Consider the following 57,379-nt stretch of genomic DNA (forward strand, 5'->3'; position numbering starts at 1 on the left):
GTCCGGGTGAGACGACAGCCATAATAGGAAGTACCGGCAGCGGTAAGTCCACACTGGTCAATTTGATCCCGAGATTCTATGATGTAACGGAAGGTGAGATTACGCTTGACGGCATAGATATCCGCAATATTTCACAGCACGAACTGCGTGAGAAACTGGGGTATGTTCCTCAAAAGGGAGTTCTTTTCTCGGGAGATATCGCATCGAATATCATGTTTGGCAATCCGGATGGTTCAGACGCGGAGATGGAAGAGGCGGCAGAAATCGCCCAGGCAACAGAGTTTATCGACGCAAAACCGAAGAAGTATAACAGCACGATTGCCCAGGGCGGTTCCAACGTATCTGGCGGACAGAAGCAGAGACTTTCTATAGCAAGAGCAATTGCAAAGCATCCGAATCTCTTCATCTTTGATGACAGTTTTTCGGCTCTGGATTACAAGACAGATGTTTCTCTCAGAAGGGCATTGAAGGAAAAGACAGCAAACAGTACCGTACTCATTGTCGCACAGCGTATCAGTACGATCTTACATGCGGAACAGATTATCGTTCTGGATGACGGAGAAGTTGCCGGTATCGGTACCCACAGAGAACTGCTTAAGAAATGTGAGGTTTATCAGCAGATCGCGGCATCTCAGCTGTCAGAGGCAGAATTAAAAGAAGGTCTGGAAGGAAAGGAGGAGAGCAGCCATGAGTAAAAACACGAGAAGAGGCATGGGCGGACATGGTCCCGGCAGGGGAATGGTACCGGGAGAAAAGCCGAAGGATCTGAAAGGCACGATGAAAAAGTTACTCGGATACATGAAGGTTTATAAGTTCCAGCTGTTTTTCGTCCTTATATTTGCAGTCGGAGGTACAATTTTTAATATTGTAGGGCCGAAGATTTTAGGAAAAGCAACAACAGAAATATTCAACGGACTCGTTAGCAAGGTTTCCGGCGAAGGCGGGATGGATTTCGAAAAGATCGGAAGAATCCTTTTATTCACGCTGAGTCTTTATGTAATAAGTGCATTATTCTCATTTGTACAGGGCTACATTATGACAGGCATATCTCAGAAGATGACTTACCGCCTGAGAAGAGAAATCTCATTGAAGATCAACCGTATGCCGATGAATTACTTTGATACAAAGACACACGGGGAAGTCCTTTCACGTGTGACAAATGATATCGATACGCTGGGGCAGAGCCTGAACCAGAGTGCTACACAGATGATCACATCTGTTACAACAATCATAGGGGTCTTCATCATGATGCTGTCCATCAGCCCGCTGATGACAGTTGTGGCCCTGTTGATCCTGCCGATATCCATAGGACTGATATCCATCATTATGAAACGTTCGCAGAAATATTTCCGCGGACAGCAGGAATATCTGGGAAATGTAAACGGACAGGTGGAAGAGGTTTACGGCGGACATAACATTATCAAAGCATTTAATAAGGAAGAAGATGTTATAACCGAATTTGATGAGACGAATAATAAGCTGTACGATTCCGCATGGAAATCCCAGTTTATATCTGGTATGATGATGCCGATCATGCAGTTTGTCGGAAATCTGGGGTATGTCGTAGTTGCAATCCTGGGCGGATACCTCGTAATCAAGGATGCGATCGAAGTCGGTGATATCCAGTCCTTTATCCAGTATGTGCGTAACTTTACACAGCCGATCCAGCAGGTTGCACAGGTGGCAAATATGCTTCAGTCAACCGCAGCGGCTTCCGAGCGTGTATTTGAGTTCCTTGATGAAGACGAAGAGGACCAGACTGTTGAGAATGCAGTATCTGTTGAAGGGCTGAAAGGAAATGTGGAATTTGACCACGTACACTTCGGATATAACCCGGAGAAGATCATAATCAATGATTTCTCTGCAAAAGTAAAAGAGGGGCAGAAGATTGCAATTGTCGGGCCGACAGGAGCCGGAAAGACAACAATGATCAAGCTGCTTATGCGGTTCTATGACGTGAATTCCGGTGCAATCCTGATAGATGGTCATGATGTCAAGGATTTCAACAGAAGCGAGCTGAGGCAGATGTTTGGTATGGTGCTTCAGGACACATGGCTGTTCCACGGAAGTATTAAAGATAATATCCGCTACGGAAAACTGGATGCGACAGATGAAGAAGTTATAGAGGCAGCGAAAGCGGCACGTGTCCATCGTTTTGTCCAGACACTGCCGGGCGGTTATGATATGGAACTGAATGAAGAGGCGAGCAATGTATCTCAGGGACAGAAGCAGCTGCTTACAATCGCGAGGGCGATTCTGGCTGATCCAAAGATCCTGATCCTTGACGAGGCCACCAGTTCTGTTGATACGAGGACAGAGATCCAGATCCAGAAAGCAATGGATACCCTCATGAGAGGCAGAACAAGTTTTGTTATCGCACACAGACTTTCTACAATCAGGGATGCAGATATGATCCTTGTTATGAAAGACGGAGATATCGTAGAAATGGGTAACCATGACGAACTGATTGCGAAGAACGGGTTCTATGCGGACCTTTATAACTCGCAGTTTGAGAAAACAACAAGTATTGCTTAAGACAGGATGCCTGAAGAGATATGGATAAATAAGCCGGGAAATTTATTTCCGGCTTATTTTGTATGAAAACGGGAATGGAAAAAAGAAGTATATGCGAATGTCGATTTTTATTGTATAATGGTAACTGTTCAGTACAGGACTGTGCATTTACTGCACAGTCCGTACGAAAACGTGGAACAGCCAGAAGCAAGCCCCATCGCCAAAGGCGATTTTTATGGGCTTGCGGCGTAACTGTTCATAGTCCTGAACAGTTACGTATAATGTTTTTATTACTGAAGTTTAAAGGAGCCTGTGTAAATGTTTGATTTACTTGTAGTTATGAACGATATGATTGTGATCGTTTGTGACCTTCTTCTCTATACAATTATGTGTCCGTCAAGGGAGAACACCCGTGTGACGGTGATGTTTAAATATATAGGCTGTGTACTGATTGTGGCGGCATATTACGGGGCTGTATATATCCTGAAATTACCGGCAGCGGTTTCGTCAACGGTCTGCATGACAGTGCCTAGTTTCCTGTTGTTTTTGTATTATGCAAAATACAGGGACAGCCGGTTTGTGCTGACATTTTGTTTTATAGATACGATCTCCCTGATTGTTGCATTCATTGGCAGGCTGTTTGGCATTACTCTGAAGTATGGTGAAGTTTATGCGGTTATCATCATGCCGGTATTATTTGCAGTCATCCTCCGGTTTGCATTTAAATATGCGGATAAGTATAAAAAGCTTCTGGCGGAGGCTGATGCGGGATGGGGGCTGATGGCATGCTCCACGGCGTTGATCTATTTTGCCATGATTTTCTTTGCCGGGTATCCAAAACCGATGGTTGAGAGGGTCGAGTATTTCCCGGTGTGGTTAGTTTTTGCAGTTGTTGTTATATCCTGCTATGTTGTTTTTATTCATTCTATATTTAAGACTCAGAAAATCAGTGATCAGAAAAAGCGGCTCGAGCGTGAGAAGGAAGTATATCAGCTGGCGTACAATGACGGGCTTACTGGGCTGCATAACAGGGCCTCATATATGGAAAAGGTTAACGAACTGGAACGGAACCGAAGTCAGTTCCGCCAGATCGGGTTTGTCGTGGTTGATATTAATTGTTTTAAACAGGTGAATGACACAATGGGACACCACATGGGAGATCAGATTCTTATTTTTGTGGCGGACGCGTTAAGGGTGGCATTTAAGGGATATGAAAAATATATATTCAGAATGGGCGGCGATGAATTTTTTATTATTCTTCCAGATGAAGAGGAAGAGGAGCTCAAGAACCGCATATCCGGATTCCGCCGGTATCTGGAAGAAGAAAAGAATGCGGCTGGTTTAAAAATAACGGCAGCGGTCGGTTATGAGATTATTTTGACAGAGGAGAAGGAATCGCTGGAACATGCCTTTGTTCTGGCTGACAGGAAGATGTATGAAGATAAAAGAAGCTTTCGTTTCTAAGCGGCATGAGGAAGAAAGAGAAGGTTATAAACAAGAGGAATCTCCGGATGTACAGTCAGTAATGGCTGTGACCGGAGATTTTTTCATGAAAGGCAGTACCGTTAAAAATTCATTTGAAATTCATATGGTTCTGTTATAATAAATGAAACAACAGGAGGAGTACCATATGGGGAAGAGGATTTTATTTTTAGAGGATGAGCCGGTCATTCAGGATGTTCTGGCTGAATATATGAAGATGCAGGGATATGATGTGTATTCAGCGGCGGACGGGGCGGAAGCAGTGAAGGCTCTTACGGAAGATATATTTGATATGGCAGTTCTGGATATTATGGTTCCGAAAATCAGCGGTCTGGAAGTTCTGGATTTCATAAGGGACAAATATCCTGATATGGCTGTGATTATGCTGACAGCTCTCGGGGATGAACAGACACAGGTACGGGCGTTCAATGCGTATGCGGATGACTATGTGATCAAGCCGGTATCGCCGATTATCCTGTTGAAGCGCATGGAAACAATTTTCAGACGGGTGAAGCCTTCTGCCCGGACGGTGCGGGAGGGGTTATTCATCGATAAAGGTGCATATCAGGCCTGTTACAATGGGGAACCATTGGAATTGACGCTGAGTGAGTTTCTTTTGCTGGAGACCCTATATGATGAGCCGCGCAGAGTTTTTACAAGGGAGCAACTGATCCTGCATATTTTTAATGAAGATTACATCGGGAACGACAGGATTATCGATGCACATGTGAAGAACCTGAGGAAAAAACTGCCCCAGAACTTTATCAAGACCGTAATTGGGGTCGGGTACCAATTTAAACAGGAGGTGTAGCATATGAAGCTGTCAAAAAAGACATTTCTATACAGCATTGGGATTTCGGCGCTTCTTGTCAGCCTGATTGTCATTTATTTCGTAACGATGCTGCCGTCCCTGTATGTGGATTATATGAAGAAGCAGAACCTGAAGTCTGTGGTAGAAGTCGAGAAGGGATACATGAAGAATCACAGCTATAAGGGGCTTAAGGTTCAAAACCCGACGGGGGCGGCTACGCTGGAGATCCCACTTGAGGGGGACGAAATATACTTGGCCGGAAAGGCCTTTAAATTTACGGTGACTGTGCAGGACGAGCAGCTCAAAAAACTTCTGGGGCAGGTCCGTAACTGTTTCGGGAATATGAAAGATGTAGAAAAAGAGGACTTCGAGGCGATCGACTGGGAACTTTTGAAAAAAGGGTTCCAGAAGAGTGCCTTGCTGAATGAAACTGCACCGGTTGATGTGGAAGTACAGATTGATAAGGACACAGAAGTGTTCAAAGCGGACGACTCTGTTAAAATGCATATTATGGATAAAGATATTGTTGTTTTTGAAGGGGGAGCTTCGGATGAAGATAATCAGTATACGACTTATATTGCAATAGGCAGGAGCGGAAGTTCGCTCATTTTTTCCTTTCTGCCGGTGATGACTCCGCAGATGAAAGAAATTAAGCCGATTGTTATGGGGAGTATTCCGATGATAGCAGCGGTTTTGTTTTTGATTGTCATGCTTTGTTCCCAGTTCTTTTCCAGAAAGATTGTTAATCCGGTGGTCAGCCTTGCCCATTATGCAGAAGAAGTTAAGAACGCCGGGAGTCTGGAGGTGGAACCGTTCAAAATTACGGCGCGTGATGAGATTGGGGAGCTTGGCCGGACCCTGAACGAGCTATATGCAAAACTGAAAGAGAATTACGATGAGCTGGAAGAAAAGAATGAACGGCTGAAAAAAGAAAATAAGCGTCAGGAAGTCTTTTTAAGGGCATCTTCGCACCAGCTAAAAACACCGGTCACTGCGGCACTCCTGCTTGTGGACGGTATGATACAGGAGGTGGGTAAATATAAAGATACGAAGACTTATCTCCCTCAGGTGAAGGAACAACTGCAGTCGATGAGGAAAATCGTGGAGGATATTTTATATCTGAACCATTGTACGGAAAACCTTCATATAGAATCCGTGGATGTAGATGTTCTTCTAATGGAAGTGATGGGGGCTTACCGTATTCAGGCAGAGATGAAGAAGCTTCGTTTTGAGAAGGGTGGGACAACCCGGACTGTGCCAAGCGACAGGGAGCTTCTAAAGAAAATACTGGATAATCTGTTTTCCAATGCAGTAGCAAATACACCGGAAAATGGGCAGATACTTGTGGAGTCAGAGGCAGGTTCGGTGAGTATTGTGAATCAGGGGGCACACATAGATGAGACCCTGTTGCCGCACCTTTATGAACCTTTTGTGAGCGGCAGCGGGAAAGAAAGGGGAAAGGGGCTTGGACTGTATGTCAGTGCATATTACAGTGAAGTACTCGGCTGTAAACTGACCGTGGAAAATGTATCCGGCGGGGTAAGGGCAAAATTGAATTTCACATTCAAAGAAGACGCACAGCATCTTCATACAGACTTCATATGAAAGCGGTAAACTAAAGTTATCAAAAGGAGAGGAGAAAAGAAATGCTGGTGACAATTAAAAACCTGCAGGTATATTATGGCAGACAGCTGGCCCTTGAAATTGACCGTCCGCTTGAGATTAACAAAGGTGAGCGAATAGGCATTATCGGTTCCAATGGGGCGGGGAAATCTACATTTGTAAAGACCATGCTTGGCCTGACATCTTACAAAGGGAGGATTCAGACGGAGCTGAAGCCGGAACAGATGGCAGCCCATCTGCAGTTTAACGATTATGTATCCACCATGTCTGTGCGGCATGTTCTGGAAACACTGCTTGATACAAGTATCAGTAAAAACAGCCGTCTTCAGGAACTGATCACATATTTTGAATTTGAAGAGTGTCTAAAGAAACATTATAAATCCCTATCCGGAGGACAGAAGCAGCGGCTTACGATTATTATGGTCATGATGCAGGATGCACCGCTTACTTTTTATGATGAGGTGACTTCGGGTCTGGATTTCGAAACGAGACAGCGGCTGATGGAAAGGCTGCTGAAGTGGTATGAGGGAAAGAGTAATACACTCTGTATCGTATCTCATTATTATGAGGAACTGGAGCTTCTGGCAAATAAGCTGCTGATTCTGGATCAGGGGAAAGTGATTGATTATGGGGAAAAAGAAACTCTGTTCCGTAAATACTGTGGTAATTCCATCATTACTCTGGATGCAGGGGAAGAGCATGGGCGCCTGACAGAACCATACAGGAAATTGGAAGCACCTTCCCATCTGATTGCACTTGCATGCAGGGGAAAGACAGAGGAGGAAGATATTGCAAAACTGCTTATACGGAATAATGTTAACTTCAAACGAAGCAGCAGTGATATTGAGATTATGTCAATCAATGCGAAGAAAGCGTATTATCAGGGGTGCGGAAACGGAGGGGTGGACCATGACTAAAAAAAGATGCGGCAGAAGGCTGATTATGTATGAGATACGGAATGTGCTGGGGAATCCTTTTGTATATATGTTCGGAATCTTTTTCCCCATTCTGATGCTTTTTATTATCACAAAAGCGGTACAGGCAGATGTCCCGGAGAGTATGATCCCACAGGCGAATACGGCAGTATTTATCACTATGAGCCTGATCATTCCGATGGCAGTCGTATTGCTTGGATATTCCTCGAATTATTCGCAGGAACTGGAGAAGGAGATACCGCTGCGGATGCAGTTGTTTGGATTTTCACCGAATACGACGCTCCTGGCAAAGATTATCGCACAGTTTGCAGTGATGAGCATCGGACTTGTGCTGTATACGATTGTAGCTTACAGTACCCTTGAAATGGAGATACCAAGGCCGGGCGCAGCTCTGTGCCTGATCATCAGCCTGCTGCTGTTAAGCGGGATCTTTTTTGCGCTGGCCCACGGAGTTGCCACGATCCTGAAGAAGTTCGGCCCCACGTATGCGATTATGATGGCGGTTTACTTTGGGGTGATGGTACTGTGCGGGATGATGGGGGTTCAGGTAGAGGACCTGCCTGAAGCAGCACAAAAGGTGGCTGCGCTTTTCCCGATGAGTTATATCACCAGTGATTTCGCAGGCTTCTGGACAGAGGGGAACTACAACTTTACACCTCTGATACAGTCATTTCTGTTCTTTGGGGCTGTGTCCGGGATCATACTTCTGATAGCACTGCGCAGGGAACGAAGAGAAGTCACTGAAAAAAGGATGTAAAATTCTAAAGTGGAATAGGATGTCATATATATAGAATGATATGGAACAAACGGAGCATGACATGGAAGCTATTTCGCAGATTATGAAATCAATTTATGAGTACCTCTGGGGGATGCCGATGCTGGTTGTCCTGTTGGGTACTCATTTATATTTTACATTCCGCCTTGGGTTTATCCAGAGGAAGATACCGACGGGAATCCGTTTGAGTTTTTCCAAAAGTGAAGAAAGCAATGAGGGGATTTCTCCGTTTTCCGCACTGGCTACAGCACTGGCGGCAACCATCGGGACGGGAAATATTATCGGAATCTCTGCGGCAATCGCGATAGGCGGGCCGGGGGCCGTGTTCTGGTGCTGGGTAACCGGCGTGTTCGGGATTGCAACCTGTTACGCGGAATGTTTTTTGTCGGTGAAATACCGGGTGCAGAAACCGGATGGTTCATACAGCGGGGGACCAATGTACGTTATGGAACATGTTCTGCACCAGAAAAGTGCGGCAGTCATATTTGCAGTGAGTACAATACTGGCATCTCTGGGGATGGGAAGCAGCGTCCAGTCACATTCTATTTGTGCGGCAGTCACATCAAACTACGAGGTTTCCCCGCGCATCGTGGGGATCATTGCAGCCTTGCTGGCAGGAATTGTCATCCTGGGAGGGGCGAAGCAGGTCTCAAAGGTGTGTACATATCTGGTGCCTTTTATGAGCATTTTTTATCTGGGGGGATGTTTGCTGCTCTTATGGATAAACCGTGCGTATCTTGGTGAAACACTGGCGGTGATCATTGGATCAGCTTTCTCATCAAGATCTGTTGCCGGCGGGATTACAGGAACCGCCGTAATGATCGGTATGCGAACTGGGATTTCAAAGGGACTATTTACAAACGAGGCAGGACTGGGCTCGATTCCGATGGCTGCGGCTGCATCCAGAACAAGTTCGCCTGTAAAACAGGGGATTATCTCTATGACAGGGCCTTTCTGGGATACAGTTGTCATGTGTGCGATCACGGGAATTGCAATTGTCAGCAGTATGATAAAAGCTCCGGCAGTCTATGCCGGAGCGGGTGATGATGAACTGTGTTTTCTTGCTTTCGCGGGACTGCCCGCAGACGGCAGCATGATGCTGTCCGTCTCCCTTGTACTGTTTGCATTTGCAACGATCATTGGGTGGAGCTATTACGGGGAATGTGCGGTCCGCTATCTATGGGGAAGCAGAAGGCTTTTTACCTACAGGGTCGTCTACATAGCAGCCGTGTATTTCGGCGCCGTGATGTCGCTGGATCTGGTCTGGACTGTCTCGGACCTGTTCAATTCCTTTATGGCAATACCGAATATACTGTGTATCTGGATGCTCAGAAAAGTAGTGATTCATGAGACGCGTGCCGGGGCTAAAAAGTCATTCATGAAAACCTAGAAAAATATTCTTCCGCTTTTTCCCTTGTAAGGGAAAAGCGGTTTTGCAGTTTCATAAGAATCTTTTCTTTGTCATAGCCTTCCTCGCGGTAATCAAGGATAAATGCTTTAATGCCTTGCTCAATGCCTTGTTCGATACCCTGCTCGACACCCCGTTCGACACCCTGCGCAATCCCCTGCTTGATGCCCTGTTCGATTCCTTTTTCAATACCGGTTTTAATCCCCTCTTTAACACCATCCTGATATAAATCGTCTAATGCTTTACACATATCAATCCCTCCTGATTTTTGCTTAGCTTCGGGTAATTGCTGCCCTGATCCGAGCAGTACCCGTATTGCGTTATATGAATCTTCATTGATACTGCCGAAGTATTTCTTATTAGTCTGCATATATTCCTGCAGCCCTTCTTTACTTTTTCTATATTCTAACATGCCGAATACCAGCTGTAAATCCGTCTGAAAACATAAATCATGATTCAACCGCCTTGGATCAATCAAATTTATCCGGTAGTTGGGAATATATTTTTTCAATAGTTCATATTCCTTTGCGTTAAGACCTAACAGTCCATGCAGGTCCTGTGTTCCATCCCATTCTTTTTCGCCATAGTAAAAGACAACAGTGATAACGGGGGTGAGCTGGTCACTTTTCTTGAGGCCGGACAAAAATTCAGAGGAATTTTCCAATTCCTTGTTTTCTCTCCTGATTTTTCTAATCTGGCTGATTTGTTCAGTATAGTTCAATGCATCATACAGCATTCCCCGGACAGGCATGGCATAGTGGATTTCATCCTGGTTTTCACATGCAAGTACCACGATCCTTGTTCCGTCTTCTGCCATCATCATGATGTCACGGTATCTTTGAATACTGATATCTTCGCCGTTCGGTTTCCGTAAGATAAGGGTTTGTTCCGGGCTGCTTTCCTTTAAATGATTCGGCAGGAATACCTGTTTTCCCTGAAACAGGGAGCCATTGATTAAATCTGCAAACCGGTGCTTATCGGAGAGCCAGCGTTTCATATAAATATCATTTTTTCCCATATGTAATTTTCTCCTTGTCTACTGTTTATGTATATTTCAAAATGAAGTGATTGCTCCGAAGACAAGTTTATACTTTCAATAGACATCACCAGCCTTTATTGTTTGAATTTTTAAATGATTGTTGTTTGTCCGATGTTGAAACATGGATTGTTGGAATGATTCTTTCTTTAAGAAGGAAACCTTTGAAAATGGGGAATTCCCCTTTGATTAGATTCTAAGAATGTATGAAATACACCAGATCTTTTCAAGTACATATACTCTATCATAGATTACTGCCTGAAGCCATAAAATTTGTATGAATTTTGTGCCAAAATTTTGTGAAGTGCTGAACCATATGATGCTGGGGGCAAAAACTGATTTGCCCCCAAAAAAGTTTCCGGCTCAATGCCGGCTTGATCCTGTAAAATTATCTTGATTTTACGGCTGGGACAGCGAGTCTGGCACCTGTGGCAGCCTCGGCTCCGAGATTGAAACTCGGGGCAATGTCATAGGCGAACCGATAGCCGTAGACCTCGGGTTTGTATTTTTCTACCGCAGCATAGGTACTTTCGATTGCGGCGCAGAAATCGTTCTCATCTTCATAGGGCTCGCTCTGGAAATAGAGCATGGTACATTCCTGTAATTCTACGGTCAGATACCCTTCAGGCAGCGGCTTGTCGAATGTGAGTGGGACTTCTATCCCTGCGGCAGTCTTTGAGCAGCCTTCGGGGACTGCAAAATCTGGCAGTTCGACCAGTGCAGCAGGTTCGAATCTTTCCGGGATGCTGTTCAGCAGGCCCTCCCATTCACAGCCCATTTCTTCACAGTAGGAAAAATAATCTTCCGCCTTTACAGAGGGGAGGTAGATGAGCTTTCTTTTTGGCCTTTCTTTGGCTGTTACCATACATAAACTGATTTCCTGATTCATTTTTATTTCCTCCTTGCGTTTTTCATAGTCCAGCAGGGCATAGTAATGTTCAACCGGGTACTGTGTAAACAGAGGGACAGGGATCTGGGTACGCCTGTACTTCGAAGGGGTTACGTGGAACTTCTTATGAAAAGAACGGGTGAATCCTTCGTGTGTCTGAAAGTGGCTGTTGAGCGCAATCTCAAGGATACTGGTATCACTTTCTGACAGTTCTTTTACGCTTTGTGTCAGACAAACAGAGTGAATATAATCTTTCAGCGACATATCCAGATGATATCTGAAGAGTCTGTCCGCATGGCGCCGGGAGTAACCGGAGGCCTCACATACCTTTTCGAGACTGAAATCTTCATCCCCAAAGTGGGTGCCGATATACTCCTGCATCGTCTGGACTGCTTTCAGGGATGTGTTTTTTGTATACTGATTCTCTGCTTTATCTCTGTTCATTTACTGCACCTGCTTTGCTGTTTAGTATAGGGGAGGACGAAATGTATTTCTTGACATTTCTGGACAATTGTAGAGGTAACGTTATGTCTATTATACATGTTTTTGATTCAGATTTACACTGGAAATTGTGTGTGTTAATATAGATAATAAGGACAGGGAGGAAGATAACTATGGGTTTGACACATTTTGATGAAAATGGAAAAGCGTTCATGGTCGATGTAACGGGAAAGCATGAGACGGTCCGCGAGGCAGTGGCGACAGGGAAGATTATTGTGAACAGAGAGGTTTATGAAGCAATCTGTGCCGGCACAGTCGGAAAGGGAGATGTTCTATCCGTGGCCACGACGGCGGGAATCATGGGTGTGAAGAGGACTTCGGACTTGATCCCGATGTGCCATATCCTGCCGATCACAAACTGTAAGGTGACTTTTGAGATGCTGCCGGAGGAATATGCGGTACAGTGTTACTGCACGGTGAAGGTAACAGGAAAGACCGGGGTGGAGATGGAAGCACTTACGGGTGTCAGTACTGCGCTGCTGACTATTTATGATATGTGTAAGGCACTGGACAAGTCTATGGAGATTCGGGAAATTTATTTGTGCCGGAAGACTGGCGGAAAGAGTGGTGAATATTATCATGAAAAGAAAGTGGAAGACAGCAGTCATAACGCTGAGTGATAAAGGATATGCAGGCGAGCGGGAGGACAAAAGCGGTCCGCTGATCCGGGAGATGATAGAGCATGAGGGGTATGAAACAGCTGAGATGATCCTCCTTCCGGACGACCAGAAAATGCTGGAAGAAAAACTGATTGAACTATGTGATGAAAAGAAGATGGATCTGATCCTGACAACAGGCGGGACAGGGTTTTCCCCCAGAGACTGCACGCCAGAGGCTACACTTGCGGTGGCGTCGAAGAATGCACCGGGGATTGCGGAGGCGATGCGCTATGCCTCCCTTCAGATTACACCAAGAGCGATGCTGAGCCGGGGGGCATCCGTGATCCGGGGAGAGACTTTGATTGTAAACCTTCCCGGGAGTCCAAAGGCTGTAAAGGAAAATCTGGAATGTATCCTTTCATCCCTGCCCCACGGGTTAGAAATCATGAAGGGTATGACAGGAGAGTGCGGAAGCAAAGTGAAGAACCCCGGATTGTAAAGTCCGTGGAAATCGAGTATAATAGGGGCAGGGTGATTTTACGGCAGAAGGAGATGTGATGTTAGACCAGTATGGAAGAAAAATAGAATATCTGCGCATTTCCGTGACGGACAGGTGTAACCTGCGCTGCGTTTACTGCATGCCAGAGGAAGGTGTCGAACAGGTGAGTCACAGCGAGATTCTTTCGTTCGATGAAATGACACGTATCTGCCGGATTTGTGCAAAACTCGGCATTACAAGGGTCAAGCTGACAGGCGGTGAACCTCTTGTGAGGAAGGGGCTTGGCAGCCTTCTGCGTTCTATAAAGGAAATAGAAGGCATAGAACAGGTAACGCTGACCACAAATGGTGTGCTGCTTGCAGAGCAGATAGAAGAGCTTGCAGCCGCGGGACTGGATGCGGTGAATGTCAGTCTGGATACGCTGGATCGCGCACAGTATATGAAACTCACACGCAGAGATGAGCTGGAGGCGGCGCTGAGAGGTCTGGAAGCAGCACTTCAGTATCCGGATATCCGGGTCAAGGTGAATTGTGTTGCACTGCACGGAGAGAACGAGTCGCAGTGGGTGCCCCTTGCCAATATGGCAAAAGAAAGACCGATCGATGTACGTTTTATCGAGATGATGCCGATCGGACTGGGGAAAGAGTATCCATTCAGCAGTCAGGAGCTAGTATATGAAGCGTTAAAGGCGGCTTTCGGCGAAGCACAGTTTTTAACGGGTAATTTTGGGAATGGACCTGCCATTTATGCAAGGTTTCCCGGGTTTACCGGGAAGACTGGATTTATTAGTGCAGTTTCCCACAAGTTCTGCGAAAGCTGCAACAGAGTCCGGCTGACAGCAGAAGGATTTTTAAAGCCATGCCTTCAATATTCCACAGGAGTAGATTTAAGGGCGATGCTTAGAAATGAGGCCGGGGAGAAGGAACTGGAAGAGATGATACAAAAAGTCATATTTGAAAAGCCGCGCAGCCATCAGTTTCAAATGGAGGGCAGCTCGAAACAGGAAGATCTGGAGCAGAAACAGATGTCCAGTATTGGCGGCTGAAGCGGACAAAAGGGAGGATATGAATGGGAAAGGTGATGGCAGTCTGCACAAGCCCTGCAAAGGGAACGCAGAAAACAAATGTGGGTGAAGCACTTTTTATAGAAGATTTTGGTCTGGAAGGGGACGCCCACGCAGGTAAATGGCACAGGCAGGTCAGCCTGCTGTCGCATGATAAGATAGAAGAGTTCCGAAAGAGGGGCGCAGAGGTGGCGGATGGTGCTTTTGGGGAAAATCTGGTCGTGGAAGGGTTTGATTTCAGAAATCTGCCCGTGGGCACCAGGTTTCGCTGCAATGATGTGATTCTGGAGATGACACAGATTGGAAAGGAATGCCACCACGGCTGTGAGATTTTTCAGAAAATGGGAGAATGTATTATGCCCAGAGAGGGTGTGTTTGCTAAAGTAATAAAGGGAGGGCGGATCCGCACGGGAGATGTTATGGAAATTATGAAATAGCAGGAGAATCACAGCTGATAAGGAGATTCGCAGTGCAATAAGGGCACGTTTACAATGCCCTCATTGCACTGCGATTTCTTCTGTCAATTGATGCTTATACGCATTTCTTTGAAAACTAAAATAAAACAGAAGAAACTAAAATATTTTATATTGTAATAAATAATTTCTTGCGATAAGCGAATAGGAAAAATAAGAGGGGGCAAGGCAGTGTGTACCTCTTGGAAAATATGGGGATTTTTAGGATGACACAAGATAGGAAATTAAGGATGAAGGGCTGCCTGTATGCATTTCTTGCAGGTGTACTGTGGGGAGTAACAAGTCCGGCGGCACAGTTTCTGTTCGAGAAGAAAGGAATTGTATCGGAATGGCTGGTGCCGTACCGGCTTATATCGGCAGGAATCCTGCTGCTAATTTACGCTAAAATAAAGAAACAGGATATTGTCAGTGTGTGGAAGGATAAAAATGACGGGATCAGGCTGGTCCTGTTTGGAATACTTGGGATGATGGGAATGCAGTTTACCTTTTTCTCGGCAGTACAGGAAATGAATGCAGGAACGGCAACCATTTTCCAGTATCTGAACCCGGCTATTCTGATCTTGTTTTTTGCAGTCGTACATAAAATTATGCCGAGCGTAAAGGAGATGCTGGCTGTCTGTGCAGCGGTTGCAGGCATCGCGGTGGTTGCTACCCACGGTGATTTTTCTACGTTGACGATTTCTGGAAAGGGTCTGTTTCTGGGAATGCTTGTAGCTGTCACAACCTGTTTTTACGGTGTCCTGCCAGCGCCTCTCCTGAAGCGCTATTCTGCGGAAACGGTCAGCGCATGGGGGATGATATGCGGCGGAACCCTGCTTATGGCAGTAGTGAGGCCGTGGCGGATACCGGCAGTGATTGACTGGCAGGTTATAGCGGCATTTCTGATGATAATTACAGTGGGAACAATCCTTCCTTTCTGTTTTTACCTGTCCTCGGTGAAATATACTGGTTCTGTGTATGCCGGCCTCTTTTCGAGTGTAGAGCCTGTTGCAGCTACTGTGGTTGCGGCTGCGGCTCTTGGGACAACGTTTATGAAAATGGACCTTCTCGGGTTTGCACTGGTACTTTCCACTTTATTTATACTGGCAATCCCGGAGAAAGTGCGGTAAAATCATAGGAAAGCGGTGCTGTATCAATTCCGGTGCTTAATGCATGGGAGTGAAAAAAATCTTGCATGTAATATAGAAAAGAGATATAGTTTACGTTGGATTGCTTAAAAGCGGTTACAGGTTTTATTTACTTTAAGGAGCATGAAGATGGAAAATACAGCAAAGAAAAAGTCGTTGATGAAAGATATGACGCAGGGGAGTCCTATGAAACTGATTCTGGAATTTACCCTGCCTATGATATTTGGATTTTTGTTTCAGCAGTTTTATAACATGGCAGATACCATGATTGTAGGAAGATTTCTGGGAGTACATGCGCTGGCATCGGTCGGTGCAACAGGGTCTGTCAATTTTTGCGTGATCGGGTTTTGCATGGGGGTGTGTAATGGCTTTGCGATTCCCGTTGCACAGAAATTCGGGGCAAAGGATGAAAAGAGGCTGCGCGCCTTTGTCGGGAACAGCGCATTGCTTGCGGCTATATTTGCACTGGTTATGACGGTGCTGACAGTTATTTTGTGCCGCCCCATACTTGAATTCATGAATACCCCATCCGACATTGTTGACGGGGCATACAATTATATTGTAGTAATATTTGCAGGGATCCCGGCTACCTTCCTATATAATCTGCTGGCGGGATATATCCGTTCACTCGGCGATGCCAGGACACCGGTCGTGTTCCTGACGATTTCTTCTCTGTTAAACATTCTGCTGGATATCCTGCTGATTGTTGTTTTTAAGATGGGGGTTGCCGGTGCGGCATGGGCGACTGTAATATCACAGGCAGTATCCGGCGTTTTATGCCTTTTTTATGTGATTAAACACTTTTCGATACTTCGTCTTAAGAAAGAGGATATAAGGCTCAGGAAACAGTACGTAGTGCCATTATGCAAGATTGGGATTCCTATGGGGCTTCAGTTCTCCATTACTGCCATCGGAAGTGTCATCCTGCAGATCGCGGTCAATTCACTTGGCTCTATGGCTGTGGCGGCTGTAACCGCGGGGTCTAAGATACAGATGCTGCTGGCGTGCCCATTTGATGCGATGGGATCTACGATGGCAACCTATGGCGGCCAGAACGTAGGTGCAAAGAAGCTGGACAGAATCGGCAGGGGACTGAAAAGCTGTGTAATTATCGGTGCTGTTTATTCAGCTGTTGCTTTAGGGATTACCCTGCTGTGGGGAAAAAATATAGCATCTTTGTTTATCAGCGGAAGTGAAACAGAACTTCTGGAACAGGTTAATCTGTACCTGATCGGTTCTGTCGCGTTTTACATCCTGCTGGCATTGGTGAATATCGTACGTCTTCTGATTCAGGGGATGGGATACAGCGGCTTTGCAATCCTCGCGGGAGTATGTGAGATGGCGGCAAGGTCATTTGTCGGCTTTGTCCTCGTTCCTGCATTCGGATATAAAGCGGTCTGCCTTGGAAACGGACTGGCATGGATTGCCGCGGATTTGTTTCTGATACCGGCATATTTTCATGTGATAAAGAAATTGAAAAAAATATTTCAGGAGGATAAAAAATAATGAGATGGAATAAATTCAGATTAAAGACAACAACAGAGGCGGAAGACATTGTCAGCAGTATGCTGATGGATCTGGGGATCGAAGGCGTAGAGATTGAGGATAAAATACCTCTGACAGCGGCAGACAAGGAGCAGATGTTCGTAGACATCCTGCCGGTAACGGAGATGGATGACGGTGTGGCTTATTTAAGCTTCTATCTGGATGAAGGGGAAGAGACAGAAGAAATCCTGAAGAATGTCAGGGCGGAGCTGAAAGACATGGCCTCATATGTAAATGTGGGGGAATGTACGATTGAAGAGTCCCAGACAGAAGATCTGGACTGGGTAAACAACTGGAAACAGTTTTTCCACCAGTTTTATGTGGATGATATCCTGATTATCCCGTCATGGGAAGATGTAAAACCGGAAGATGAGGACAAGATGGTCGTTCATATTGACCCGGGAACTGCATTTGGAACCGGAATGCATGAAACGACGCAGCTCTGTATCCGCCAGCTCAAGAAGTATGTGACGGACGGGGCAAGGATTCTGGATGTCGGATGTGGGAGTGGAATTTTAGGGATGCTGGCGCTGAAATTTGGTGCCGCTTATGCTGTCGGAACAGACCTTGACCCATGTGCAATCGAGGCAACCCATGAGAACATGGAAGTGAACGGTATCCGTCCTGACCAGTATGAAGTCATGATCGGCAATATTATAGACGACAAAGAGGTACAGGATAAAGTCGGCTACGGGAAATACGACATCGTTGCCGCAAACATTCTTGCAGATGTACTGACAGTTCTGACGCCTGTCATTGTGAACCAGATGAAAAAGGGCGGTATCTACATTACTAGCGGAATCATTGACGATAAGGAAGAGACCGTAGTGGAAGCTGTCAAAAAGGCTGGCCTGGAAGTTCTGGAAGTCACATACCAGGGCGAATGGGTATCTGTGACAGCGCGTAAGAATTAGAGGGGGCTTTCGATATGCATCATTTTTTTACAGAACCATCCCAGATCAGAGATCCGCATATCTTTATCACCGGACCGGATGTGAACCATATGAAGAATGTTCTTCGGATTATGCCCGGAGAAAGGGTAGGAATCAGTGACGGACAGGGGACTGACTATGTCTGTGAGGTAGACAGACTGGAAGAAACGGAAGTGGTTCTGAACATCCTTTCTTCCGAAAAGAGCTATTCGGAGCTTGCATCCAGAATCTATCTGTTTCAGGGTCTCCCGAAGGGGGATAAGATGGAACTGATCATCCAGAAAGCAGTCGAACTCGGAGTTTTCGAGATCGTACCGGTAGCTACACGGCGTGCGGTGGTTAAGCTGGACGAAAAGAAGGCAAAGAAAAAGACGGAACGCTGGAACGCGATCGCACTCGGTGCGGCGAAACAGTCGGGACGCAGCCTGATTCCTGAGGTGAAGCCGGTCATGCGTTTTGCAGAGGCACTGGAATATGCAAAAGAACTGGATGTGCTCCTGATCCCTTATGAGATGGCGGAGGGGATGGAAAAAACGAAAGAGATTATCTCCGCAGTCAGACAGGGGCAGAGCGTCGGCGTTTTCATTGGGCCGGAGGGCGGCTTTGATGAGGAAGAAGTCGAAAAGGCAGCGGCAGAAGGTGCACAGCCTGTCACACTGGGCAGGCGCATCCTGCGGACGGAGACGGCCGGACTGACAGTACTTTCAATACTAATGTATCATTTAGAACAATGACGGTTCCAGACGCATAATGTATTAATAAGAAATAGTAAAGGAAGAATATCATGGAAGTTTATTTGGATAATTCAGCAACGACCAGGTGTTACCCGGAAGTTGGGGATTTGGTTTATAAAGTGATGTGTCAGGACTACGGCAATCCGTCCTCCATGCACAGAAAAGGCGTGGATGCGGAGCACTATGTCAAGGAATCGAAAGACAGACTGGCAAAAATACTGAAGGTAAACCAGAAGGAGATTTTTTTCACTTCAGGCGGGACGGAAAGTGATAATCTTGCCCTGATCGGAAGTGCGAGGGCGAATAAAAGAGCGGGAAACCATCTGATCACGTCATCGATTGAACATCCGGCCATCCTGAATACAATGAGATATCTGGAGGAGGAAGAGGGATTTACGGTCACTTATCTTCCGGTAGATGCAAACGGAAGGGTGAAGTTAGAGGCGCTGAAAGAAGCGCTTTGCCCGGAAACAATCCTTGTCTCCATCATGTATGTAAATAATGAGATGGGCGCTGTACAGCCGATCGATGAAGCGGTGCAGATCGTCAAGAAATACAATCCATCCATACTGTTCCATTCAGATGCGGTTCAGGGCTTCGGAAAATACCATATTTATCCGAAACGTCAGGGTATCGACATGCTGACGGCCAGCGGGCATAAGATTCACGGCCCGAAGGGAATCGGTTTTATTTATATCAATGAAAAAGTAAAGATAAAACCCATTGTGTTCGGCGGGGAACAGCAGAAGAATATCCGTTCCGGCACGGAAAACGTTCCGGGAATCGCGGGACTGGGGCTTGCGTCCAAGATGATTTATCAGGATCTGGATATGAAGGTGGCTCTGATGCGTGAATTAAAGTCGTATTTTTTAGAGGGGCTTGGCCGGATTGAAGACTCTACCGTGCACGGACTGACAGATGATAGCAGCGCGCCACATATTATCAGCGTGGGAATCGCGGGAATCCGCAGTGAGGTACTTCTCCATGCACTGGAGGATAAAGGGATTTATGTATCTTCCGGGTCGGCATGCTCCTCCAACCATCCGGCGGTCAGCGGTGTCCTGAAAGGAATCGGGGCGCCGAAACAATTTCTGGATGCGACGGTAAGATTCAGTATGTCAGAGTTTACCACGAAGGAAGAAATTGACTATACGCTTGATACGTTATATAATTGTGTTCCAATGCTAAGAAAATATACGAGACGTTAACAAGTAACCGGTACACCGTACGGCAGGTGGATGCACATTAGCAATTTTACTGTTTTACGGTGTACCGGCCATATGAAGTAGTCCCGGGCAGGACCGGGACATGCAGACAAAGGAGAGGAATATGAGATTTCATTCATTTTTGATTAAGTACGGGGAAATCGGTATCAAGGGAAAGAACAGGTACCTGTTTGAAGATGCACTTGTCCGCCAGATCCGTTTCGCGCTGAAAGGCGTGGACGGTGACTTTCATGTGCACAAAGCACAGGGCCGGGTATATGTGGACTGCGAGGGTGACTACGATTACGAGGAAACCGTAGAAGGATTGAAGAGAGTTTTCGGTATCGTGGGGATCTGCCCGGTTGTCCGTGTAGAGGACCGCGGATTTGAGCAGTTGTCTCAGGATGTCCTTGATTATATGAAAGAGATGTACCCGGATGGGAACCAGACGTTTAAGGTAGAGGCAAGAAGGAGCAGGAAGCAGTATCCGAAGACCTCTATGGAGATCAACTGTGATCTGGGAGGTGTGATTCTGGATGCATTTCCAGAGATGAAGGTGGACGTGCACAATCCTGAGATCCGGCTGAATGTGGAAGTCAGAGAAGAGATTTACTTATATTCAGAGATTATACCGGGACCAGGGGGAATGCCGGTAGGTACGAATGGGAATGCCATGCTGCTTTTGTCAGGAGGGATCGACAGTCCTGTTGCCGGTTATATGATTTCAAAGCGCGGGGTAGGCCTTCAGGCGACATACTTCCATGCACCGCCGTACACAAGTGAGCGTGCAAAGGAAAAAGTCGTGGATCTGGCGAAGCTGATATCCAGATATGCGGGGCCAATCCAGCTCCATGTTGTGAACTTTACCGATATCCAGCTTTATATATATGAAAAATGCCCGCATGAAGAACTGACAATCATCATGCGCCGCTACATGATGAAGATCGCCGAGCATTTTGCTAAGGAAAACGGATGTCTCGGCCTGATTACGGGAGAAAGTATCGGACAGGTTGCCAGCCAGACCATGCAGAGCCTTGCGGCTACAAATGCAGTATGTACACTGCCTGTGTACAGGCCGCTGATTGGGTTTGACAAAAGGGAGATCGTGGAAATTGCGGAGAAGATAGATACATTTGAGACATCAATCCAGCCGTTTGAAGACTGCTGCACCATTTTCGTTGCAAAGCATCCGGTGACAAAACCGAATCTGGAGAGGATTGAGAAGTCAGAGAGAAATCTGGAAGAGAAGATTGATGAATTGATGAAGACGGCAATAGAGACAACAGAGGTTATTACAGTTAAGCCTTAAGATAAAGGACAAATGAAAAAGGGCTGCCTCCTTTGAGACAGCTCTTTCTAGCTTTTTCTTGTAAATGTATTACTATTTGATAATGTATGGATCCAGGGCGCTCAGAATATCATCTGCATTTCCCTCGGCATGGATGTTCAGCTCGATTGGCTTAGATAAGTCCAGGCTGAAAATTCCCATGATTGATTTGGCATCTATTACATATCTTCCGGATACTAAATCAAAGTCGTTATCAAATTTTGTAATTTCATTTACAAATGATTTTACTTTGTCGATTGAGTTTAAAGAAATCTGTACTGTTTTCATCGGTAATCCCTCCTTCAATATACATGTGTCAGGCTTTTCGCCTCATGTATATTCTACGAGATGCGCGTTTAAAAGTCAAGAAACAAAGAGGAAAAACAAGGAAATAGGAGAATAAATTTTATGAAAAAAGCCGCACTGCACAATTTAGGGTGCAAAGTTAACGCTTATGAGACAGAAGCGATGCAGGAAATGCTGGAAAAAGCGGGGTATGAGATCGTGCCGTTTAAGGAAGGGGCGGATATTTATATCATCAATACCTGTACGGTAACGAATATCGCCGACCGTAAATCAAGGCAGATGCTGCACCGGGCAAGAAAATTGAATCCCGATGCCGTTGTAGTTGCAGCCGGATGCTATGTACAGGCGCAGGAGGAAAAACAGGAGACCGATCCGTGTATTGATATTGTTATAGGCAACAATAAGAAGCAGGATCTGATTGCGATTCTTGAGGAACACTGGAAGAAGCAAAATGAATCTAAAATAGCTGAGTCAAAGCCAGGGGAAACGAAGGAAGTCATTGATATTAACCATACAAAGGAATATGAAGCACTTAAGGTATCCCGGACAGGGGAGCATACGAGGGCCTATATCAAGGTGCAGGACGGGTGCAACCAGTTCTGTTCTTACTGCATCATCCCCTATGCAAGGGGGCGCGTCAGAAGCCGCAGGAAGGAAGATGTGGTTGATGAAGTGAGGCGTCTGGCGGATCATGGCTGTCTGGAAGTCGTGCTAACGGGTATTCATCTGAGCTCCTATGGGGTTGATTTCGAAGAAAAAGAAGACCTGCTGTCCCTGATTCAGGCTGTCCATGAGGTGGAAGGAATCAAAAGAATCCGCCTTGGTTCTCTGGAACCGAGGATTATTACAGAGGAATTCGCACAGTCAATCGCCTCTCTGGAGAAAATGTGCCCGCATTTCCACCTTTCCCTGCAGAGCGGATGTGACCTGACACTGAAGCGGATGAACCGCCGGTATACGAGTGCTGAATATTATGAAAAATGCATGCTTCTGAGGAAGTATTTCGGGCAGCCTGCGCTGACGACAGATGTGATCGTTGGTTTTCCGGGAGAAACAGAGGAAGAATTCGGGGAATCAAAAGCTTTTGTGGAAAAAGTAGGTTTTTACGAGACACATATTTTCAAATATTCGAAACGCCACGGGACAAAGGCCGCCGTCATGGAGAATCAGGTTCCGGAACAGGTTAAGGCCGTTAGGAGTGATATCCTGCTGAAACTGAATGAGGAAAACAGACGCAGATTTGAAGAAAGCTTCCTTGGCAGGGAAGTCGAGGTGCTCGTTGAGGAAGAAGCAGAGGTAAACGGGAAAAAAGTGCAGGTAGGTCATACAAAAGAGTATATGAAAATTGCACTAGACAGGAATGAAAATCTTCAGAATTGTATCGTAAAAGTTGAAATTGAAAATGATTTACAAATTATTCATTGAATTTTGACAATGTTTATATTAGAATTGTAAGTAGGGTATCTGGCATGATCGTCAGATTTACGATACTAATAACACAAAATAGTGAAAAACACAAAATGGAGGAAAAGAAATGAGCGATTTAAGCAACACTCAATTCTTTCAGGTAGAGCCGGGTCCGCAGATTTCTGCAAAAGATATTCTGGAGATCGTATTCAAGGCACTGAAAGAAAAGGGATATAATCCGGTGAACCAGATCGTCGGTTATATCATGTCAGGAGATCCGACCTATATCACAAGCTACAATGGAGCAAGAAGCCTTGTGATGAAGGTAGAAAGAGATGAATTGGTAGAAGAATTGTTAAAAGCGTATATCAAACACAATTCATGGGAATAATGAATATGCGGATTATGGGGCTTGACTATGGGACGAAGACTGTCGGGGTTGCAATCAGCGATGCACTCGGACTTACGGCCCAGGGGATTGAAACAATTCAAAGAAAAGAGGAAAACAAGTTAAGACGTACTCTGGCACGTATTGAGGAGCTGGTTTCCGAATACGAGGTTGGGAAGATCGTGCTTGGTTTTCCGAAACATATGAATAACGACATAGGGGAACGTGCGGAGAAATCTTTAGAGTTCAGGGATATGCTTGTGCGGCGGACAGGGCTCGAAGTCATTATGTGGGACGAGAGGCTGACAACCGTGGAGGCGGAGCGGACTTTAATTGAAAGTAATGTAAGGCGGGAGAACCGGAAGAAGTATATCGACAAGATTGCTGCAGTATTTATTCTGCAGGGATACCTTGACTCTGTCTATATAAAAAGAGAGAGTGACGCGCGGCAGGACGATTGATAAAAAGGGTTTGTCAGGAAACGTTCAGGCTGCAGAAATAAGGGGATATTTGTATGGAAAAGATTAAATTTACCTTTGAAGATACGAGTGAAACAGTAGATTTTTTTGTGCTGGAACAGACAAAGATTAACGGAGCCGTATACATACTTGTTACAGACTCCGAAGAAGACGACGCGGAATGCCTGATTTTGAAGGACACGAGCTCTCAGGAAGATACAGAGAGCGTATACGAAGTCGTGGAGGACGACACAGAGCTTCTGGCAGTATCCAAGGTTTTCGAAGAACTGCTGGAGGACGTTGACATTGAAATGTAAAGTCTAAAAGACATTTACAATAGATTTACTTACTGCAAGTGAAGTGGAGTATGACGATGAAAGAGGAAAAAGTGCAGGAACTGCTCAAAGTTAAGTTAAGAGAAAAAGGTCTAAAAGTAACGCAGCAGAGACTGCTCGTTTTGCAGGCGCTGGCAGCGAACAGCGGCAGCCATATGGCGGCCGAGGACATTTACGAGCTGATCAGGGAAGACTATCCGGATATCGGACTTGCCACCGTCTATCGTACTTTGCAGCTGCTTCTTGAAATGCAGTTGGTGGACCGTATTAATCTGGATGATGGATGCGTAAGGTATGAGATCGGACATTTATTTGAAGGTGATACAAAACATAACCATCATCATTTAATATGCAGGACATGTGGAAAGGTGCTGCCTTTTGAAGATGACCTTCTGGAAGAACTGGAACGTCACATTGAAGAGGACACCGGGTTCCATGTACTGGACCATGAACTGAAATTTTACGGACAATGTAAAGAATGCCTCAGTAAGAGCAAATAATCCGTTTATGAAGTCATTACATAATTAAGAAAAGTGCAATGAATGCAGGCGGAGGTATGCTGTTTTTTTCATGCGCGGAAGTAGGTACATAAAACACATGGAGGTGTAAAATTTTTGAAAAAAGAGAATAATGGAAAGCTTCGGATCATCCCACTGGGAGGTCTGGAACAAATTGGAATGAACATTACTGCCTTTGAATTTGAGGACAGTATTATTGTGGTAGACTGCGGACTGGCATTCCCGGCCGATGATATGCTGGGAATTGACCTTGTAATCCCGGATGTCACATATCTGAAGGATAATATCGATAAAGTAAAAGGATTTGTCATTACCCACGGTCATGAGGACCATATTGGGGCCCTGCCGTATGTATTGAAGGAAATCAACCTTCCAATTTATACGACTAAGCTGACAATGGGAATTATTGAAAACAAGCTGAAAGAGCATAATCTTCTGCGGGGGACGAAGCGTAAAGTCGTTCGCCACGGACAGTCTATCAACCTTGGCAAATTCAGGATTGAATTTATCAAGACAAACCACAGTATTCAGGATGCATCTGCCCTGGCGATTTATTCACCGGCAGGAATTGTAGTGCATACAGGGGACTTTAAAGTAGATTACACACCGGTATTTGGGGATTCCATTGATCTCCAGCGTTTTGCAGAGATCGGGAAAAAAGGCGTTCTGGCTCTGATGTCAGACAGTACGAACGCGGAGAGAAAGGGATTTACCCAGTCTGAAAAGACGGTAGGGATTACCTTCGACCACATTTTCGCGGAACACCAGAATACCCGTATTATAATTGCAACGTTCGCGTCCAATGTGGACCGCGTGCAGCAGGTGATTAACTCTGCCTACAAATACGGCCGTAAGGTTGTCGTAGAAGGACGGAGCATGGTAAATATCATCTCTACGGCATCGGAGTTAGGATATTTGAATGTGCCGGAGAACACACTGATTGAGATCGACCAGATGCGGAATTACCCGCCGGAGAAGATGGTACTGATTACAACAGGAAGCCAGGGTGAGTCTATGGCGGCACTCTCCAGAATGGCGGCTGACGTGCACCGCAAGGTTACAATCCAGCCGAACGATACAATTATATTTAGTTCGAACCCGATCCCGGGAAATGAAAAGTCAGTTTCCAAGGTTATTAATGAGCTTTCAGCCAAGGGCGCTAATGTGATCTTCCAGGATGCCCATGTATCAGGACATGCCTGCCAGGAGGAACTGAAACTGATTTATTCCCTCGTAAGACCGAAGTATGCGATCCCGGTCCACGGCGAATACAGGCACTTAAAGGCAAATGCGGCAATTGCAGCCTCACTTGGAATTGAGAAAGACAATATCTTCATCATTCAGTCAGGAGATGTTCTGGAATTAAGTGAACAGGAAGCAAAAGTAGTAGATAAGGTCCATACAGGGGCAATTCTTGTTGACGGGCTCGGAGTCGGTGACGTTGGCAATATCGTCCTGAGGGACAGACAGCATCTGGCTGAGGACGGTATTCTGATCGTTGTCCTGACACTGGAAAAGGGGACGAACCGCCTGCTTGCAGGACCGGACATCGTATCCCGCGGTTTCGTCTATGTACGTGAGTCAGAAGGGCTGATGGAAGAAGCCCGCCAGGTAGTGTCAGACGGACTGGACCGCTGCCTGCAGAATAAGCATGCAGACTGGAATAAGATCAAGCTTGTCATCCGCGATACAATGAACGACTATATCTGGAAGAAGACTAAGAGAAGACCGATGATTATTCCGATTATCATGGATGTGGATGTGTAAGATATGATAGTAGATGAACGTATGATTACATTCATCAATTCTTTAGAGACAGAGAATAGTGAAATATTGGAAGCGATAGAAAGGGAAGCGTTGGATTCGTACGTACCAATCATACGAAAAGAAATGCAAAGCTTTCTAAAGGTGCTTTTAACTATACAAAAACCTATGAGCATACTCGAAGTGGGGACTGCCGTAGGTTTCTCTGCGTTATTGATGAGCGAAAATGCCCCAGACGGGTGTGAGATAACCACGATAGAAAACTATGAAAAAAGGATCGCCATTGCCCGGGAGAATTTCAGACGCGCGGGCAGGGAATCACAGATCACGCTGATAGAAGGCGATGCATTTGAGGTGATGAAGGACTTAGCCGGATGCTATGACTTTATTTTTATGGATGCCGCGAAGGGACAGTACATTCATTATCTCCCTGAGGTGATGAGGCTTCTGAAGGAAGGGGGCACACTTGTGTCTGACAATGTACTTCAGGACGGTGACATCATCGAGTCACGCTTTGCCGTGGAGAGAAGGAACCGGACGATCCACAGCCGGATGCGGGAGTATCTCTATGAACTGAAGCATCATGAAATGCTTGTAACATCAATCCTGCCTTTGGGTGACGGAGTGGCTGTCAGTGTGAAGAAGCGGAGCATAAAAGATGCGAAATAAGAAAAAGGGGAAAGAAGATGGCTAGACATCCTGAGTTATTAATCCCGGCAAGCAGCCTGGAGGTATTAAAAACAGCAGTGATATTCGGTGCCGACGCGGTTTATATTGGCGGAGAGGCATTCGGGCTTCGTGCCAAGGCAAAGAATTTTTCGATGGAAGATATGAAAGAGGGGATTGCATTTGCCCACGAACATGATGTGAAGGTCTATGTAACAGCCAATATACTGGCCCATAACGATGATCTCGAAGGCGTGCGTGAATATTTTGAAGAACTAAAGGAGATCAAACCGGATGCTTTGATCATAGCCGATCCCGGAGTATTTGATATCGCTAAAGAAGTATGTCCGGAGATTGAACGGCATATCAGCACACAGGCGAATAATACTAATTACGGGACATACAATTTCTGGTACAGACAGGGAGCCAGCCGTGTTGTTACGGCGAGGGAGCTTTCGATGGACGAAATCAGGGAAATCCGCGCCCATATTCCGGATGAACTGGAAATCGAGACATTTGTACACGGCGCGATGTGTATCTCCTATTCCGGAAGATGCCTGCTGAGCAATTACTTTACAGGAAGGGATGCGAACCACGGGGCCTGCACCCACCCATGCCGCTGGAAATATTCCGTGGTAGAGGAGACGAGGCCGGGAGAATACATGCCTGTCTACGAAAACGAGAGGGGAACCTATATCTTCAACTCGAAAGACCTGTGCATGATCGAGCATATTCCGGATCTGCTGGAATCCGGTATTGACAGCCTGAAGATAGAAGGCCGTATGAAAACCGCGCTATATGTGGCAACAGTTGCGAGGACCTACCGGAAAGCAATAGACGACTACCAGAAGGACCCCGCATTATACGAGAAAAACTTGCCCTGGTATCTGGAGCAGATATCAAACTGTACCTACCGCCAGTTTACGACAGGCTTTTTCTACGGGAAACCCGATGAAACGACCCAGATCTACGACAGTAATACCTATGTAAAGGAATACACGTATCTGGGAATCATCAATGAAGAAAAAGAAGGTCTTTACCAGATCGAGCAGAGAAATAAATTTTCTGTAGGCGAAACAATAGAAATCATGAAGCCGGACGGTGAAAATACAGAGACAAAAGTCCTGAAAATAGTAACAGAGGAGGGCGAAGAACAAGAAAGCGCCCCACATCCGAAACAGGTATTATATATAGGCCTGGACAAGAAAGCCGAAAAATACGATATCCTGAGAAGACAGGAGTAATATAAGCAGTACAGCTGAAAAAGCAAGGAAAACAGAGGGACATACCTCAATTTTCCTTGCTTTTTCAGTTACGCCTTCTTAAGCGCCTAACCCAGTTAGAAAAATTCCCGCAGCTTCTCCACGGCGCTTTTTTCAATCCGAGACACATACGAGCGAGAGATTCCAAGCTGTCTGGCAATCTCCCGCTGCGTATATTCTTCCCCGTTATAGAGTCCATATCTCATTTTCAGAACGAGCCGTTCACGGTTAGAGAGCTCATTCTCTACCTTTTCATATAGCTTCTGTATATTTTCCTTCAGGTGAATTTTCTCCGGTACATCTGCATCTTCTGTCTCAATGATATCATACAGCTTGATCTCATTGCCTTCCCGGTCAGTACCGATCGGTTCATACAGTGAAATCTCCTTGCTCGTTTTCTTTTTGGCTCGCAGGTACATGAGGATTTCATTTTCGACACATTTCGATGCATAGGCAGCCAGACGGTTACCCTTGTCGGGATTGAATGTTACAACCGCTTTAATCAAACCGATTGTTCCGATGGATATCAGATCTTCGGGGTCTTCATCCAAATATTGATATTTTTTGATGACATGTGCAACGAGCCGCAGATTTCGTTCGATTAAGACATGTTTTGCCTGAAGGTCACCCTCTGTATATTTTTGCATGTAATATTTTTCTTCCGAAGGAGTGAGGGGATTTGGAAAGGATTTCAAGAACAGCACCTCTAAGCACATTTGATATAGTCTATGTGCGAAGTGCTGAAATTGTGCTTTTCCACCACAAATAAGGACAGGTGGGGGCTCTTTTTGTAAGGTTTAAGGGCCTGTTATCCCATGAGGAAGTCTAGAACGTCCCATCCGTCGGAGTTCTGACGTTTGTATAATTCTGTATATCCGCAGCGTGTACAGGAAATTGTCAGAAACTTCTTGTTTTGTACATCGAAGACTTTGGCAAAGTTCCCGCCGGTTGCCTGAAACTGATCGCTTTCATAGTGGTTATTGCCGCATTTGGGGCATACATACTGCTGTTTCTCCATAGTGAAACCTCCTTGAATTTTCTATATTACCAGTATACTATATCCGATGGAAGAAGAGGAGACAGATAAGAAAGTTTATGCTTTTTTTAGGAATCATGGGAAAATTTAACAAATATAAAATTGACAGTTTTACAATGGCGGGATATGATAATCCTACAGTTCCGGAAATTTCTTTTTCCGGTACAGCAGATCAATCGTTACTGTTTACAGGCTTGCCTGTGAACAGTAACGATCAATCATCAGGCCGGTTCGGCCGTGTTTCATGGAATGATTTATAGAAAAGAAGAGAGGAGTGTGCGGATGAGTTTCAGCACGGTTTTGTCGGCCTCTATTCAGGGGCTGAAAGTAGAGTTTGTACATGTGGAGGCGGATGTCAGCAATGGACTTCCGGCGTTCCATATGGTTGGTTATCTGTCATCAGAGGTGAAGGAGGCGGCTGAGCGGGTGCGTACGGCAATCCGGAATTCCGGGCTGGACTATCCGGCCAGAAAGACAGTGATTAATCTGTCTCCCGCGACGATGCGAAAAAGAGGGGCGGCGTTTGACCTGCCGATAGCGGTTTCCATCCTGATTTCGCTGGGAGAGCTCCCGCAGGAAAGCACAGAGGGAATGCTTCTGATAGGGGAATTGGGGCTTGATGGCTCTGTACAGAAAGTACCGGGAATCCTGCCCATTGTACTTGAAGCGCGCAGTGCCGGAATCCGCTCGTGTATTGTGCCAAAAGACAATGCGGCGGAAGGTGCGCTTGCGGAGGGAATGTCGGTAGTCGGAGTAAAGAATCTAGAGGAAGTCTTCTGTTATCTGTCCGGGCAGCTTCATCTGGAAGCACAGCCATACCCTGAAAGAGGTGGAGGAAGTAAGAAGGAAGAACTGCTTGATTACAGCGATATCCAGGGACAGGAATCGGTGAAAAGAGCTGTCGAGGTTGCGGTTGCGGGCGGACACAACCTGCTCCTCGTAGGGCCGCCCGGGAGCGGGAAATCAATGGCTGCGAAGCGTATACCGGGCATCCTGCCTCCACTTACAATGGAAGAGAGCATGGAGATCACGAAAATATACAGCATCATGGGTCTGGTAGAAAATGAAGCACCCCTGATCAGACAGCGCCCCTTCCGCAGTGTACACCACACGGCTACAAGGGCGGCCTTAATCGGGGGAGGGCTGATGCCCGTCCCGGGGGAGATCAGTCTGGCCCACGGCGGGGTTCTGTTTTTGGATGAACTGCCGGAATTTCAAAAATCGGTGCTGGAGGTTTTAAGACAGCCTCTGGAAGAACACCGGATCCGGATATCGAGGTCACACGGCAGCTATATTTTCCCGGCTAATTTTATGCTTGTCTCCGCCATGAATCCCTGTCCGTGCGGGTGTTATCCTGATATCGAGAGGTGTACCTGCACCCCGGGGCAGATCCAGCACTATCTGGGGAAGATCAGCCAGCCGTTTCTGGACCGGATTGATATATGTGCAGAGGCCCCGAAGGTGAAGTATGAGTCTCTGAAGAACCGGAAGAAACAGGAGAGTTCTGCCGAAATCAGAGAGAGGGTATGCCGAGCTAGGGAGATTCAGAACAGGCGTTATGTGGGAACAACGATTACTTCCAACGCGCTGCTTGAGGTAAAGGAACTGGACACATACTGCAGGCTGGGCAGGCAGGAAAGTAAACTGATGGAACAGGCATATTCCGCACTTAGGCTGACGGCAAGGACTTATCATAAGATTCTGAAGGTTTCACGGACAATTGCCGATCTGGAAGGCTCTGAAAAAATAGAGGAAAAGCACATAAAAGAAGCCATTGGCTACCGGACGATGGATAAAAAGTACTGGGGGAGGTGATTCTATGATGTACGAGTACTGGCTGGCAGCAATCCCTAAATTGTCTGATAAGAAAAAGATGCTGCTGAGAAAAAAGATTGGTACGGGGAAGGATATATTTTATATAGAAGAAACAAAATTAATGACGCAGGAGTTCTTAAACAGGGATGATGTCAATACAATTATGCAGGCACAGAAATCGCGGAATCTTGAGGAAGATTTTCAGGAGCTGAGGCGAAAAAATATACGGTTTCTGCCTCATTTCTCGGAAGAATTTCCCAAAAAGCTTCTGGAAATCCCTTCTCCGCCTTATGCCCTTTATGTGAAGGGAAACCTGCCTCCAGAGGACCGAAAAGCTATTGCCATCGTGGGAGCCAGAAAGTGCACTCCATATGGGGAAAAGTATGCTTTAGAATACGGAGAAAAACTGGCACAGTGCGGGATAAGCATAATCAGCGGACTTGCAAGGGGAATTGACGGCATCGGACAGAGAGGCGCTCTGATGGGGAAGGGAAAGACCTTTTCCGTGCTCGGCTGCGGCGTGGATATTTGTTACCCAAAAGAAAACAGAGGCCTGTATGCTGATATTCTGGAACAGGGAGGCGGCGTTCTGTCAGAATTTTTACCCGGGACACCGCCCGTACCCCAGAATTTTCCCAGACGCAACCGTATCATCAGCGGATTATCAGATGTTGTGCTTGTGATGGAGGCGAGAGAGAAGAGCGGGTCCCTGATTACGGCGGACATGGCACTGGAGCAGGGGAAAGACATTTATGCCCTTCCAGGACCGGTTAACAGCAGTCTGAGCCAGGGGTGCAACCAGCTTATCAGGCAGGGCGCGGGCATTTTGATTACACCGGAAATACTGCTCGAGGAGTTTGGAATATGCGGGTTTCCGGATACGGTAAAAATAGACAAAAATAAAAAAGTGCTTGAAACTACGGAAAATATGGTGTATAGTCGACTTGATTTGTATCCCAGAAATGTAAGTTCGCTGATTGAGGAAACTGCACTTAGTGCAAATGAGGTGGTAGAGGTGCTTGTTTCACTGGAGCTTAAGGGATATGTCAGAGAAGTATCTAAGAATTATTACATTAAATTGAAATAATAAATGTGTCCGGGCATATACAAAAAACCGGGACAGGTGGAGGAAAGAATTTTTATGGCACATTATCTGGTTATTGTGGAGTCACCCGCAAAAGTGAAGACAATTAAGAAATTTCTGGGAAGCAGCTATTCAGTTGCGGCGTCGAACGGTCATGTCAGGGATCTGCCGAAGAGCCAGCTGGGAATTGATGTGGAGCACGACTATGATCCGAAGTACATCACAATTCGGGGAAAGGGAGACATCCTTGCAAACCTGCGCAAAGAGGCGAAAAAGGCCGACAAAGTTTATCTTGCGACTGACCCTGACCGCGAGGGGGAGGCAATTTCCTGGCATCTGGCAACAGCACTGAAGCTGGATGACAAGAAAATGCGCCGTATCACGTTCAATGAGATTACGAAGAATGCGGTAAAAGCATCTTTAAAGTCACCGAGAGACATAGACATGAATCTGGTGGATGCACAGCAGGCACGCCGTATTCTGGACAGAATGGTAGGATACCGGATCAGCCCGGTCCTGTGGGCGAAGGTGAAGAGGGGACTGAGCGCGGGACGTGTGCAGTCTGTGGCTCTGCGCCTGATCGCGGACAGAGAATCTGAGATAGATGCATTTATCCCGCAGGAGTACTGGTCTCTGGATGCGATTCTGAAAGTAAAAGGTGAGAAGCGGCCATTGACGGCAAAGTTCTATGGCACGGAAAAGCAGAAGATCACAATCAGTTCCAAGGCGGAATTGGACCAGATCGTGGAAGCGATTGAGAATGAAGAATATAAAGTGACAGATGTGAAGAAAGGGGAACGAATCCGTAAAGCCCCGCTTCCGTTTACGACGAGTACACTTCAGCAGGAAGCGGCGAAAGTGTTGAACTTTGGTACACAGAAAACGATGCGTATCGCACAGCAGCTGTACGAAGGAATCGACATCAAAGGAAATGGCACGGTCGGCGTGATCACATATCTTCGTACAGACTCTACAAGAATTTCAGAAGAAGCGGACGCAAATGCAAGGCAGTATATTGAAGAAATATACGGAAAAGAGTATGTGGCAGCTTCCACAGCCGCAAAAAAGACGGAGAAGAAGATTCAGGATGCCCATGAAGCTATCCGTCCGACCGATATCAGCAGGACACCGGCATCATTAAAAGAATCTCTTTCCAGAGACCAGTTCCGCCTCTACCAGCTGATCTGGAAACGGTTTGCGGCCAGCAGGATGAAACCGGCAAAATATGAGACAATTTCTGTTAAAATCGGGGCTGGTGATTACCGTTTTACAGTGTCAACCTCCAAGGTTGTATTTGACGGATTCCGCAGTGTTTACACCGAGGCGGATGAAGAAAAGGAAGAAAGCAATGTTCTGGTTAACGGCCTGAGCATGGAGACAGAGCTGAAAAAAGACAGCTTTGATACAAAACAGCATTTTACACAGCCGCCGGCGCATTTTACGGAGGCAACGCTTGTAAAGACACTGGAAGAACTGGGGATTGGACGTCCAAGTACTTACGCGCCTACAATTTCAACAATTCTCGGGCGCCGCTATGTAACAAAAGAAGCTAAGAATTTATATATTACGGAAATCGGTGAAGTCGTAAACAACATCATGAAACAGTCTTTCCCGAGCATCGTGGATGAAAACTTTACGGCTAACATGGAAGGCCTGCTAGATATGGTGGAAGAGGGAAAGGTGGCCTGGAAGGAAGTTATCCGGAATTTCTATCCCGATTTGGACGAAGCCGTGAAGATCGCAGAGAAAGAGCTGGAGAGCGTTAAGATAGAAGACGAAGTGACCGACGTAATCTGTGAAGACTGTGGACGCAACATGGTCATTAAATATGGCCCCCACGGGAAGTTCCTTGCCTGCCCTGGATTCCCGGACTGCAGGAATACGAAGCCGTATCTTGAGAAGATTGGCGTTTTATGCCCGCTCTGCGGAAAAGATGTAGTAATCCGCAAGACGAAAAAGGGAAGAAAGTATTATGGCTGTGAAAACAACCCGGAATGTGAATTCATGTCCTGGCAGAAACCATCGAAAGAGAAGTGTCCGGAATGTGGAAACTATATGGTTGAAAAGGGGAATAAGCTAGTTTGTGCGGATGAAAAATGCGGTTATGTCCGAAATTTGAAAAAGAATTAGAATTATAGAAAAGAATTAGATAAATTACGTTGATAATTCGAAAGTTGTATGATAACATATCTATATCGAGGAAATTGGGAAGATTTGTATATACAATTAGAATTGGAGGAAATTTATGAGCGTACAGTTATTGGATAAAACGAGAAAGATTAATAAGTTACTGCATAACAATAATTCCAGTAAGGTGGTTTTCAATGATATATGTGCCGTCCTTACGGAGATTTTGAATTCCAATGTGCTTGTAGTAAGTAAGAAAGGAAAGATCCTGGGGGTCAGTAAGTGTTTAGAAGTAGACGGGATCAAAGAACTGATTACGGAGTCTGTGGGATCCCATATTGATGAAATGCTGAATGAACGGCTTTTAAACATCCTGTCCACGAAAGAGAATGTGAATCTGGAGACACTGGGATTTTCGGCAGACAGCGTTAAAGGTTACCAGGCAATTATTACACCGATCGACATTGCAGGTGAGAGACTAGGGACCCTGTTTATTTATAAGCAGAACTCTGTCTATGAAATTGACGATATTATCCTGAGTGAGTATGGAACAGCAGTGGTGGGACTTGAGATGCTCCGCTCTGTGAATGAAGAGAGCGCGGAAGAGACAAGAAAAGAGCATATTGTACAGTCTGCAATAAGCACACTCTCATTCTCCGAACTTGAAGCAATTATTCATATTTTTGAAGAATTAGATGGAACAGAAGGAATTCTTGTTGCCAGTAAGATCGCAGACCGTGTGGGAATCACAAGGTCCGTGATTGTAAATGCACTTCGCAAATTTGAAAGTGCAGGAGTCATTGAGTCACGTTCTTCCGGGATGAAGGGAACCTATATCAAGGTGCTCAATGATTATGTTTTTACAGAATTGGAAAAGATTAAAAAAGAACGTTTATAAAAGTTTATTCTTATCAGTGGATGGGATAATCGAAAGGGTATCAGGCAGCTGATGCCCTTTCTGTTTCCAGATTAATAAAAGAACAGGAGGCATAATATAATGTATGAAGGAAACCCGGTAGATTTGCAGATGGAGAGTGTGATTTCAGCAGACGGTATTTTTGATGATACATCACATCATTGTCAGGTTTTTAAGTATGATTTGGAGGAAGACTATATATACTTGCTGCTGAAGGAAGACCAGCTGACAGCTATTTCACTAGATGCCAAGTATCAGTGTTACATTTCCACAAAGAAAGAACTGCTTTACTGTACGGGAGTCGTAAAAGAGCGCTATCAATGCGAGCACGGTGATATGATCGTGTTTAAGATTAAAAATGGATTCTACAATGTATCCGGTGTGAAACGCCCTGTAAAAAGAAAGTAAAACTGGTAACATAAGATTTTTATGTTTATAAACTAAATATAAAAAATTAGAAACTCTGTTGACAAAATGGAAACAGAGTGCTATTTTATATTCATGAGGTTAGCACTCAAAAGAAATGAGTGCTAATAAAACGAAAAACAAGGAGGAATTACTATGAAATTAGTACCATTGGGTGACAAGATTGTATTAAAACAGGTAGAAGCAGAAGAGACAACAAAATCAGGTATCGTCCTGCCGGGCCAGGCTAAAGAAAAGCCACAGGAGGCAGAAGTTATCGCAGTGGGTCCTGGTGGAAATATAGATGGAAAAGAAGTGACGATGCAGGTTAAGGTTGGGGATAAAGTAATCTATTCCAAATATGCAGGAACAGATGTAGAACTCGACAAAGAGGAATATATCATTGTTAAGCAGAGCGATATCCTTGCAATCGTAGAAGCATAGAATATCCCGGGCCGCTTTAGCGGCGGTATACGAACCGGAAGCGGACAGAGAATAACCAGAAAAGAAGATTTCAGTAAAAGAATAGAAGAAAAGAAAGAGGAGTGACAGACATGGCAAAGGAAATTAAATACGGATCAGAAGCCAGAGCAGCATTGGAAAGAGGCGTTAACCAGCTGGCTGATACAGTAAGAGTAACATTAGGACCAAAAGGAAGAAACGTCGTACTTGACAAATCATTCGGAGCACCGCTTATCACAAATGACGGTGTAACAATTGCGAAAGAGATCGAACTGGAAGACGGATTTGAAAATATGGGGGCACAGCTGATTAAAGAAGTAGCTTCCAAAACAAATGATGTAGCAGGTGACGGAACAACAACAGCTACAGTACTTGCACAGGCTATGGTTCATGAAGGAATGAAGAATCTTGAAGCAGGTGCTAACCCGATCGTTCTTCGTAAAGGTATGAAGAAAGCAACAGATGTTGCAGTTGAAGCAATCGCAAAGATGAGCAGCAAAGTGAAAGATAAAGAGCAGATCGCAAGAGTTGCAGCCGTATCTTCAGGGGATGATTCCGTAGGCCAGATGGTAGCCGATGCTATGGATAAGGTTTCTAACGATGGAGTTATCACAATCGAAGAATCCAAGACAATGCTGACAGAGCTTGATCTTGTAGAAGGTATGCAGTTCGACCGTGGATATATTTCCGCATATATGGCTACAGACATGGAGAAGATGGAAGCTAATCTGGAAGATCCATATATTCTGATCACAGACAAGAAGATTTCTAACATTCAGGATATCCTGCCTCTGTTAGAGCAGATCGTCCAGTCAGGAGCAAGACTTCTGATTATCGCTGAAGATATCGAAGGAGAGGCCCTGACGACTCTGATCGTGAACAAACTGCGCGGAACATTCAATGTAGTAGCTGTAAAAGCACCTGGATATGGTGACAGAAGAAAAGAAATGCTGCAGGATATCGCAATCCTGACAGGCGGACAGGTGATTTCCGATGAACTTGGAATGGACCTGAAAGAAGCTACAATGGATCAGCTTGGACGTGCAAAATCTGTTAAGGTTCAGAAGGAAAACACAGTTATCGTTGATGGTTGCGGAGATAAGAAAGCAATTGAAGACAGAGTTGCACAGATCAAAAAAGGTATTGAAGAGACAACATCTGATTTCGATAAAGAGAAATTACAGGAAAGACTTGCCAAACTTGCTGGCGGTGTAGCAGTTATCCGTGTAGGAGCTGCAACTGAGACAGAGATGAAAGAAGCGAAGCTTCGTATGGAAGATGCCCTGAACGCTACAAGAGCGGCTGTAGAAGAAGGAATCATTGCAGGAGGCGGATCCGCATATATCCACGCAGCAAAAGAGGTTGCAGCCCTTGCTGAGACTCTTGACGGGGATGAGAAGACAGGTGCCAAGGTAGTTCTGAAAGCTCTGGAATCACCACTGTACCACATTGCAACAAATGCAGGTCTGGAAGGCGCTGTCATCATCAACAAAGTAAAAGAATCAGAGTGTGGAATTGGATTCGATGCTTACAAAGAAGAATATGTTGATATGGTAAAAGAAGGAATTCTGGACCCGGCTAAGGTAACAAGAAGTGCATTACAGAACGCAACAAGCGTAGCTTCTACCTTACTGACAACAGAATCTGTAGTTTCTACTATTAAAGAAGATACACCGGCAATGCCAGCAGGCGGTGCAGGTGGAATGGGAATGATGTAATAAGCCCTTCAATCAGACAGGGGCCGGAATATGAAACAACCCGCAGGACTTGTGGTCCGGCGGGTTGTTTGTTATACTGGTTTTTGGATATACTCATTTTTTATAACTGTATGCGATTTATAAGCAGAGGTTTATAATAGGAGTTAAAATAAATCAAGATTAATTTTACTCTTATGAGAAGGAATGCCTTGACAACTCGGCTTTATTTTTGTACTATATCAGTTAAAATATCGTAACAATTCAGAATTATGAATAGTTACCTATACGTTAATACTATTAGAGGAAAATGGAGGATGTTAAATCATGGGTAAAATTATTGGAGAGGGTATTACTTTTGATGATGTACTTTTAGTACCTGCATATTCAGAGGTGATTCCAAACCAGGTGGATTTGTCTACAAATCTTACGAAGAAAATACGGCTGAATATCCCGATGATGAGTGCGGGCATGGATACAGTTACGGAGCACCGTATGGCTATCGCTATGGCTCGTCAGGGCGGGATCGGTATTATTCATAAAAACATGTCTATTGAGGAGCAGGCAGAAGAAGTTGATAAGGTAAAGAGATCTGAAAACGGGGTCATTACGGATCCTTTTTATCTGTCACCTGAGCATACTCTTGAGGATGCGAATGATCTTATGGCTAAGTTCAGGATATCCGGGGTACCGATCACAGAGGGAAAGAAACTGGTCGGGATCATCACAAACCGTGATTTGAAATTCGAAGAAGATTTTTCTAAAAAGATTAAAGAGTCAATGACTTCCGAAGGTCTGATTACTGCAAGGGAAGGAATCACACTGGAGGAGGCTAAGAAGATTCTTGCAAAGGCAAGGAAAGAAAAACTTCCTATAGTAGATGCAGAAGGAAACTTGAAGGGTCTGATCACCATTAAGGATATCGAAAAGCAGATCAAATACCCGTTATCAGCGAAGGACGAACAGGGCCGCCTGCTCTGTGGAGCCGCAATCGGAATTACAGCAAACTGTCTGGAGAGGGTCGAGGCACTTGTACGCGCGAAAGTGGATGTTGTCGTTATGGATTCTGCACACGGACATTCTGCAAATGTTCTGCGCACCGTACGCATGGTAAAAGAAAAATATCCAGACCTTCAGGTGATTGCAGGAAATGTGGCTACAGGTGCGGCAGCAAAGGCTCTGATAGAGGCTGGTGTAGATGCTGTTAAGGTAGGAATAGGACCAGGTTCCATCTGTACAACACGTGTCGTAGCAGGAATTGGTGTGCCGCAGGTTACAGCGGTTATGAACTGCTATGAGGCCGCGAAAGAATATGGTATCCCGGTTATAGCAGACGGCGGTATCAAATATTCAGGGGATATGACAAAGGCAATCGCAGCCGGTGCAAATGTATGTATGATGGGAAGTATCTTTGCGGGATGCGACGAGAGCCCGGGAACATTCGAATTATTCCAGGGAAGGAAATATAAAGTATACCGCGGCATGGGTTCCATCTCTGCAATGGAGAACGGAAGCAAAGACAGATACTTCCAGGCTGATGCGAAGAAGCTTGTTCCGGAGGGTGTGGAAGGACGTGTTGCTTACAAGGGAACAGTAGAAGACACTGTGTTCCAGCTGATGGGCGGACTTCGTTCCGGCATGGGATACTGTGGAACAGCTACCATCGAAGATTTGAAGGAGAACGGTCAGTTCGTTAAGATTTCCGCTGCTTCACTGAAGGAAAGCCATCCGCATGATATTCATATCACAAAGGAAGCACCAAACTACAGCGTGGATGAATAAGAGAGCTGTCAGTAAGACTGAATAATTAATAATAACTCAATATTAAATAAAAAGTGAGGAAAAGGAAGACGCTTAAATCCAGTCTTGTTTCCTCACTTTTTCTGTTTGTCTAACTGTTTTTATCGATATCAATTGGTTTGTTGGCGAATAAGGTTGATAATATGATAGATGTACTTGTGGTTCCATATCTTTTCAACTGGTCAATCAGGTGTTCTAATTCGGAAGATTCGTGAAGTGCTGCCAACAGCATTGCATTATGTATACCGACTACTCTGTGATGCTCCAGAATCTGCGGGCAGGAACTGCAGAAACTGCTGAATGCTGCATATTTCATGGGTATAACGTCTACGGCAATAAAGACAGTCAGGCTTTTGGAGAGCTTGGCAGGGTTTATACGGGCGTGGTACCCCTGAATGACACCTGATTCTTCCAGACGGCGTATACGCTCTGTGACTGAGGGGGCGGACAGGTTTACCTGCTGGCTAATTTGCTTGATCGAGGTTCGGGCATTTTGCTGTAAAATCTTCAAAATTTTGTAATCTGTTTTGTCCATCTTTATCTCCTTTTTAAATAAGGTTTTTAATTATGTATTCTTTCTTTTTTTATGTTTTGGATTATGTTTACCTTTTTTTAATTATATACCAAAAATAATTAGAATTGTATACTGAATATAAAAAAGGAGGATACGAAATGAAAAAATTAAATCAACCTATCACTGGAATCTGTTCATTTGCAAAGTACCCTATTTGCACAGATCTGGAGGAACTGGATGCGGACATCGCAGTGCTTGGTGTTCCCTATGACCTTGGGGTTGGATTTTTATCCGGGGCCCGTCTCGGACCCAGACGAATCAGGGAGGTATCTACACATTATGCGCGCGGTGATGCAGGGTTTTATGATCCTGAAACACAGGAACAGCTATTGGCGGCACCGATCAGGGTGGTTGACTGCGGTGATGCAGATGTGCTGCATGGGGATATCGAATATTCTTTTAAAAGTATTGAAGAATCTGTGAGAAAAATATTGGAAAAAGGTGCGGTTCCGGCAATCATGGGAGGGGACCATTCCATTACAATTCCTGTGGGGCGTGCGCTGTCGTGCCTTGGCAGTGAAATCTGTATCGTGCATATTGATGCACATTTAGACTGGACTGACCATGTGGGTCCGCAATATTATGGAAATGGAAGCCCTATGAGAAGACTTTCGGAGATGGATCATATTGGCCCGATGATACAGATCGGGATGAGAGGACTTGGGTCAAGTAAGCGGGCAGATTTTGAAGATGCGGAAAAATATGGAAGTATTGTGGTTCCGGCAAAAGAAGTACACAGAACAGGGATGCAGGAAGTGCTGAAAAAAGTACCGAAGGCAGAGAAATATTTTATTTCTCTGGACATTGACGGTTATGACATTTCAATTGCTCCGGGAGTCGGATCACCGTCACCGGGGGGCTTATACTATGATGAAGTAGCAGAATTGCTGGCAGGAGTCTGCAGCATGGGGGAAATTGTGGGATTTGATTTGGTAGAGGTTGCACCGCAGTATGACCCTGCCGGAGTGACTCCCCGTGTTGCCGCAATGACAATGCTGAATCTTATGGGGCAGATTATGAAGCATAAAAAATCCTGATAAAGATAGGGGGAGAAATGATGAAACGTTTTTTTGCTCGGGCAACAAAGAAACATACTGAGGTAAATCCTTTCTTTGCACTACTTATTATCTTGGTAATTGCAACTATTTTTTCCAACATTATTCCAAGTGGAATGTATGAAAGGCTTTCCGTAGACGGAAGGATGGTAGTCGACCCGGATAGCTTCCAATATGTAGATAAACACTATGTAGGTATTTCAGATTTTTTCTTATCTTTTTACCAAGGCTTTAACAATGCAGCCAGTTTAATGGCGATGCTGTTTTTTGCAGGAGGGGCCTTTGGTGTTGTAAAGCGTATCGGCCTGCTTGAAACTGCGATAAAAGCTCTCGCACATAAGCTCAAGCATACGAGTTTTTATGTCATTGCATTCATTCTTATGCTTGCAATCGGGACACAGGTGGCATTTACAAGTATGTGGGAACTTAGCGTAGTGATTATTCCCATGATCGTCCCCCTTGTACTTGCACTCGGATATGATGTGGTAGTCGGGGCTGGGATTGTCATGCTTGCCGCATGCGCCGGTTTCGGGGCGGCGATGACAAATCCGCTGTTTACTGCTATTGCACATAAACTGGCGGAGCTCCCGATTTATTCGGCACTTGGATACCGGGCTGTCTGTTTCGGGGTGATACTGTTTATCTGTTATCTTTATCTGATGCGGTATGCAAAAAAGATTAAGAAGGACCCGTCTAAAAGCCTGATGAATGGAATGAATACAAAATACACAGCGATTAAAGAGGAAGCAGTGACCTTTACCCCTGCATTAATCCGTGCCGGAATTGCATTTTTAGCAGTTTTTGCGTTTTTGCTTTTCGGTACAGTCAGGATGGGTTTTGATTTTCCGCAGATGGCAGCATGCTTTGTGGCAATGACATTTGCAACAGGGCTTGCATACGGGAGTGGGCTTAATGAGATATGTGACATGATGGGCGAGGGCATGAAAGATTTGTTTTATGCTGCTATGGTTATGTTGTTTGCACGCGCTATCCTGTATATTCTGGAGGAGGCGATGGTGGTGGATACGATTATTGCTTTTCTGGCAAGGCTTGTTGTTGGGAAGTCTTCCCTGATTACTGCGAACATGCTGCTTGTTATGCAGACAATCATTAACTTTTTAATACCGTCGGGCAGCGGGCAGGCAGCAATTACGATCCCGATTATTGTTCCATTGGCGGATATGGGAAATGTTACACGCCAGGTGGCTTGTCTGGCAAGCCAGTTTGGAGACGGGTTCTCTAACTTTTTGTACCCCACGAACGGTTCCCTGATAGCAATCCTGATGGTCGCCGGGATACCTTATAAAAAATGGCTCCGTTTCTTTGGTCCGTTATTTCTCATAATCATGGCGGTATGCATGGTATTCATCAGTATAGGGGTAGGGATCAAACTAGGCCCATTCTGACCGGTATAAAGAAGCATGCAGATATAGTGGTGAAGAAAAATTAATAAAATAATCATGAATTATTCAATTTTATATTCTGTTTCTGTGCTAAAATAGTCGTAGATTATGTGGTGAGGGTATACTGATGAGGAAGAAACGAAGGCGCAGATATAGATTTTCAATAAAGAATTTAAATTTGGATAAGAAGACATTGTGTATTTATGGCGGAATTATATTTCTGGTGATTTTAACGATTGTGCTGGGGATTTACTCGTGTACAGCAGGAAGCAGGAACCGGGAGAATACAGGCGTTAAGGTGGATGCGTCCCAGCCGGATATCGATGTCCAGCTCCTGGATGTCAATGAATACTCCAGACCCGGGATTGAGTCGGACCCGATCAAGGGGATTGTCATCCACTATACTGCGAATCCGGGAAGCACGGCACAGAATAACAGGGATTACTTTGAAGGGCTCAAGGACAGCCATGAGACGTCTGTGAGCAGTCACTTTGTGGTAGGGATAGACGGAGAGATTATACAGTGTGTTCCTACATGGGAACTCGCCTATGCCTCGAACAGCAGGAACCACGATACGGTTTCCATTGAATGTTGCCATCCGGATGAGAGTGGAAAGTTTACAGACGAGACTTATAAGTCTCTGGTACAGTTAACAGCGTGGCTTTGTGACAAGTTCGGGCTGACCGAGGACGATGTGATACGACATTATGACGTGACGGGAAAGATATGTCCGAAATATTTTGTAGAGGACGAGAAGGCCTGGGAGCTTTTTAAAGGAGACGTGAGAGCCGCTCAGGAACGAAGCAAAGCTGGTAAATAAGGAAAAGGTATTTCTGAACGGGAATACCTTTTTTTCTTGCTAACCCCTGGGAAAATTGCTATAATATGGTGTATTAGTTTTGAAAAGAAATAAAAGGTGGACGGTGGAAGATGAATGATTTAGAAATGTACCGTGAGCAGCTTGCATTATGCGATGATAAAATTATTGACGCCCTGGTGGAACGTAATGCGATAGTTGAGAAGATCATGGCATATAAGGAAGAGTATGGCATGCCGATCCTGCAGCCGGCTCAGGAAGATAAGCAGGAGAGAAGGCTTCAGGAAAAGCTGGAGGGAAACAAGTATCAGGAAGAGATTCATGATGTATTTCGCAGAATTGTCAGGAATAGTAAGAGAATACAGGCAAGAAAGCTCTTTTCTTATAATATTGTCCTTATCGGTTTTATGGGTGCGGGCAAATCAACGGTATCGGATTACTTAAGCACCATGTTTGCAATGAAGATTGTGGAGATGGACCAGGTGATTTCAGAGCGGGAAGAGATGAGTATTCCGGATATTTTTGCTACATATGGAGAAGAATATTTCAGAGATCTGGAAACAAAGCTGCTTGTGGAGATGCAGTCAAAGAAGAACACGATCATTTCATGCGGAGGCGGTGCGGCTTTGCGTGAGGAGAATGTTGCGGAGATGAAGAAGAACGGCAGGGTCGTACTTCTGACGGCAAGCCCGCAGACTGTATATGAGCGTGTTAAGGACAGTGAGGAGAGGCCGATTCTAAATGGCAACAATAATGTGGAATATATAGCGGAGCTGATGGAAAAGCGCCGTGAAAAATATGAGGCGGCTGCGGATATTGTTATTCAGACGGATAATAAGACTGTGCTGCAGGTGTGCGAGGAACTGATTTCTAAATTAATGGAGATGGATGCAGAGTAATGTTTGATAAATTTTTTCCTGATGACTATAAGATGTCTACATACGTCATCCCTTTTGAAAAATTATATGAGGAAGGTATGAGAGGCGTTATATTTGATATTGATAATACCCTTGTACCGCATGGCGCGCCTGCGGATGAACGTGCAAAGAAATTATTTGCGCGCCTGAAGGATATCGGTTTTTCATCCTGCCTGATATCCAACAATCAGGAGGCACGTGTGAAGATGTTCAATGAAGAGATTCAGACGAACTATATTTATAATGCGCACAAGCCTTCCACGAAGAATTACAAAAAAGCAATGGAAATCATGGGGACAGATTGTTCGAATACGATTTTCGTAGGGGACCAGCTTTTTACGGATGTATGGGGTGCGAAAAGAACCGGGATCAGGAATATCCTAGTGAAGCCGATCCATCCGAAAGAAGAGATCCAGATCGTTTTAAAGCGTTATTTAGAGCGGATTGTGCTGCATTTTTATAAAAAGAAGCAAAAGAAGACAGCATCTAAGTAAAAAAAGGTTGAAAAATATAGGAAACTATTATAAAATTATAAACAGTGTAAATTAGGTAAGTGCATGAATTGCGCAATTGAAGGAGGATTACAATGATTTCAGCAGGAGATTTTAAGAATGGTTTAACAGTTGAAATTGACGGAAATATTTACCAGATTTTAGAGTTCCAGCATGTAAAACCAGGTAAAGGTGCAGCTTTTGTCAGAACAAAAATGAAAAATATAATCAACGGGGGTGCTGTAGAAAGAACATTCAGACCTCAGGAGAAGTTTGAACAGGCACGTATCGAGAGAAAGGACATGCAGTACCTTTATCAGGACGGAGATTTATATAACTTCATGGATGTGGAGACATATGACCAGATCGCACTGAATACAGAAGTAGTTGGAGATGCTCTGAAGTTTGTAAAAGAGAACGAAGTAGTTAAGATCTGTTCTCATAACGGCAATGTATTTTCCGTAGAGCCGCCTCTGTTCGTAGAGCTTGCTATTACAGAGACAGAGCCTGGATTCAAGGGTGATACAGCTCAGGGAGCTACAAAGCCGGCTACAGTTGAGACCGGGGCAGTCGTTTATGTTCCGCTGTTCGTAGAGCAGGGAGACGTACTGAAGATCGATACAAGAACAGGGGAGTACCTGTCACGTGTATAAGAGCATGGAATGAAAGAATAGGCCTGCATGGATAGAGTTTGTATCCATGCAGGTCTTTATTAGTTTCATGGGAAAGTACGCCCCATGAAACTGGTTACATAATGCAACAAATCTTGGCAGAAAAAAGGATTGTGTTTTCGGCGGGAATCGGATATAATCTATTTACATAATTTGTTTCAGATCCATTTATCAAGGCACGGGTCGTGCCGTTTTCACAACTTTTATGATGAGCGTATAATATTAGAGAGGAGATATATGGGATATCAGGAATTTTTATACGCTGTTGAAAAAGAATTGAATAAAAGATTAAAGGAGGGGGTAAAGGCAAGTGTTTATACTGCTGTTAAGAATAACGGCAAAGAGAAAAAAGGAGTTATGATTGAACGGACAGGGAGTAATACAGCCCCTACAATTTATCTCGAAGGCTTTTTTGTCAGGTTTCAAAGAGGGGAATCTATGGAAAAACTGATCGGGGAGATCATGGCATTCTATGAATCAGTGGGGGAAGAGCAAATCTGGGATCCTGCGCAGTTTGAGGATTACTCAGAAATCAGGAACAAGATCGTGTTCAAGCTTGTCCATAAGATGAAAAATAAAGCCCTCCTTAAAAAGGTGCCGTATGTCGACGTGCTGGACCTGGCGATTGTCTTTTATGTTCTTTTAGACCTGGATAAAAAGGGGACAGCCTCTATTCAAATAAGTAATGACCATCTGGAGAAATGGGGGATTTCGAGAGATGAGCTTTTCACTGAGGCAGTCAAAAATGTAAAGACAATACTTCCCGCGGAATTTTTTACAATGCAGCATGCAATCGCGGAAATGCTGGAGGTCACCGAGGACCGGGAGGCGGAGAATCTTCTTCGGGAATCCCGGAAAAATAAAAAAGATGTTATGTATGTACTTACAAACTCTGTAAGAAATTATGGCGCGGCATGTATGATATATCCACATGTGCTCGAAATGATCGGCGATATGCTGAAAGAGGATTACTATATCCTTCCGAGCAGCGTCCACGAGGTTATTATTGTCCCTGAATCCAGGGGACTGGACCCGGATGAGATGGACGAGATGGTGAACGAAATCAATGAGACACAGGTAGAGCCGGAGGAGGTATTAAGCAGCCATGCTTACTTCTACCAGCGCAAGGGACGCCGGCTGATGATCCGGCCAAAAGGCGGCATGGAATAGGTGTATAACTTTACGCTTTTGCAGGCCGCAGGCGGATAACTGTATAAACCGGAGTTGGTGCAGACTTACTAGAATTTCCACCAACTCCGGTTTTTTGTTTCTTTAGTCTTTACTTTTTGGAAAATTTGTGCTAGGATTATAAGGCGTTCTGTTGAGGATGATTTAAGACTGGCAGGACATATCCGATTATGCGTCTGTAGCTCAGTGGATAGAGCAATGCCCTCCGGAGGCATGTGCGGCGGTTCGACTCCGCCCAGACGTGTATTTTTTATGCTCTGAAACTTATCAGGGGGCGGGATAACTTTTGCCCCAACATTATAAGGATACAAATGTTAATATATACAAGAAGGAATGAGTGAGATGTCAGGTTATAAGAAAGCGTTTAAAAAGGCATTCCCTTATACGATTCCGGTGCTGACGGGATATTTATTTATCGGGATTGCTTTTGGGGTCATGTATGCGGAAAAAGGATATTCAGCCTGGTGGGCCGTACTAATGAGCCTGCTGGTGTATGCCGGGTCAGGGCAGTATCTGGCGGTTAACTTTTTTGTCCCCGGAATTTCCTTCATACAGGTGATTTTTATGACGCTGATGGTTAATATACGCCATATCTTTTATGGATTGTCGCTGTTGGAACGGTTCCACAGAATGGGTGCGAAACGCTGGTACATGATTTTCGGTCTGACGGATGAGACATACTCGCTTTTATGTACAACGAAGGTGCCCGAGGATGTGGAGGAGGACAAGTTCCTGCTCGCAATCTCACTTCTGGATCAGAGTTACTGGGTCATTGGCTCTGCAATAGGGGGGATCCTGAAGAGTGTCCTGCCGTTCAATGCAGAAGGGATTGAATTCGCGATGACAGCTTTGTTTGTTGTAATATTTGTGGAACAGTGGATGGAGGCAAGGAACCGGATTCCGGCAGTGATCGGGGTGATCAGTGCCCTGCTGTGCCTGCAGGTATTCGGAAGCGCAAGCTTTGTCTTCCCGACCATGATATTGAGTATCCTTGTGCTGTTTGTTATGAAGAAGCGGCTGGACAGGGATACGGATCACGGAAATGAAGGGGAGGTGGAGACATGCCGGTAAATGCAGTGACTTCTCTACTGATCATACTTGCAGTGGCGGCAACGACGTTTGCCACAAGGGCTGTTCCGTTTCTTGTTTTCCCGAAAGGGAAAGAGATACCAAAGGTTGTTGAGTACCTGGGAAAGGTCCTGACACCTGCTGTGATAGGTATGCTGGTCATATACTGCCTGAAAGACACGCAGATTATGGCAGCTCCTCATGGATTACCAGAACTGATTGCCGTATTGGCTGTCGTGGTTCTCCATGTATGGAAAAGGAATAACCTTTTAAGCATTGGGGCGGGAACTGTTTTGTATATGGTTCTTGTCCAAATAGTGTTTTAAAGAGATATTGGAATAAGGAAGAGCCTGCGGATGGGGTTTGATTTGACTCAAATCCACCTGCAGGCTCTTTTTTAACTGAGATTTAGTTTTTTGTTCATAATATACTGGACACCGAAATAGGCTGCTATCATAATGATGGCTGACATGACTCCTCCCAGTCTGAAAGAAGTTACCATATAATGTGTGGCTGGCATTCCACGGCTGGCAAGATATGCTGTCGTGCCGGGCCCTATATTAAATGCAAACATCAGTGAAAATGAGAGGACCTGTATTATGGCTGACAGTATAAAATAAGTGACAATCGCACATAAGATGCGGTGGCCCGGGAACAACTGCCCGATTGCCACACAGAGGTAAAGCATGACAATGCTGCCAAGGGTGCCGAACAGGGAATAAATCAGCAGGCTGATACCAAACTGTGTGATCGGCATTCCAAGAGACTTCGTAACATCCGCGGCCACCTGTGCATATGCCTCCGTCACATTGTCGCCGCTTACCAGTATCAGTAAGGATGCGGCCGAGATCAGAATGCTTGAAAATTCCCATATGATTCCTGATATGATCTTTCCCCACAACTGCTGGGTTGCCGTTGCCGGAAGGGTCCATGTCAGATATCCTTCATCTGTATACAGGTTTTTATAAAAACGGGCAACTAACAGGATGTTAATGCCAAATCCAACACCGGTGAACAAAAGGAGGAACAGGGAGAAAAATAAAATCAGCGGGGAAAGGTAAGCTTCTAATTTTAAATTAAAGTCCAGCTGATTCATGAAAAGAATGCGTCCGAGTATGCAGGCAGTCACCAGTATGGCATGCAGTACAATGAAAATGCGCATTCCGTATTTCAGATCATATTTCACTAATTTCCCTAACATTTGAATACCTCCCTGAATAAAGCATCTACAGATTTGCCCCATTTGCTGCGGATCTCGTCAACCGTTGCATTCAGGGTAAGCTGTCCGTTCTGAAGGAAGATTACCCTGTCCAGCACGTTTTCAATATCAGTAATGAGATGTGTAGATAACAGGATTGTTGCATTCTCATTGTAATTCGTCAGAATCGTGTGCAGGATATAATCTCTGGCCGCCGGGTCGACACCCCCGATCGGCTCGTCCAGTATGTAGAGTTCTGCATCCCGGCTCATGACAAGGACAAGCTGGACCTTTTCCTTTGTTCCTTTTGAAAGTGTCCTCAGGCGGGCATGGGTGTCAATTTCCAGATCTTTCAGCATGGCATTTGCACGTTCGATGCTGAAATTGTCATAGAAGTCTACAAAATAGGATAAGATTTCGTCTACTCGCATGTGATCATTTAAATATCCACGTTCAGGCAGATAGGATACCAGTTTTTTTGTTTCGACCCCGGGAGCCAGACTGTTAATCATGACACGGCCGTCAGTGGGAATAAGAAGTCCGTTAATCAGCTTGATCAGTGTTGTCTTGCCGCTGCCGTTCGGGCCGAGCAGGCCTACGATCTGGCCTCTTTCCAGAGTCAGGTCCAGATTGGAAAGGGCATAGAAGTTGTTATATTTTTTAGTTAATCCCTGACATTCCAGAAGTGGTTTCATTTACTTATCCTCCTTTAATGCTTTCTGAATCAATTCTAAAGTCTCCCCGGATTCAAATCCAAGCAGTTCCATTTTCTCAAGAAACTGGTGGATGTGCTCCGATGCCAGTTCAAGCTTCATATTCTTCAGCATCTTCTTGTCCTCAGTGATAAACCGGCCGCTGGTCCGCTGTGAATATACCAGTCCGCTTCTCTCCAGCTCGGAGAGTGCTTTCTGCATGGTATTCGGATTCACGGCGGCATCCAGTGCCAGATCACGTACGGAGGGAAGCTTGTCTCCCGGCTTGTATGTGCCGGCAATGATGTCCTGCTGGATCCGCTCCATGAGCTGCAGGTAGATGGGACGGTCATTATCTAAATCCCACGGCATCTAAGTCACCTCTTTTTCTATAATGTACAACAAAAATAAACGATACCTCATCATATCTTTTTTGCGGAGAGATATCGCACACCGTTGTTGCTTATAAATCTACGACTGTACTAACTATATAATACAATCATACAATGAGGGTGTGCAGATGTCAAGCCTCAGTCAGCAGACTTTTCATGATCTGCGATAATCTTGTTTAATAAGTCCGGATCAAATACACCTTTTCGCAGCATTTCAATCTCATACTTATAAGGGGCATAAGACTTCTTCTCCTTTGTCGGGGACGGAATATAGGGTGTTTCCAGAATCTTGGGCACGTTTTCAAAGTCTTTATGGTGTACAATGGTGTTGATTGCATCAAAGCCGATTTCGCCGAAACCAATGTTTGCATGACGGTCTTTCGCGGCCCCGGGAACATTTTTACTGTCATTAATATGAAAAACTGCGATCTGGTCCTTTCCGATGATCTGGTCGAATTCCTGAACGACGTCATCGAAATGGTGGACGATGTCATACCCGCTGTCACTTGTGTGGCAGGTATCAAAACATACCCGGAGTTTTTCGTTATATGTGACCCCGTCGTAGATGCGTGCCAGTTCTTCAAATGAGCGCCCAACCTCGGAACCCTTTCCGGCCATTGTCTCAAGCGCGATGAAACAGTCCGTATCCTTCGTCAGGACTTCATTCAGTCCTTTGATGATCTGTGCAGTGCCGGTATCTGTTCCCTCACCGACGTGTGCGCCGGGGTGGAGGATCAGGATGTGGCTTCTGCAGGCAACGGTACGTTTAATCTCTTTATCGAGAAATTCAACGGCGAGCTCAAAAGTCTCGGGCTTTACGGCATTGCCGAGATTGATGATGTATGGGGCATGGACGATAATTTCATCGATGCCATGTTCACCCATATATTCCCATGCCGGACCGATATTCAATTCACTGATATCCTTACGGCGCGTATTCTGGGGCGCCCCTGTATAAAACATAAATGTATCTGCTCCATAAGAAACAGCTTCTTTCGCGGAACCGAGCAGCATTTCTTTACCGCTCATCCCTACATGTGATCCTATTTTCATTATTGTTACCATCCTTCTTAAAATATGCTTAAACTCCGGGCCCGAAAACACGGGCAATCTTCTATGATTAATACTTGTACTTCCTGATTATACATGATAAAATATCCGAATGGAAGAAAAATAGAACGGAGCGTGAAATAAAAGTGAATACATTACTGGAACTTATTACCATAGAAATGAAAAAAGCCTTTCAGGCAGCCGGATATGATGAGGCTTTTGCAAAGGTGACGTTGTCCAACAGACCGGATTTGTGTGAATATCAGTGTAATGGTGCAATGGCAGCTGCAAAGACTTATAAAAAGGCGCCGATCATGATTGCGAATGATGTGGTGGCCGGGTTGAAGGACTGTGCCTGTTTTGAAATGGCAGAGGCTGTCAATCCCGGATTTATCAATCTGAAGGCAGATCCTTCTTTTGTGGCGCAGTATCTGAACGCGATGGCGTCGGACTCTGACTTAGGTGTGGAGAAGGAAAAGAATCCAAAGACAATCATGGTTGATTACGGTGGGCCGAATGTGGCCAAACCTCTGCATGTCGGGCATCTCCGTTCAGCAATTATCGGAGAGAGCGTGAAGCGTATTGCCAGATTTAAAGGGAACGAAGTAATCGGAGATATCCATCTGGGCGACTGGGGATACCAGATGGGGTTAATTATTACAGAACTGAGAAAAAGAAAACCGGAGCTTCCTTACTTTGATGAGTCCTTTGAGGGTGAATATCCAGAGAAAGCGCCGTTTACGATCGGCGAACTGGAAGAGATATATCCGACGGCCAGTGCATATGCAAAGGAACATGATGATTACAGGGATGAAGCACTTAAGGCAACGTTCCTGCTCCAGAACGGGCACGCAGGATACCGCGCGATCTGGAATCATATCATGAATGTTTCGGTGACTGACCTGAAGAAGAATTATAAGAATCTGAATGTTGACTTCGACCTCTGGAAAGGCGAGGCGGATGCACAGAAATATATCCCTGATATGGTGGAAAGACTGAAAAGTGAAGGGTATGCCCACTATGATGACGGTGCACTTGTGGTAGATGTACAGGAAGAAGATGATAAGAAGGAAGTTCCGCCGTGTATGATCTTAAAGTCTGACGGGGCCGCGCTGTATGATACAACGGACCTTGCAACGCTGGTAGAGAGAGAAAAGCTGTACCGTCCGGACGAAGTGATCTATATTGTGGACAAGCGTCAGGAACTTCATTTTGTACAGGTTTTCCGCTGTGCAAAGAAGACGGGTATTGTGCGTGAGGAGACGGCACTTAAGTTCCTAGGTTTCGGTACGATGAACGGGAAAGACGGCAAGCCTTTCAAGACGAGGGAAGGCGGTGTGATGCGTCTGGAGAACCTGATCCGGGAAATCAATGATGAGATGTACAAGAAGATCATGGACAACCGGACTGTCACAGAGGAAGAAGCAAGGAACACGGCCAAGATCGTGGGACTGGCAGCCATCAAGTATGGTGACCTGTCCAATCAGGCGGCGAAAGATTATGTGTTTGACGTCGACCGTTTTACGTCCTTCGAAGGAAATACAGGGCCTTATATTTTATACACGATCGTGCGTATCAAGTCTATTTTAAATAAATACCGGGAGAACGGCGGAGAGCTTACACAGCTTTCTGTTAAAAATGCGTCCAGTGACTGCGAAAAGGCACTTATGCTGGAGGCCGCAAAGTTCAACGATGTGATAGAGGCAGTATACGAAGAGACGGCACCTCACAGGCTCTGCGCATACATCTATGATCTGGCCAATGCATTTAATAAGTTTTACCATGAAACAAAGATTCTGACAGAGGAGAACGAGGAACGGAAAGCAGGATATATTGCACTCCTAAAACTTGTAAAAGAAATTCTGGAAACATGTATCGGCCTGCTCGGATTTGAGGCACCGGAAAGGATGTAGAGAAAGATTATGACAGAAAAGTTATTTTATCAGGACAGTCATATGACGGAGTTTACGGCCCGGGTCTTAAAGTGTCAGCCGAAAGGGGAAGAGTATGAGGTGGTCCTTGACAGGACTGCCTTTTTTCCCGAGGGCGGCGGGCAGTATGCGGATACGGGCACACTTTCAGGGGTCAGGGTCAGGGATGTCCATGAAAGGGACGGTATCCTTTATCACCTGACAGAAGCGCCTGTTGAGGAGAACACGGATGTAACAGGAGTAATTGACTGGGATATGCGTTTCATGAAAATGCAGCAGCATACTGGCGAGCATATAGTTTCGGGACTTGTCCATGAAAGATTTGGATATAATAATGTGGGATTCCATCTGGGCAGTGAGGACTGTACGATGGACTTTAACGGAGATATTACAAAAGAAGAACTCCGGGAAATCGAGTGGGCAGCCAATGAAGCGGCAGTGAAAAATCTGGATGTCCTCGTCAGCTATCCTTCAAAAGAAGAACTGAAAGATCTGGAATACCGCAGTAAGATCGAGATAGAGGGACAGGTCAGGATTGTAACGATTCCGGGATATGATGTGTGTGCATGCTGTGCGCCGCATGTGAAGAGGACCGGGGAGATCGGTGTCATTAAGCTGACAAATGTGCAGCGCTATAAAGGCGGCGTCAGGGTGACCATGCTCTGCGGATTCCGCGCCCTTCTGGATTACCGGCAGAAGGAGGAGCAGGTGAGAAGTATTTCTGCCAGTCTGAGCGCGAAGGAGAATCAGGTGGCGCAGGCTGTGGAACACATGAAAGAGGAGAACGGCCGGATGAAGCAGAAGCTTTCGGACAGCCAGAAGCAGCTGCTTATGTACAGGGCAAAGGAAATCCCAAAGGACGAAGCATTTGTATGCTTTTTCGAACAGGGCCTTGAGGGTGAAGGGCCGAGAATCCTTATGAACCTGGTTCTGGCCGAAGGAAAAGAAGGCTGTGCTGTTTTTGTGGAAACAGGGGATGAGGAGTACCGTTATGTGATTGGCAGCAGGAATCTGGATGTCCGCCCGCTGGCAAAAGGCCTGAATGAGGCATTCTCAGGACGGGGCGGCGGAAAGCCGGAGATGGTGCAGGGGTCCTTAAAAGGGAAAGAAAGCGATGTGAGGGTGTGGATACAGAAGAAAGTGAGGGAAACAGACGAATGAATAAGAATCCGGGGGCAAAGCAGTTTTGGAGACTGACCGGCCCCATTCTTTTGTATTGGCTGATTGAATTTGCAGGAAGGATCATCGCAGAGCTTTTCGTGATGGCCCCGCATTTTGGTGAGATCATGAGAAATACGCTGGCAGCAGGCGCATCCACGCAGGATGAGTTTATGGAGCTGACCATGCAAAGTACCGAAAAGTTAATGGAGATTGTCGTAAGATATCAGGTTGAGATCCTGGCATTCGGGGCTCTGTGTACGATACCGCTGACATGGTTTTTGTTCCATGCGGACCGGAAAATGGAGCGCACACTTCAGATCCCGTTAAATAAAAAAGCCGGTATCTTAAAATATGCAGAGATCATCGGGATAGGCGTTGCAGTGTGCATCGGTCTGAACTGCTTAAGCTTCATGACCAATCTGGCGTTTTTCAGTACCGAGTATCAGAAAACGTCGGAGACTTTTTACTCGGCAGGTATTCCGGTCCAGATTATCTGTTTGGGAATTATCATGCCGATAGCGGAAGAGATGATGTTCCGCGGTGTGCTTTATAAGCGGTACAGGGAACAGGGCGGATTTTTGAAAGCCGCATTGTATTCGACACTCTTATTCAGTATTATACACGGGAATATAGTACAGTTTTTATATACTTTTGCACTGGGGATGCTGCTCTGCTATGTATACGAGAAATTTGGGTCCTTCAAGGCCCCTGTTGTTCTGCATATCTTAGTGAATATGGTCTCTCTGGTTCTGACGAATACAGGGGTGTTTACCTGGCTTACAGGCAGGGCCATGAGGATGGGAATCACAACAGTAGTCTGTGCATTTGTAGGTTCGGTGATGTTTGTATTGATTCAGCGCATCGATGAAAAGCCGGATGTGGCAGTGCCTAAGCAGGAGCCGGATGTTACGAATATGTTTTAGGGTATGTTTTGAGGCAGACACAGGACTTTTTACGAAGTCCTGTGTCTGTTTTTACAATCAGATTTTCCGGTCAAAAGGTTTGCAAAAAGTGCAGAAAAATTTGCTTGACTTTTGAAGGATCTGGGAGTAATCTATTAACACAGACAGAACAAAAGTCTGTATCAGGGATTTATCTTTTATTTCTTTTGGGATCTTGGAATCTTTAATTTTCCATGTTTAGTATTTTAATATTACAGTGTTTTTGGGCTTTTTAATAAGATTTGCATAGCATGCTAGTGAATAAAAGGCGGGTTATACGGCTATTCAGATATATTATGAGATATAAAGAATATGACCAGTGCAGTGAAAAGCAGTCAGAGAAAATATTTTATAGCATAAAATTTATATAAGTTTTTGTACTTGACATACTATACAATATATGATATTATACAGTGTATAAAATAAATCTAAAGTTCTTGAATTACTATTTTCAAAACAGTGTATTGATTGTCACTGTTTCGGCTTTGAGAGTTTCTCTCATATTTTACATTTTGTTTTAATTGATATCGTTTGTTTTCTTATATCTGTAAAGATATATCATTCGGTAATAATTCTTTTCGGATCGTCTCCGGAGATACTCGTACTTTATTTGGTAAGAAGCATTGGTTAAGCCCGTAAGTAAAGGGAAAACGATGCTTTGGCAGGCATATGTGCCGATGCATTTTTAGCAGACGGCGTTTTTTCTCTATACCTGCAGATAGATATTTTGGAAAGGCGGTGGTGCGTATTGATCTGTTAAAGTTTGTCCGTTCACAGGACCTGTAATTGAAAAATGTAAAGGTGAGTTTATAAACAGACAGCGAAGCGGATTTTGAATATCCGGTTCGGTTAAATGAACAGGAGGAATGTATATGAAAACATTTATGGAAGAATATGGAGTTATTGTAGTAGCGGCAATCGTAATTATGATTATTGTAGTGGCAGCAACACCGCTTGGCAACAGCATTAAGGCGGGCATTATTGAGGCAGTGGGGAAATTGACAACGGCACTCGGCACAACAGCATCCGTTGTCGGATGATAGACGGGGGAGCGCTGGATGAGGGTTTCAAAGGAAGCATGGAATTTAAAGGATGAGAGCTTCGGACCGCTTCTTGAATATGTGCGGGACGAAGAGATTACGGATATTAACTATAATGGGAAGGATGTATGGGTAGAGCATTTAAAACACGGTATTTATAAAGTGCCCGTGCATCTGACAGAAGAATTCGTCAGCCAGCTCAGCATCCGGGTTTCCAATGTAGTGAGTGAGCAGATAAACAAGTTTAACAATGTGCTGGAGGCGGAGACCGATATCTTACGGATATCCATTATACATCCAAGTGCCACCAATACAGGGTATGCGGTATCGATCCGCAAGACACCGGCGGTCATGCGGCTGACAAAAGAGAAGATGCTGAGGGAACAGTACTGTTCCGCAGAGGTTCTGGCGTTTCTGGTCCTCTGCATGAAGGCCAGAATGAATATGGTTTTCTGCGGCCGCCCGGGTGCGGGAAAGACGGAACTGCTGAAGTTCCTGACACAGTATATACCGAAAGAAGAAAAGGTGATGACCATCGAGGATAACCTGGAGATACACTACCGGGAGATCAATCCCGGGGCAAATTGTGTGGAATTGAAGGTTGACAGTGAACTGTTCCCCTATACAAAGGCAATCAAGACGGCTTTGAGGCAGAACCCGCAGTGGGTTCTGCTCTCAGAGGCAAGGTCGGCTGAGGTGAAGTACCTGTTGGAATGTTTCTCTACGGGACTCCACGGGCTGACCACACTGCACACAGATGATACGAGAAAGATACCGGACAGGATCCAGAATATGATGCAGGACAGTTATGCCGCATCCAGACTTGAGAATGATATTTACAGCTTTTTAAACGTCGGGATTCTGCTCAG

60 protein-coding genes and 1 tRNA gene (2 of these 61 running past the window's edge) are annotated in these 57,379 nt (G+C 45.2%); 51 read left to right on the forward strand and 10 right to left on the reverse strand.

Annotated features, from left to right (window positions below; genetic code table 11):
• The 9 genes from ABIN22_RS10275 to ABIN22_RS10315 all read left to right on the forward strand — a co-directional run.
• Window positions 1-695: the end of an ABC transporter ATP-binding protein gene (locus tag ABIN22_RS10275; RefSeq protein ID WP_109733008.1), read on the forward strand. It extends 1,750 nt beyond the left edge of the window; the window shows 695 of its 2,445 coding nt (coding positions 1,751-2,445); its start codon lies beyond the left edge, outside the window; the stop codon is at window positions 693-695.
• Window positions 688-2,535 carry an ABC transporter ATP-binding protein gene (locus ABIN22_RS10280; protein ID WP_118618159.1) on the forward strand — a complete coding sequence of 616 codons (1,848 nt, stop codon included), beginning with the start codon at window positions 688-690 and terminating at the stop codon, window positions 2,533-2,535. The genes ABIN22_RS10275 and ABIN22_RS10280 overlap by 8 nt, the downstream gene beginning before the upstream one ends.
• A 297-nt stretch (window positions 2,536-2,832) precedes the next feature.
• Complete coding sequence (locus ABIN22_RS10285; RefSeq protein WP_346908406.1) at window positions 2,833-3,978, forward strand: GGDEF domain-containing protein; 1,146 nt, start codon at window positions 2,833-2,835, stop codon at window positions 3,976-3,978.
• Entirely contained in the window at window positions 3,950-4,117 is a 168-nt protein-coding gene (locus ABIN22_RS10290; protein WP_346908408.1) for a hypothetical protein, read from the forward strand. The genes ABIN22_RS10285 and ABIN22_RS10290 overlap by 29 nt, the downstream gene beginning before the upstream one ends.
• A gap of 27 nt (window positions 4,118-4,144) precedes the next feature.
• Complete coding sequence (locus tag ABIN22_RS10295) at window positions 4,145-4,807, forward strand: response regulator transcription factor (protein WP_346908410.1); 663 nt, start codon at window positions 4,145-4,147, stop codon at window positions 4,805-4,807.
• A gap of 3 nt (window positions 4,808-4,810) precedes the next feature.
• A complete protein-coding gene (locus ABIN22_RS10300; RefSeq protein ID WP_346908412.1) occupies window positions 4,811-6,412 on the forward strand; it encodes a sensor histidine kinase in 1,602 nt (533 codons plus the stop codon).
• A gap of 41 nt (window positions 6,413-6,453) precedes the next feature.
• Window positions 6,454-7,347 (forward strand): ATP-binding cassette domain-containing protein, encoded by an 894-nt coding sequence (locus ABIN22_RS10305; RefSeq protein ID WP_118618182.1) that lies wholly within the window; start codon window positions 6,454-6,456, stop codon window positions 7,345-7,347.
• Entirely contained in the window at window positions 7,340-8,122 is a 783-nt protein-coding gene (locus ABIN22_RS10310; RefSeq protein WP_346908414.1) for an ABC transporter permease, read from the forward strand. The genes ABIN22_RS10305 and ABIN22_RS10310 overlap by 8 nt, the downstream gene beginning before the upstream one ends.
• Window positions 8,123-8,183: 61 nt before the next feature.
• Complete coding sequence (locus ABIN22_RS10315) at window positions 8,184-9,530, forward strand: alanine/glycine:cation symporter family protein (RefSeq protein WP_346908795.1); 1,347 nt, start codon at window positions 8,184-8,186, stop codon at window positions 9,528-9,530.
• Here ABIN22_RS10315 and ABIN22_RS10320 read toward each other — a convergent pair.
• Together ABIN22_RS10320 and ABIN22_RS10325 are read right to left on the reverse strand one after the other, a co-directional pair.
• Entirely contained in the window at window positions 9,517-10,566 is a 1,050-nt protein-coding gene (locus tag ABIN22_RS10320; protein WP_346908416.1) for an Rpn family recombination-promoting nuclease/putative transposase, read from the reverse strand. The two genes, ABIN22_RS10315 and ABIN22_RS10320, sit on opposite strands and share 14 nt — an antisense overlap.
• A gap of 406 nt (window positions 10,567-10,972) precedes the next feature.
• Window positions 10,973-11,917, reverse strand: a complete 945-nt coding sequence (locus tag ABIN22_RS10325) for a helix-turn-helix transcriptional regulator (protein ID WP_346908418.1) — start codon at window positions 11,915-11,917, stop codon at window positions 10,973-10,975.
• 170 nt (window positions 11,918-12,087) lie between these two features.
• On the opposite strand from ABIN22_RS10325, the gene moaC reads away from it, so the two are divergent.
• From moaC to thiI, 10 genes are all read left to right on the forward strand, one after another.
• Entirely contained in the window at window positions 12,088-12,594 is a 507-nt protein-coding gene (gene moaC / locus ABIN22_RS10330; protein WP_346908420.1) for a cyclic pyranopterin monophosphate synthase MoaC, read from the forward strand.
• On the forward strand, window positions 12,554-13,072 hold the full coding sequence (locus ABIN22_RS10335) for a MogA/MoaB family molybdenum cofactor biosynthesis protein (RefSeq protein WP_109733018.1): 519 nt from the start codon (window positions 12,554-12,556) through the stop codon (window positions 13,070-13,072). The genes moaC and ABIN22_RS10335 overlap by 41 nt, the downstream gene beginning before the upstream one ends.
• Window positions 13,073-13,130: 58 nt before the next feature.
• A complete protein-coding gene (gene moaA / locus ABIN22_RS10340; RefSeq protein ID WP_346908423.1) occupies window positions 13,131-14,117 on the forward strand; it encodes a GTP 3',8-cyclase MoaA in 987 nt (328 codons plus the stop codon).
• Between the two features lie 23 nt (window positions 14,118-14,140).
• Window positions 14,141-14,572, forward strand: a complete 432-nt coding sequence (locus ABIN22_RS10345; protein WP_109733020.1) for an MOSC domain-containing protein — start codon at window positions 14,141-14,143, stop codon at window positions 14,570-14,572.
• 242 nt (window positions 14,573-14,814) lie between these two features.
• Window positions 14,815-15,717, forward strand: a complete 903-nt coding sequence (locus ABIN22_RS10350; RefSeq protein WP_242996210.1) for a DMT family transporter — start codon at window positions 14,815-14,817, stop codon at window positions 15,715-15,717.
• Window positions 15,718-15,864: 147 nt separating this feature from the next.
• Window positions 15,865-17,241, forward strand: a complete 1,377-nt coding sequence (locus ABIN22_RS10355) for an MATE family efflux transporter (RefSeq protein ID WP_346908426.1) — start codon at window positions 15,865-15,867, stop codon at window positions 17,239-17,241.
• Window positions 17,241-18,194: a 50S ribosomal protein L11 methyltransferase gene (gene prmA, locus ABIN22_RS10360; protein WP_109733021.1), complete on the forward strand. Its 954-nt coding sequence runs from the start codon at window positions 17,241-17,243 to the stop codon at window positions 18,192-18,194. The genes ABIN22_RS10355 and prmA overlap by 1 nt, the downstream gene beginning before the upstream one ends.
• A 14-nt stretch (window positions 18,195-18,208) precedes the next feature.
• Entirely contained in the window at window positions 18,209-18,946 is a 738-nt protein-coding gene (locus ABIN22_RS10365) for a 16S rRNA (uracil(1498)-N(3))-methyltransferase (protein ID WP_346908428.1), read from the forward strand.
• 50 nt (window positions 18,947-18,996) lie between these two features.
• A complete protein-coding gene (locus ABIN22_RS10370) occupies window positions 18,997-20,154 on the forward strand; it encodes a cysteine desulfurase family protein (RefSeq protein WP_118618198.1) in 1,158 nt (385 codons plus the stop codon).
• Window positions 20,155-20,275: 121 nt separating this feature from the next.
• Window positions 20,276-21,460, forward strand: a complete 1,185-nt coding sequence (gene thiI, locus ABIN22_RS10375; RefSeq protein ID WP_346908430.1) for a tRNA uracil 4-sulfurtransferase ThiI — start codon at window positions 20,276-20,278, stop codon at window positions 21,458-21,460.
• A 72-nt stretch (window positions 21,461-21,532) separates the two neighbouring features.
• Here thiI and ABIN22_RS10380 read toward each other — a convergent pair whose 3' ends face one another.
• Window positions 21,533-21,766, reverse strand: coding sequence for an HPr family phosphocarrier protein (locus ABIN22_RS10380; RefSeq protein ID WP_109733025.1), 234 nt, complete (start codon window positions 21,764-21,766; stop codon window positions 21,533-21,535).
• 120 nt (window positions 21,767-21,886) lie between these two features.
• Here ABIN22_RS10380 and mtaB point away from each other — a divergent pair, with 120 nt between their 5' ends.
• From mtaB to ABIN22_RS10420, 8 genes are all read left to right on the forward strand, one after another.
• Window positions 21,887-23,209: a tRNA (N(6)-L-threonylcarbamoyladenosine(37)-C(2))-methylthiotransferase MtaB gene (gene mtaB, locus ABIN22_RS10385; RefSeq protein ID WP_346908432.1), complete on the forward strand. Its 1,323-nt coding sequence runs from the start codon at window positions 21,887-21,889 to the stop codon at window positions 23,207-23,209.
• A gap of 109 nt (window positions 23,210-23,318) precedes the next feature.
• On the forward strand, window positions 23,319-23,582 hold the full coding sequence (locus tag ABIN22_RS10390) for an IreB family regulatory phosphoprotein (RefSeq protein ID WP_109714067.1): 264 nt from the start codon (window positions 23,319-23,321) through the stop codon (window positions 23,580-23,582).
• A 5-nt stretch (window positions 23,583-23,587) separates the two neighbouring features.
• Entirely contained in the window at window positions 23,588-24,040 is a 453-nt protein-coding gene (gene ruvX, locus ABIN22_RS10395) for a Holliday junction resolvase RuvX (RefSeq protein ID WP_109733062.1), read from the forward strand.
• Window positions 24,041-24,093: 53 nt separating this feature from the next.
• Entirely contained in the window at window positions 24,094-24,354 is a 261-nt protein-coding gene (locus ABIN22_RS10400) for a DUF1292 domain-containing protein (RefSeq protein WP_109733027.1), read from the forward strand.
• A 50-nt stretch (window positions 24,355-24,404) separates the two neighbouring features.
• Complete coding sequence (locus tag ABIN22_RS10405; RefSeq protein ID WP_109733028.1) at window positions 24,405-24,872, forward strand: Fur family transcriptional regulator; 468 nt, start codon at window positions 24,405-24,407, stop codon at window positions 24,870-24,872.
• 114 nt (window positions 24,873-24,986) lie between these two features.
• The gene (locus ABIN22_RS10410; protein ID WP_109733029.1) at window positions 24,987-26,657 is read left to right on the forward strand and encodes a ribonuclease J; all 1,671 of its coding nucleotides are present in this window, start codon (window positions 24,987-24,989) and stop codon (window positions 26,655-26,657) included.
• A 3-nt stretch (window positions 26,658-26,660) separates the two neighbouring features.
• Window positions 26,661-27,323: an O-methyltransferase gene (locus ABIN22_RS10415; RefSeq protein ID WP_346908435.1), complete on the forward strand. Its 663-nt coding sequence runs from the start codon at window positions 26,661-26,663 to the stop codon at window positions 27,321-27,323.
• A gap of 17 nt (window positions 27,324-27,340) precedes the next feature.
• Window positions 27,341-28,564 (forward strand): peptidase U32 family protein, encoded by a 1,224-nt coding sequence (locus ABIN22_RS10420; protein ID WP_118618204.1) that lies wholly within the window; start codon window positions 27,341-27,343, stop codon window positions 28,562-28,564.
• Between the two features lie 95 nt (window positions 28,565-28,659).
• On the opposite strand, the gene sigK is transcribed toward ABIN22_RS10420, so the two are convergent.
• Both sigK and ABIN22_RS10430 read right to left on the reverse strand, forming a co-directional pair.
• Entirely contained in the window at window positions 28,660-29,277 is a 618-nt protein-coding gene (sigK, locus tag ABIN22_RS10425) for an RNA polymerase sporulation sigma factor SigK (RefSeq protein ID WP_109733032.1), read from the reverse strand.
• Between the two features lie 113 nt (window positions 29,278-29,390).
• Window positions 29,391-29,600, reverse strand: a complete 210-nt coding sequence (locus ABIN22_RS10430; protein WP_109733033.1) for a zinc ribbon domain-containing protein — start codon at window positions 29,598-29,600, stop codon at window positions 29,391-29,393.
• Between the two features lie 95 nt (window positions 29,601-29,695).
• Between ABIN22_RS10430 and ABIN22_RS10435 the strand changes: the two genes are divergently transcribed.
• The 9 genes from ABIN22_RS10435 to guaB all read left to right on the forward strand — a co-directional run bounded on the left by ABIN22_RS10435 (window position 29,696) and on the right by guaB (window position 39,903).
• Window positions 29,696-29,878 (forward strand): hypothetical protein, encoded by a 183-nt coding sequence (locus ABIN22_RS10435; protein ID WP_346908438.1) that lies wholly within the window; start codon window positions 29,696-29,698, stop codon window positions 29,876-29,878.
• A gap of 22 nt (window positions 29,879-29,900) precedes the next feature.
• Window positions 29,901-31,433, forward strand: coding sequence for a YifB family Mg chelatase-like AAA ATPase (locus ABIN22_RS10440; RefSeq protein ID WP_346908440.1), 1,533 nt, complete (start codon window positions 29,901-29,903; stop codon window positions 31,431-31,433).
• 4 nt (window positions 31,434-31,437) lie between these two features.
• Window positions 31,438-32,520 carry a DNA-processing protein DprA gene (gene dprA, locus ABIN22_RS10445; protein WP_346908442.1) on the forward strand — a complete coding sequence of 361 codons (1,083 nt, stop codon included), beginning with the start codon at window positions 31,438-31,440 and terminating at the stop codon, window positions 32,518-32,520.
• A gap of 54 nt (window positions 32,521-32,574) precedes the next feature.
• The gene (gene topA, locus ABIN22_RS10450; RefSeq protein WP_109733063.1) at window positions 32,575-34,647 is read left to right on the forward strand and encodes a type I DNA topoisomerase; all 2,073 of its coding nucleotides are present in this window, start codon (window positions 32,575-32,577) and stop codon (window positions 34,645-34,647) included.
• Between the two features lie 115 nt (window positions 34,648-34,762).
• Window positions 34,763-35,542: a GTP-sensing pleiotropic transcriptional regulator CodY gene (codY, locus tag ABIN22_RS10455; protein WP_109733036.1), complete on the forward strand. Its 780-nt coding sequence runs from the start codon at window positions 34,763-34,765 to the stop codon at window positions 35,540-35,542.
• A 99-nt stretch (window positions 35,543-35,641) separates the two neighbouring features.
• The gene (locus ABIN22_RS10460; RefSeq protein WP_109733037.1) at window positions 35,642-35,968 is read left to right on the forward strand and encodes a hypothetical protein; all 327 of its coding nucleotides are present in this window, start codon (window positions 35,642-35,644) and stop codon (window positions 35,966-35,968) included.
• Between the two features lie 153 nt (window positions 35,969-36,121).
• Window positions 36,122-36,409: a co-chaperone GroES gene (locus ABIN22_RS10465; protein ID WP_109733038.1), complete on the forward strand. Its 288-nt coding sequence runs from the start codon at window positions 36,122-36,124 to the stop codon at window positions 36,407-36,409.
• Between the two features lie 110 nt (window positions 36,410-36,519).
• Complete coding sequence (gene groL / locus ABIN22_RS10470; protein WP_109733039.1) at window positions 36,520-38,145, forward strand: chaperonin GroEL; 1,626 nt, start codon at window positions 36,520-36,522, stop codon at window positions 38,143-38,145.
• 303 nt (window positions 38,146-38,448) lie between these two features.
• Window positions 38,449-39,903 carry an IMP dehydrogenase gene (gene guaB, locus ABIN22_RS10475; RefSeq protein WP_109733040.1) on the forward strand — a complete coding sequence of 485 codons (1,455 nt, stop codon included), beginning with the start codon at window positions 38,449-38,451 and terminating at the stop codon, window positions 39,901-39,903.
• A gap of 109 nt (window positions 39,904-40,012) precedes the next feature.
• On the opposite strand, the gene ABIN22_RS10480 is transcribed toward guaB, so the two are convergent.
• Window positions 40,013-40,456 (reverse strand): Lrp/AsnC family transcriptional regulator, encoded by a 444-nt coding sequence (locus ABIN22_RS10480; RefSeq protein WP_109733041.1) that lies wholly within the window; start codon window positions 40,454-40,456, stop codon window positions 40,013-40,015.
• A gap of 137 nt (window positions 40,457-40,593) precedes the next feature.
• Between ABIN22_RS10480 and speB the strand changes: the two genes are divergently transcribed.
• The 10 genes from speB (at window position 40,594) to ABIN22_RS10530 (ending at window position 48,431) form a co-directional block, all read left to right on the forward strand.
• Window positions 40,594-41,532 carry an agmatinase gene (gene speB, locus ABIN22_RS10485; RefSeq protein ID WP_346908447.1) on the forward strand — a complete coding sequence of 313 codons (939 nt, stop codon included), beginning with the start codon at window positions 40,594-40,596 and terminating at the stop codon, window positions 41,530-41,532.
• 20 nt (window positions 41,533-41,552) lie between these two features.
• Entirely contained in the window at window positions 41,553-42,956 is a 1,404-nt protein-coding gene (locus ABIN22_RS10490; RefSeq protein WP_346908798.1) for a YfcC family protein, read from the forward strand.
• Between the two features lie 124 nt (window positions 42,957-43,080).
• On the forward strand, window positions 43,081-43,773 hold the full coding sequence (locus ABIN22_RS10495; RefSeq protein WP_430517199.1) for a peptidoglycan recognition protein family protein: 693 nt from the start codon (window positions 43,081-43,083) through the stop codon (window positions 43,771-43,773).
• Between the two features lie 110 nt (window positions 43,774-43,883).
• Window positions 43,884-44,669 carry a shikimate kinase gene (locus ABIN22_RS10500; protein WP_109733064.1) on the forward strand — a complete coding sequence of 262 codons (786 nt, stop codon included), beginning with the start codon at window positions 43,884-43,886 and terminating at the stop codon, window positions 44,667-44,669.
• Window positions 44,669-45,181 (forward strand): YqeG family HAD IIIA-type phosphatase, encoded by a 513-nt coding sequence (locus ABIN22_RS10505; protein ID WP_109733045.1) that lies wholly within the window; start codon window positions 44,669-44,671, stop codon window positions 45,179-45,181. Before ABIN22_RS10500 ends, ABIN22_RS10505 begins: the two co-directional genes overlap by 1 nt.
• A gap of 92 nt (window positions 45,182-45,273) precedes the next feature.
• The gene (gene efp / locus ABIN22_RS10510; protein ID WP_109733046.1) at window positions 45,274-45,831 is read left to right on the forward strand and encodes an elongation factor P; all 558 of its coding nucleotides are present in this window, start codon (window positions 45,274-45,276) and stop codon (window positions 45,829-45,831) included.
• Window positions 45,832-46,086: 255 nt separating this feature from the next.
• Complete coding sequence (locus ABIN22_RS10515; RefSeq protein WP_346908451.1) at window positions 46,087-47,019, forward strand: DUF5688 family protein; 933 nt, start codon at window positions 46,087-46,089, stop codon at window positions 47,017-47,019.
• Between the two features lie 190 nt (window positions 47,020-47,209).
• Window positions 47,210-47,281, forward strand: a tRNA-Arg gene (locus ABIN22_RS10520).
• A 98-nt stretch (window positions 47,282-47,379) separates the two neighbouring features.
• Window positions 47,380-48,108, forward strand: a complete 729-nt coding sequence (locus ABIN22_RS10525; RefSeq protein WP_109731410.1) for an AzlC family ABC transporter permease — start codon at window positions 47,380-47,382, stop codon at window positions 48,106-48,108.
• Window positions 48,099-48,431, forward strand: a complete 333-nt coding sequence (locus ABIN22_RS10530) for a branched-chain amino acid transporter permease (RefSeq protein ID WP_109731411.1) — start codon at window positions 48,099-48,101, stop codon at window positions 48,429-48,431. Before ABIN22_RS10525 ends, ABIN22_RS10530 begins: the two co-directional genes overlap by 10 nt.
• A gap of 71 nt (window positions 48,432-48,502) precedes the next feature.
• On the opposite strand, the gene ABIN22_RS10535 is transcribed toward ABIN22_RS10530, so the two are convergent.
• From ABIN22_RS10535 to ABIN22_RS10550, 4 genes are all read right to left on the reverse strand, one after another.
• Window positions 48,503-49,306 (reverse strand): hypothetical protein, encoded by an 804-nt coding sequence (locus ABIN22_RS10535; protein ID WP_346908454.1) that lies wholly within the window; start codon window positions 49,304-49,306, stop codon window positions 48,503-48,505.
• The gene (locus ABIN22_RS10540; RefSeq protein WP_109731413.1) at window positions 49,300-49,998 is read right to left on the reverse strand and encodes an ABC transporter ATP-binding protein; all 699 of its coding nucleotides are present in this window, start codon (window positions 49,996-49,998) and stop codon (window positions 49,300-49,302) included. Before ABIN22_RS10540 ends, ABIN22_RS10535 begins: the two co-directional genes overlap by 7 nt.
• Window positions 49,999-50,367 (reverse strand): GntR family transcriptional regulator, encoded by a 369-nt coding sequence (locus tag ABIN22_RS10545; RefSeq protein ID WP_109731414.1) that lies wholly within the window; start codon window positions 50,365-50,367, stop codon window positions 49,999-50,001.
• 158 nt (window positions 50,368-50,525) lie between these two features.
• Window positions 50,526-51,440, reverse strand: a complete 915-nt coding sequence (locus ABIN22_RS10550) for a deoxyribonuclease IV (RefSeq protein ID WP_109731415.1) — start codon at window positions 51,438-51,440, stop codon at window positions 50,526-50,528.
• A 143-nt stretch (window positions 51,441-51,583) separates the two neighbouring features.
• Between ABIN22_RS10550 and argS the strand changes: the two genes are divergently transcribed.
• The 5 genes from argS to ABIN22_RS10575 all read left to right on the forward strand — a co-directional run.
• Entirely contained in the window at window positions 51,584-53,350 is a 1,767-nt protein-coding gene (gene argS / locus ABIN22_RS10555; protein WP_346908457.1) for an arginine--tRNA ligase, read from the forward strand.
• Between the two features lie 9 nt (window positions 53,351-53,359).
• On the forward strand, window positions 53,360-54,529 hold the full coding sequence (locus tag ABIN22_RS10560) for an alanyl-tRNA editing protein (RefSeq protein WP_118618226.1): 1,170 nt from the start codon (window positions 53,360-53,362) through the stop codon (window positions 54,527-54,529).
• The gene (locus ABIN22_RS10565; RefSeq protein WP_109731419.1) at window positions 54,526-55,452 is read left to right on the forward strand and encodes a CPBP family intramembrane glutamic endopeptidase; all 927 of its coding nucleotides are present in this window, start codon (window positions 54,526-54,528) and stop codon (window positions 55,450-55,452) included. Before ABIN22_RS10560 ends, ABIN22_RS10565 begins: the two co-directional genes overlap by 4 nt.
• 890 nt (window positions 55,453-56,342) lie before the next feature.
• Window positions 56,343-56,510, forward strand: coding sequence for a hypothetical protein (locus ABIN22_RS10570; RefSeq protein WP_181368681.1), 168 nt, complete (start codon window positions 56,343-56,345; stop codon window positions 56,508-56,510).
• Between the two features lie 18 nt (window positions 56,511-56,528).
• Window positions 56,529-57,379: the 5' portion of an ATPase, T2SS/T4P/T4SS family gene (locus ABIN22_RS10575; protein WP_346908460.1), read on the forward strand. Its footprint extends 205 nt past the window's final position; only the first 851 of its 1,056 coding nucleotides appear in the window; the start codon lies at window positions 56,529-56,531; the stop codon falls past the right edge of the window.

The organism is Faecalicatena orotica (assembly GCF_905197545.1).
GTDB classification, from domain to species: domain Bacteria; phylum Bacillota; class Clostridia; order Lachnospirales; family Lachnospiraceae; genus Faecalicatena_A; species Faecalicatena_A orotica.

Excerpts from the sequence above, each read along its gene's own strand:
- ABIN22_RS10280 (WP_118618159.1), top strand. The coding sequence starts at position 688 with ATGAGTAAAAACACGAGAAGAGGCATGGGCGGACATGGTCCCGGCAGG.
- ABIN22_RS10285 (WP_346908406.1), top strand. The coding sequence starts at position 2,833 with ATGTTTGATTTACTTGTAGTTATGAACGATATGATTGTGATCGTTTGT.
- ABIN22_RS10290 (WP_346908408.1), top strand. The coding sequence starts at position 3,950 with ATGAAGATAAAAGAAGCTTTCGTTTCTAAGCGGCATGAGGAAGAAAGA.
- ABIN22_RS10295 (WP_346908410.1), top strand. The coding sequence starts at position 4,145 with ATGGGGAAGAGGATTTTATTTTTAGAGGATGAGCCGGTCATTCAGGAT.
- ABIN22_RS10300 (WP_346908412.1), top strand. The coding sequence starts at position 4,811 with ATGAAGCTGTCAAAAAAGACATTTCTATACAGCATTGGGATTTCGGCG.
- ABIN22_RS10305 (WP_118618182.1), top strand. The coding sequence starts at position 6,454 with ATGCTGGTGACAATTAAAAACCTGCAGGTATATTATGGCAGACAGCTG.
- ABIN22_RS10310 (WP_346908414.1), top strand. The coding sequence starts at position 7,340 with ATGACTAAAAAAAGATGCGGCAGAAGGCTGATTATGTATGAGATACGG.
- ABIN22_RS10315 (WP_346908795.1), top strand. The coding sequence starts at position 8,184 with ATGGAAGCTATTTCGCAGATTATGAAATCAATTTATGAGTACCTCTGG.
- ABIN22_RS10320 (WP_346908416.1), bottom strand. The coding sequence starts at position 10,566 with ATGGGAAAAAATGATATTTATATGAAACGCTGGCTCTCCGATAAGCAC.
- ABIN22_RS10325 (WP_346908418.1), bottom strand. The coding sequence starts at position 11,917 with ATGAACAGAGATAAAGCAGAGAATCAGTATACAAAAAACACATCCCTG.
- moaC (WP_346908420.1), top strand. The coding sequence starts at position 12,088 with ATGGGTTTGACACATTTTGATGAAAATGGAAAAGCGTTCATGGTCGAT.
- ABIN22_RS10335 (WP_109733018.1), top strand. The coding sequence starts at position 12,554 with ATGAAAAGAAAGTGGAAGACAGCAGTCATAACGCTGAGTGATAAAGGA.
- moaA (WP_346908423.1), top strand. The coding sequence starts at position 13,131 with ATGTTAGACCAGTATGGAAGAAAAATAGAATATCTGCGCATTTCCGTG.
- ABIN22_RS10345 (WP_109733020.1), top strand. The coding sequence starts at position 14,141 with ATGGGAAAGGTGATGGCAGTCTGCACAAGCCCTGCAAAGGGAACGCAG.
- ABIN22_RS10350 (WP_242996210.1), top strand. The coding sequence starts at position 14,815 with ATGACACAAGATAGGAAATTAAGGATGAAGGGCTGCCTGTATGCATTT.
- ABIN22_RS10355 (WP_346908426.1), top strand. The coding sequence starts at position 15,865 with ATGGAAAATACAGCAAAGAAAAAGTCGTTGATGAAAGATATGACGCAG.
- prmA (WP_109733021.1), top strand. The coding sequence starts at position 17,241 with ATGAGATGGAATAAATTCAGATTAAAGACAACAACAGAGGCGGAAGAC.
- ABIN22_RS10365 (WP_346908428.1), top strand. The coding sequence starts at position 18,209 with ATGCATCATTTTTTTACAGAACCATCCCAGATCAGAGATCCGCATATC.
- ABIN22_RS10370 (WP_118618198.1), top strand. The coding sequence starts at position 18,997 with ATGGAAGTTTATTTGGATAATTCAGCAACGACCAGGTGTTACCCGGAA.
- thiI (WP_346908430.1), top strand. The coding sequence starts at position 20,276 with ATGAGATTTCATTCATTTTTGATTAAGTACGGGGAAATCGGTATCAAG.
- ABIN22_RS10380 (WP_109733025.1), bottom strand. The coding sequence starts at position 21,766 with ATGAAAACAGTACAGATTTCTTTAAACTCAATCGACAAAGTAAAATCA.
- mtaB (WP_346908432.1), top strand. The coding sequence starts at position 21,887 with ATGAAAAAAGCCGCACTGCACAATTTAGGGTGCAAAGTTAACGCTTAT.
- ABIN22_RS10390 (WP_109714067.1), top strand. The coding sequence starts at position 23,319 with ATGAGCGATTTAAGCAACACTCAATTCTTTCAGGTAGAGCCGGGTCCG.
- ruvX (WP_109733062.1), top strand. The coding sequence starts at position 23,588 with ATGCGGATTATGGGGCTTGACTATGGGACGAAGACTGTCGGGGTTGCA.
- ABIN22_RS10400 (WP_109733027.1), top strand. The coding sequence starts at position 24,094 with ATGGAAAAGATTAAATTTACCTTTGAAGATACGAGTGAAACAGTAGAT.
- ABIN22_RS10405 (WP_109733028.1), top strand. The coding sequence starts at position 24,405 with ATGACGATGAAAGAGGAAAAAGTGCAGGAACTGCTCAAAGTTAAGTTA.
- ABIN22_RS10415 (WP_346908435.1), top strand. The coding sequence starts at position 26,661 with ATGATAGTAGATGAACGTATGATTACATTCATCAATTCTTTAGAGACA.
- ABIN22_RS10420 (WP_118618204.1), top strand. The coding sequence starts at position 27,341 with ATGGCTAGACATCCTGAGTTATTAATCCCGGCAAGCAGCCTGGAGGTA.
- ABIN22_RS10430 (WP_109733033.1), bottom strand. The coding sequence starts at position 29,600 with ATGGAGAAACAGCAGTATGTATGCCCCAAATGCGGCAATAACCACTAT.
- ABIN22_RS10435 (WP_346908438.1), top strand. The coding sequence starts at position 29,696 with ATGGGAAAATTTAACAAATATAAAATTGACAGTTTTACAATGGCGGGA.
- ABIN22_RS10440 (WP_346908440.1), top strand. The coding sequence starts at position 29,901 with ATGAGTTTCAGCACGGTTTTGTCGGCCTCTATTCAGGGGCTGAAAGTA.
- dprA (WP_346908442.1), top strand. The coding sequence starts at position 31,438 with ATGATGTACGAGTACTGGCTGGCAGCAATCCCTAAATTGTCTGATAAG.
- topA (WP_109733063.1), top strand. The coding sequence starts at position 32,575 with ATGGCACATTATCTGGTTATTGTGGAGTCACCCGCAAAAGTGAAGACA.
- codY (WP_109733036.1), top strand. The coding sequence starts at position 34,763 with ATGAGCGTACAGTTATTGGATAAAACGAGAAAGATTAATAAGTTACTG.
- ABIN22_RS10460 (WP_109733037.1), top strand. The coding sequence starts at position 35,642 with ATGTATGAAGGAAACCCGGTAGATTTGCAGATGGAGAGTGTGATTTCA.
- ABIN22_RS10465 (WP_109733038.1), top strand. The coding sequence starts at position 36,122 with ATGAAATTAGTACCATTGGGTGACAAGATTGTATTAAAACAGGTAGAA.
- groL (WP_109733039.1), top strand. The coding sequence starts at position 36,520 with ATGGCAAAGGAAATTAAATACGGATCAGAAGCCAGAGCAGCATTGGAA.
- guaB (WP_109733040.1), top strand. The coding sequence starts at position 38,449 with ATGGGTAAAATTATTGGAGAGGGTATTACTTTTGATGATGTACTTTTA.
- ABIN22_RS10480 (WP_109733041.1), bottom strand. The coding sequence starts at position 40,456 with ATGGACAAAACAGATTACAAAATTTTGAAGATTTTACAGCAAAATGCC.
- speB (WP_346908447.1), top strand. The coding sequence starts at position 40,594 with ATGAAAAAATTAAATCAACCTATCACTGGAATCTGTTCATTTGCAAAG.
- ABIN22_RS10490 (WP_346908798.1), top strand. The coding sequence starts at position 41,553 with ATGAAACGTTTTTTTGCTCGGGCAACAAAGAAACATACTGAGGTAAAT.
- ABIN22_RS10495 (WP_430517199.1), top strand. The coding sequence starts at position 43,081 with ATGAGGAAGAAACGAAGGCGCAGATATAGATTTTCAATAAAGAATTTA.
- ABIN22_RS10500 (WP_109733064.1), top strand. The coding sequence starts at position 43,884 with ATGAATGATTTAGAAATGTACCGTGAGCAGCTTGCATTATGCGATGAT.
- ABIN22_RS10505 (WP_109733045.1), top strand. The coding sequence starts at position 44,669 with ATGTTTGATAAATTTTTTCCTGATGACTATAAGATGTCTACATACGTC.
- efp (WP_109733046.1), top strand. The coding sequence starts at position 45,274 with ATGATTTCAGCAGGAGATTTTAAGAATGGTTTAACAGTTGAAATTGAC.
- ABIN22_RS10515 (WP_346908451.1), top strand. The coding sequence starts at position 46,087 with ATGGGATATCAGGAATTTTTATACGCTGTTGAAAAAGAATTGAATAAA.
- ABIN22_RS10525 (WP_109731410.1), top strand. The coding sequence starts at position 47,380 with ATGTCAGGTTATAAGAAAGCGTTTAAAAAGGCATTCCCTTATACGATT.
- ABIN22_RS10530 (WP_109731411.1), top strand. The coding sequence starts at position 48,099 with ATGCCGGTAAATGCAGTGACTTCTCTACTGATCATACTTGCAGTGGCG.
- ABIN22_RS10535 (WP_346908454.1), bottom strand. The coding sequence starts at position 49,306 with ATGTTAGGGAAATTAGTGAAATATGATCTGAAATACGGAATGCGCATT.
- ABIN22_RS10540 (WP_109731413.1), bottom strand. The coding sequence starts at position 49,998 with ATGAAACCACTTCTGGAATGTCAGGGATTAACTAAAAAATATAACAAC.
- ABIN22_RS10545 (WP_109731414.1), bottom strand. The coding sequence starts at position 50,367 with ATGCCGTGGGATTTAGATAATGACCGTCCCATCTACCTGCAGCTCATG.
- ABIN22_RS10550 (WP_109731415.1), bottom strand. The coding sequence starts at position 51,440 with ATGAAAATAGGATCACATGTAGGGATGAGCGGTAAAGAAATGCTGCTC.
- ABIN22_RS10560 (WP_118618226.1), top strand. The coding sequence starts at position 53,360 with ATGACAGAAAAGTTATTTTATCAGGACAGTCATATGACGGAGTTTACG.
- ABIN22_RS10565 (WP_109731419.1), top strand. The coding sequence starts at position 54,526 with ATGAATAAGAATCCGGGGGCAAAGCAGTTTTGGAGACTGACCGGCCCC.
- ABIN22_RS10570 (WP_181368681.1), top strand. The coding sequence starts at position 56,343 with ATGAAAACATTTATGGAAGAATATGGAGTTATTGTAGTAGCGGCAATC.